53 protein-coding genes and 4 pseudogenes (1 of these 57 cut by a window edge) are annotated in these 57671 nt (G+C 64.2%); 21 read left to right on the forward strand and 36 right to left on the reverse strand.

All coding sequences use genetic code 11. The features are described 5' to 3' along the window. The 9 genes from LRS12_RS06030 to coxB all read right to left on the reverse strand — a co-directional run. Window positions 1-5: the 5' end (the start) of an SURF1 family protein gene (locus LRS12_RS06030; protein WP_257843769.1), read on the reverse strand. It extends 640 nt beyond the left edge of the window; 5 of the gene's 645 nt are visible here — the first part of the coding sequence; the start codon lies at window positions 3-5; its stop codon lies beyond the left edge, outside the window. Next, the gene (locus LRS12_RS06035) at window positions 2-376 is read right to left on the reverse strand and encodes a DUF983 domain-containing protein (protein WP_257843770.1); all 375 of its coding nucleotides are present in this window, start codon (window positions 374-376) and stop codon (window positions 2-4) included. Before LRS12_RS06035 ends, LRS12_RS06030 begins: the two co-directional genes overlap by 4 nt. 9 nt (window positions 377-385) lie before the next feature. Beyond that, window positions 386-1291, reverse strand: a complete 906-nt coding sequence (locus tag LRS12_RS06040; RefSeq protein WP_257843771.1) for a cytochrome c oxidase subunit 3 — start codon at window positions 1289-1291, stop codon at window positions 386-388. A gap of 41 nt (window positions 1292-1332) precedes the next feature. Next, entirely contained in the window at window positions 1333-1884 is a 552-nt protein-coding gene (locus LRS12_RS06045; RefSeq protein ID WP_257843772.1) for a cytochrome c oxidase assembly protein, read from the reverse strand. Continuing rightward, window positions 1881-2027, reverse strand: coding sequence for a hypothetical protein (locus tag LRS12_RS06050; protein ID WP_257843773.1), 147 nt, complete (start codon window positions 2025-2027; stop codon window positions 1881-1883). Before LRS12_RS06050 ends, LRS12_RS06045 begins: the two co-directional genes overlap by 4 nt. Further along, window positions 2024-2926 carry a heme o synthase gene (locus LRS12_RS06055; RefSeq protein ID WP_257843774.1) on the reverse strand — a complete coding sequence of 301 codons (903 nt, stop codon included), beginning with the start codon at window positions 2924-2926 and terminating at the stop codon, window positions 2024-2026. Before LRS12_RS06055 ends, LRS12_RS06050 begins: the two co-directional genes overlap by 4 nt. Window positions 2927-2990: 64 nt before the next feature. Continuing rightward, window positions 2991-3692, reverse strand: a complete 702-nt coding sequence (locus tag LRS12_RS06060; protein ID WP_257843775.1) for a hypothetical protein — start codon at window positions 3690-3692, stop codon at window positions 2991-2993. Window positions 3693-3809: 117 nt separating this feature from the next. Beyond that, window positions 3810-5486: a cytochrome c oxidase subunit I gene (gene ctaD, locus LRS12_RS06065; RefSeq protein ID WP_257843776.1), complete on the reverse strand. Its 1677-nt coding sequence runs from the start codon at window positions 5484-5486 to the stop codon at window positions 3810-3812. A 2-nt stretch (window positions 5487-5488) separates the two neighbouring features. Further along, on the reverse strand, window positions 5489-6637 hold the full coding sequence (coxB, locus tag LRS12_RS06070) for a cytochrome c oxidase subunit II (RefSeq protein ID WP_257843777.1): 1149 nt from the start codon (window positions 6635-6637) through the stop codon (window positions 5489-5491). 211 nt (window positions 6638-6848) lie between these two features. Here coxB and pyrE point away from each other — a divergent pair, with 211 nt between their 5' ends. The 8 genes from pyrE (at window position 6849) to LRS12_RS06110 (ending at window position 13359) form a co-directional block, all read left to right on the forward strand. Next, window positions 6849-7433: an orotate phosphoribosyltransferase gene (gene pyrE / locus LRS12_RS06075; RefSeq protein ID WP_257843778.1), complete on the forward strand. Its 585-nt coding sequence runs from the start codon at window positions 6849-6851 to the stop codon at window positions 7431-7433. Beyond that, window positions 7430-8158, forward strand: a complete 729-nt coding sequence (locus LRS12_RS06080; protein ID WP_257843779.1) for a pyridoxine 5'-phosphate synthase — start codon at window positions 7430-7432, stop codon at window positions 8156-8158. Before pyrE ends, LRS12_RS06080 begins: the two co-directional genes overlap by 4 nt. Before the next feature lie 141 nt (window positions 8159-8299). After that, entirely contained in the window at window positions 8300-8710 is a 411-nt protein-coding gene (gene acpS, locus LRS12_RS06085; RefSeq protein WP_257843780.1) for a holo-ACP synthase, read from the forward strand. A 10-nt stretch (window positions 8711-8720) separates the two neighbouring features. After that, window positions 8721-9575, forward strand: coding sequence for a signal peptidase I (gene lepB / locus LRS12_RS06090; RefSeq protein ID WP_257843781.1), 855 nt, complete (start codon window positions 8721-8723; stop codon window positions 9573-9575). 4 nt (window positions 9576-9579) lie between these two features. Then, window positions 9580-10701: an AI-2E family transporter gene (locus LRS12_RS06095; protein ID WP_257843782.1), complete on the forward strand. Its 1122-nt coding sequence runs from the start codon at window positions 9580-9582 to the stop codon at window positions 10699-10701. Next, window positions 10698-11324, forward strand: coding sequence for a maleylacetoacetate isomerase (gene maiA, locus LRS12_RS06100; RefSeq protein ID WP_257843783.1), 627 nt, complete (start codon window positions 10698-10700; stop codon window positions 11322-11324). Before LRS12_RS06095 ends, maiA begins: the two co-directional genes overlap by 4 nt. Then, window positions 11321-11803, forward strand: coding sequence for a TonB-dependent receptor (locus tag LRS12_RS06105; RefSeq protein WP_257843784.1), 483 nt, complete (start codon window positions 11321-11323; stop codon window positions 11801-11803). Before maiA ends, LRS12_RS06105 begins: the two co-directional genes overlap by 4 nt. Beyond that, the gene (locus tag LRS12_RS06110; RefSeq protein ID WP_257843785.1) at window positions 11794-13359 is read left to right on the forward strand and encodes a TonB-dependent receptor; all 1566 of its coding nucleotides are present in this window, start codon (window positions 11794-11796) and stop codon (window positions 13357-13359) included. Before LRS12_RS06105 ends, LRS12_RS06110 begins: the two co-directional genes overlap by 10 nt. Here the strand turns inward: LRS12_RS06110 and LRS12_RS06115 are convergent. Both LRS12_RS06115 and LRS12_RS06120 read right to left on the reverse strand, forming a co-directional pair. Then, window positions 13344-13529 carry a hypothetical protein gene (locus LRS12_RS06115; RefSeq protein WP_257843786.1) on the reverse strand — a complete coding sequence of 62 codons (186 nt, stop codon included), beginning with the start codon at window positions 13527-13529 and terminating at the stop codon, window positions 13344-13346. The genes LRS12_RS06110 and LRS12_RS06115 overlap by 16 nt on opposite strands. A gap of 1 nt (window position 13530) precedes the next feature. Then, the gene (locus LRS12_RS06120) at window positions 13531-14436 is read right to left on the reverse strand and encodes a glycosyltransferase (RefSeq protein ID WP_257843787.1); all 906 of its coding nucleotides are present in this window, start codon (window positions 14434-14436) and stop codon (window positions 13531-13533) included. Window positions 14437-14613: 177 nt separating this feature from the next. On the opposite strand from LRS12_RS06120, the gene LRS12_RS06125 reads away from it, so the two are divergent. The 3 genes from LRS12_RS06125 to LRS12_RS06135 are packed head-to-tail and all read left to right on the forward strand — an operon-like array spanning window position 14614 to window position 17262. Beyond that, a complete protein-coding gene (locus LRS12_RS06125; protein WP_257843788.1) occupies window positions 14614-15540 on the forward strand; it encodes a hypothetical protein in 927 nt (308 codons plus the stop codon). Between the two features lie 17 nt (window positions 15541-15557). Further along, window positions 15558-16058, forward strand: coding sequence for a DUF2141 domain-containing protein (locus tag LRS12_RS06130; RefSeq protein ID WP_257845444.1), 501 nt, complete (start codon window positions 15558-15560; stop codon window positions 16056-16058). 10 nt (window positions 16059-16068) lie between these two features. Beyond that, window positions 16069-17262, forward strand: coding sequence for a glycosyltransferase (locus LRS12_RS06135; RefSeq protein ID WP_257843789.1), 1194 nt, complete (start codon window positions 16069-16071; stop codon window positions 17260-17262). Here LRS12_RS06135 and LRS12_RS06140 read toward each other — a convergent pair. Continuing rightward, a complete protein-coding gene (locus LRS12_RS06140) occupies window positions 17205-20306 on the reverse strand; it encodes a hypothetical protein (RefSeq protein WP_257843790.1) in 3102 nt (1033 codons plus the stop codon). The genes LRS12_RS06135 and LRS12_RS06140 overlap by 58 nt on opposite strands. A gap of 73 nt (window positions 20307-20379) precedes the next feature. Further along, window positions 20380-22993 (reverse strand): annotated as a pseudogene (gene pepN, locus LRS12_RS06145) (aminopeptidase N). A 112-nt stretch (window positions 22994-23105) separates the two neighbouring features. On the opposite strand from pepN, the gene LRS12_RS06150 reads away from it, so the two are divergent. The 3 genes and pseudogenes from LRS12_RS06150 to LRS12_RS06160 all read left to right on the forward strand — a co-directional run bounded on the left by LRS12_RS06150 (window position 23106) and on the right by LRS12_RS06160 (window position 25632). Beyond that, window positions 23106-23261, forward strand: a complete 156-nt coding sequence (locus LRS12_RS06150; protein ID WP_257843791.1) for a hypothetical protein — start codon at window positions 23106-23108, stop codon at window positions 23259-23261. Between the two features lie 11 nt (window positions 23262-23272). Beyond that, window positions 23273-24784, forward strand: coding sequence for a M28 family metallopeptidase (locus LRS12_RS06155; protein WP_257843792.1), 1512 nt, complete (start codon window positions 23273-23275; stop codon window positions 24782-24784). A 24-nt stretch (window positions 24785-24808) separates the two neighbouring features. After that, window positions 24809-25632 (forward strand): annotated as a pseudogene (locus LRS12_RS06160) (NAD(P)-dependent oxidoreductase). Here LRS12_RS06160 and LRS12_RS06165 read toward each other — a convergent pair. The 3 genes and pseudogenes from LRS12_RS06165 to LRS12_RS06175 all read right to left on the reverse strand — a co-directional run bounded on the left by LRS12_RS06165 (window position 25542) and on the right by LRS12_RS06175 (window position 28358). Then, window positions 25542-26472: pseudogene (locus LRS12_RS06165) on the reverse strand (DMT family transporter). The pseudogenes LRS12_RS06160 and LRS12_RS06165 sit on opposite strands and share 91 nt — an antisense overlap. Further along, window positions 26469-27470 carry a low specificity L-threonine aldolase gene (locus LRS12_RS06170; RefSeq protein WP_257843793.1) on the reverse strand — a complete coding sequence of 334 codons (1002 nt, stop codon included), beginning with the start codon at window positions 27468-27470 and terminating at the stop codon, window positions 26469-26471. The pseudogene LRS12_RS06165 and the gene LRS12_RS06170 overlap by 4 nt, the downstream one beginning before the upstream one ends. Window positions 27471-27506: 36 nt before the next feature. After that, window positions 27507-28358 (reverse strand): SDR family oxidoreductase, encoded by an 852-nt coding sequence (locus tag LRS12_RS06175; protein ID WP_257843794.1) that lies wholly within the window; start codon window positions 28356-28358, stop codon window positions 27507-27509. A 94-nt stretch (window positions 28359-28452) separates the two neighbouring features. On the opposite strand from LRS12_RS06175, the gene LRS12_RS06180 reads away from it, so the two are divergent. Together LRS12_RS06180 and LRS12_RS06185 are read left to right on the forward strand one after the other, a co-directional pair. Then, complete coding sequence (locus tag LRS12_RS06180; RefSeq protein ID WP_257843795.1) at window positions 28453-28974, forward strand: hypothetical protein; 522 nt, start codon at window positions 28453-28455, stop codon at window positions 28972-28974. Further along, window positions 28974-29453 (forward strand): DUF421 domain-containing protein, encoded by a 480-nt coding sequence (locus tag LRS12_RS06185; RefSeq protein WP_257843796.1) that lies wholly within the window; start codon window positions 28974-28976, stop codon window positions 29451-29453. Before LRS12_RS06180 ends, LRS12_RS06185 begins: the two co-directional genes overlap by 1 nt. A 429-nt stretch (window positions 29454-29882) precedes the next feature. On the opposite strand, the gene LRS12_RS06190 is transcribed toward LRS12_RS06185, so the two are convergent. From LRS12_RS06190 to LRS12_RS06225, 8 genes are all read right to left on the reverse strand, one after another. Continuing rightward, window positions 29883-30908: a GGDEF domain-containing protein gene (locus tag LRS12_RS06190; RefSeq protein ID WP_257843799.1), complete on the reverse strand. Its 1026-nt coding sequence runs from the start codon at window positions 30906-30908 to the stop codon at window positions 29883-29885. A gap of 116 nt (window positions 30909-31024) precedes the next feature. Then, entirely contained in the window at window positions 31025-31570 is a 546-nt protein-coding gene (locus LRS12_RS06195; RefSeq protein ID WP_257843800.1) for a peroxiredoxin, read from the reverse strand. 21 nt (window positions 31571-31591) lie between these two features. Then, window positions 31592-32698, reverse strand: coding sequence for a phospholipase A (locus tag LRS12_RS06200; protein WP_257843801.1), 1107 nt, complete (start codon window positions 32696-32698; stop codon window positions 31592-31594). A gap of 430 nt (window positions 32699-33128) precedes the next feature. After that, the gene (locus LRS12_RS06205) at window positions 33129-34931 is read right to left on the reverse strand and encodes a hypothetical protein (RefSeq protein WP_257843803.1); all 1803 of its coding nucleotides are present in this window, start codon (window positions 34929-34931) and stop codon (window positions 33129-33131) included. A 141-nt stretch (window positions 34932-35072) separates the two neighbouring features. Continuing rightward, entirely contained in the window at window positions 35073-35408 is a 336-nt protein-coding gene (locus LRS12_RS06210; RefSeq protein ID WP_257843805.1) for a hypothetical protein, read from the reverse strand. Continuing rightward, the gene (locus LRS12_RS06215; RefSeq protein WP_257843806.1) at window positions 35405-36247 is read right to left on the reverse strand and encodes a DUF2235 domain-containing protein; all 843 of its coding nucleotides are present in this window, start codon (window positions 36245-36247) and stop codon (window positions 35405-35407) included. Before LRS12_RS06215 ends, LRS12_RS06210 begins: the two co-directional genes overlap by 4 nt. Window positions 36248-36258: 11 nt before the next feature. After that, window positions 36259-36921 (reverse strand): DNA/RNA non-specific endonuclease, encoded by a 663-nt coding sequence (locus LRS12_RS06220; RefSeq protein WP_257845445.1) that lies wholly within the window; start codon window positions 36919-36921, stop codon window positions 36259-36261. Continuing rightward, entirely contained in the window at window positions 36818-37288 is a 471-nt protein-coding gene (locus LRS12_RS06225) for a hypothetical protein (protein WP_257845542.1), read from the reverse strand. Before LRS12_RS06225 ends, LRS12_RS06220 begins: the two co-directional genes overlap by 104 nt. A gap of 1507 nt (window positions 37289-38795) precedes the next feature. Here LRS12_RS06225 and LRS12_RS06230 point away from each other — a divergent pair. Continuing rightward, the gene (locus LRS12_RS06230) at window positions 38796-39779 is read left to right on the forward strand and encodes an AAA family ATPase (protein WP_257843807.1); all 984 of its coding nucleotides are present in this window, start codon (window positions 38796-38798) and stop codon (window positions 39777-39779) included. Window positions 39780-39821: 42 nt separating this feature from the next. Continuing rightward, window positions 39822-42350, forward strand: coding sequence for a S8 family peptidase (locus tag LRS12_RS06235; RefSeq protein ID WP_257843809.1), 2529 nt, complete (start codon window positions 39822-39824; stop codon window positions 42348-42350). Here the strand turns inward: LRS12_RS06235 and LRS12_RS06240 are convergent. From LRS12_RS06240 to LRS12_RS06275, 8 genes are all read right to left on the reverse strand, one after another. Then, window positions 42340-43914: a CHAT domain-containing protein gene (locus LRS12_RS06240; protein ID WP_257843810.1), complete on the reverse strand. Its 1575-nt coding sequence runs from the start codon at window positions 43912-43914 to the stop codon at window positions 42340-42342. The genes LRS12_RS06235 and LRS12_RS06240 overlap by 11 nt on opposite strands. 487 nt (window positions 43915-44401) lie before the next feature. Next, window positions 44402-45472, reverse strand: coding sequence for a ComEC/Rec2 family competence protein (locus LRS12_RS06245; RefSeq protein WP_257843812.1), 1071 nt, complete (start codon window positions 45470-45472; stop codon window positions 44402-44404). A gap of 250 nt (window positions 45473-45722) precedes the next feature. Continuing rightward, window positions 45723-46346, reverse strand: a complete 624-nt coding sequence (locus tag LRS12_RS06250; protein ID WP_257843813.1) for a uracil-DNA glycosylase — start codon at window positions 46344-46346, stop codon at window positions 45723-45725. A 14-nt stretch (window positions 46347-46360) separates the two neighbouring features. Beyond that, on the reverse strand, window positions 46361-47587 hold the full coding sequence (locus LRS12_RS06255) for a nucleoside triphosphate pyrophosphohydrolase family protein (RefSeq protein ID WP_257843815.1): 1227 nt from the start codon (window positions 47585-47587) through the stop codon (window positions 46361-46363). A gap of 468 nt (window positions 47588-48055) precedes the next feature. Further along, complete coding sequence (locus LRS12_RS06260) at window positions 48056-48883, reverse strand: deoxycytidine triphosphate deaminase (protein WP_257843816.1); 828 nt, start codon at window positions 48881-48883, stop codon at window positions 48056-48058. A gap of 63 nt (window positions 48884-48946) precedes the next feature. Then, a complete protein-coding gene (locus LRS12_RS06265) occupies window positions 48947-49840 on the reverse strand; it encodes a nucleotide kinase domain-containing protein (protein ID WP_257845446.1) in 894 nt (297 codons plus the stop codon). 178 nt (window positions 49841-50018) lie between these two features. Then, window positions 50019-50624: a hypothetical protein gene (locus LRS12_RS06270; protein WP_257843817.1), complete on the reverse strand. Its 606-nt coding sequence runs from the start codon at window positions 50622-50624 to the stop codon at window positions 50019-50021. 4 nt (window positions 50625-50628) lie between these two features. Further along, entirely contained in the window at window positions 50629-51063 is a 435-nt protein-coding gene (locus LRS12_RS06275) for a hypothetical protein (RefSeq protein ID WP_257843818.1), read from the reverse strand. A 182-nt stretch (window positions 51064-51245) separates the two neighbouring features. On the opposite strand from LRS12_RS06275, the gene LRS12_RS06280 reads away from it, so the two are divergent. Continuing rightward, window positions 51246-51635 carry an MbcA/ParS/Xre antitoxin family protein gene (locus LRS12_RS06280; RefSeq protein ID WP_257843819.1) on the forward strand — a complete coding sequence of 130 codons (390 nt, stop codon included), beginning with the start codon at window positions 51246-51248 and terminating at the stop codon, window positions 51633-51635. After that, entirely contained in the window at window positions 51625-52338 is a 714-nt protein-coding gene (locus tag LRS12_RS06285; protein ID WP_257843820.1) for an RES family NAD+ phosphorylase, read from the forward strand. Before LRS12_RS06280 ends, LRS12_RS06285 begins: the two co-directional genes overlap by 11 nt. A gap of 299 nt (window positions 52339-52637) precedes the next feature. On the opposite strand, the pseudogene dinB reads toward LRS12_RS06285, so the two are convergent. Beyond that, window positions 52638-53723: pseudogene (gene dinB / locus LRS12_RS06290) on the reverse strand (DNA polymerase IV). 405 nt (window positions 53724-54128) lie between these two features. Between dinB and LRS12_RS06295 the strand changes: the two are divergent. Next, window positions 54129-54593 carry a MucR family transcriptional regulator gene (locus LRS12_RS06295; RefSeq protein ID WP_257843821.1) on the forward strand — a complete coding sequence of 155 codons (465 nt, stop codon included), beginning with the start codon at window positions 54129-54131 and terminating at the stop codon, window positions 54591-54593. A 34-nt stretch (window positions 54594-54627) separates the two neighbouring features. Here LRS12_RS06295 and LRS12_RS06300 read toward each other — a convergent pair whose 3' ends face one another. The 3 genes from LRS12_RS06300 to LRS12_RS06310 form a co-directional block, all read right to left on the reverse strand. Beyond that, the gene (locus LRS12_RS06300) at window positions 54628-55533 is read right to left on the reverse strand and encodes a HEPN domain-containing protein (RefSeq protein ID WP_257843822.1); all 906 of its coding nucleotides are present in this window, start codon (window positions 55531-55533) and stop codon (window positions 54628-54630) included. 57 nt (window positions 55534-55590) lie between these two features. Beyond that, a complete protein-coding gene (locus LRS12_RS06305; protein ID WP_257843823.1) occupies window positions 55591-55812 on the reverse strand; it encodes a sigma factor-like helix-turn-helix DNA-binding protein in 222 nt (73 codons plus the stop codon). Between the two features lie 62 nt (window positions 55813-55874). Further along, on the reverse strand, window positions 55875-57659 hold the full coding sequence (locus LRS12_RS06310; RefSeq protein ID WP_257843824.1) for a ParB/RepB/Spo0J family partition protein: 1785 nt from the start codon (window positions 57657-57659) through the stop codon (window positions 55875-55877). Window positions 57660-57671 lie beyond the last annotated feature (12 nt).

Here is a 57671-nt window from a genome sequence, read left to right on the forward strand (position 1 = left end):
TTCATGCCTCGGGGTCCTTGAGCCGCCCCTCACGCGCGGCGTTGCGATATTCGAGCGCGAGCAGCGCGCCCTTCGCCCAGCGCAGGCTGAACACCACCAGCAACAATGTCAGCGGCGGCCAGATCAGCAGGTGTAGCCAGACCGGCGGTGACGCGGACAGCTCCAGCCAGACCGACAGGATCACGATGATCGCGCCGACGATCAGCGTCAGGAACGCCGCCGGACCATCGCCGACATTGAACGCGCCGTAATCGAGGCCGCAGCTCGGGCAGCGATCGGCGAACTTCACCCAGCCGGAAAACAGCGAGGGCGCGCCGCACCGCGGACACGCCCCCTTCACTGCCGACTCGATGATGGGAGGCGGTGCCTCGCTCATCGCCTCACGTCAGGCGCCATGGACCGGCGCACCCGCGCTGCCCCAGACATAGACGGCGACGAACAGGAACAGCCACACCACGTCGACGAAATGCCAGTACCAGGCAGCGGCTTCGAAGCCGAAATGCTGGCGCGGGGTGAAATCGCCCTGATAGGCACGCAGCAGGCAGACCATCAGGAAGATGGTGCCGACGATCACGTGGAAGCCATGGAAGCCGGTCGCCATGTAGAAGGCCGACGAATAGTTGGTCTTGCCGAACACGAACGGCGCATGGGCATATTCATACGCCTGGATGCCCGAGAAGATCAGCCCGAGGATGATCGTCAGCCACAGCCCCTTCTTGACGACATCATTCTCGCCAACGCCGATCGCGCCCCAAAGGCCCTTCAGTTCACCGCCGCGCTGATTGTGGATCAGGCCGTGATGCGCCCAGGTCACCGTGGTGCCCGACAGCAGCAGGATGAAGGTGTTGAGCAGCGGCAACTCGAACGCCGGGAGCACTTCCAGCCCCTTGGCCGGGAACACCGCGACCGCGTCCGCCGCCAGATCGACGACGCTGCCATGATCGCTGACGGTCATCGCCACCGGGAACAGCGCATAGTCGAACCATGCCCAGAACCAGCCGACGAAGAACATCACTTCCGACGCGATGAACAGGATCATGCCGTAGCGCAGGTGGAGCTGGACCACCGGGGTGTGGTCGCCGGCCTTTGCCTCACGCACCACTTCGACCCACCACGACATCATGCAGAACAGGACGGCGGCGAAGCCCGAGAGCAGCACCCAGCCGCCATGCGCGGCTTCCTTCATGTACATGAGGCCGCCGACCGCCAGCCACAAAGCGGCGAGCGACGTCAGCAGCGGCCACGGGCTGGGCGGGAGAATGTGGAAATCGTGGTTCTTGGCGCCTGCCATCGTCCGTCCCTGTTCGTTTCTGGCGTTATTCGTCGGCTTCCCTAGCCCTTGGGCTTGGCGGAATCCACTGGGTAAAATGTGTAGGAGAGGGTGATCTTCTCAATGTCCTTCGTATCCGGATCGGTCATGATCTTCGGATCGACGAAATAGATCACCGGCATCCGCACCGTCTCGCCCGGCTGAAGCGTCTGCTCGGTGAAGCAGAAACACTGGATCTTGCTGAAATATTTGCCCGCCGCCTCGGGCGTGACGTTGTAGGTCGCGGTGCCGGTGATCGGCACGGTGCCGCTGTTGGTCGCGGTGTAGAAGGCCATGTCGCGCGCGCCGATCGAGATGGTGTCGGACGCCAGCTCGGGCTTGAACTTCCAGCTCAGCGCGGGGCTGACATTGGAATCGAACGCGACGGTGATCTTGCCGTCCACCGCGCCTGGAGCCGCGTCGGCGCGCATCGTGGTGCCGCCAAAGCCGGTGACCTGACAGAAGAGGCGGTAGAGCGGCACGCTGGCAAAGGCGAGGCCGGTCATCGCCAGCACGCCCAGCACCGCGAACATCGCGGTGCGCAGTTTCCGATCCTGTGGCAGCGCGACGATCATGTCGCCCTCAGCGGCATGCCGGCCTGAATCTTCACGATGCTGATCGCGAAGACGAGGACCACGAACGCGAACAACAGAATGGCGAGCACGCGGGCGCGCGACTTCTGGCGGGCGCGGATCAGCTCTTGGTCGTCGGGGGTCATGCCATCATCCTATCGGCGGCAACCGCGCCGAACAATATGAACAGGTAGGAGATCGAATAGGCGAACAGACGCTTTTCGGGCTTCATCGTGTCGTCGTCGCTAGCCATGCGCGTCGCGACATGGAGCGCGAGCAGGCCGAACAGCGCGGTCGTGGCGATCGAGACCACGCCATAGAGGCTCCCGGTCAGGCCGAGCGGCCAGGGCGCGACCGCCGCGACCGCCATGGGAATCGTGTAGAGGCCGATCTGGACCCGCGTCGCCTTTTCCCCCGCCACCACGGGCAGCATCGGGACGCCGGCATTGGCGTAGTCGGTCTTCACGAACAGGGCCAGTGCCCAGAAATGCGGCGGGGTCCACAGGAAGACGAGGCCGAACAGCAGCACCGGGAGCAACGCGACATCGCCGGTCGCCGCCGCCCAGCCGATCAGCGGCGGAAACGCCCCCGCCGCGCCGCCGATCACGATATTCTGCGGCGTCCGCCGCTTGAGCCAGACGGTATAGACCAGCACGTAGAACAGGATCGACAGCAGCAGGATGCCGGCCGCGACATAATTGACCGCGAGGCCCATCAGGATGACCGAGAGCGCGGCGACGCCGACGCCGAAATGGAGCGCCGACTGGCGATCCATCCGCCCGGCGGGCAGCGGACGGCTCTGCGTCCGCTTCATCTTGGCGTCGAGATCCGCCTCATACCACTGGTTGAGCGCCCCCGCCGCGCCCGCGCCCAATGCGATGCACAGGATCGCGGTGAAGCCGATCACCGGGTGGATCGGCACCGGGGCCGCGATCATGCCGCACAGGCCGGTGAACACGACGAGACTCATCACGCGCGGCTTGGTCAACGCAAGGAAATCGCGCCAGTCGGCGGGGATGGTCAGGGCGTGGTTGGCAACGGACATTTGTGGGGCGCTATAGGCGCGGTTGGGGCGCGGGGGAAGGGTGTGGTGGCGAGGGTGGCAGCGCCTAATCGAACATTACACCTATCGCTCGGCGAGCTGCAACGATTGCAGCTTGGCAGAAGCCAAGGGCATCCTCGCCACCTTTCTCGAAATGGAAACTGACCCAATGCTCGATCGTCACGTCAATGCCCTGCGTATGTGCAGGCATCTGAGTTCGCGGATCGATCGGCACTCCCAGCACAGACACCCCGTGGCCGAACGTCACTCCCGGCCCCCACGACACCTGACCTGCGCCCGAAATGACATTCACGCGACTTTGTTGTTCATACCTTCGTTGAGGCTGGAGACCGGTGTGCTTTGTTGCTGCGATCTCTTTGATGCGTGCATAAATGCTGTTCTCGGATCGAGCAAACGGCTGGAGCTGCCGCAACTTCGCGTCGATTGTCGGATTTAGAGCAGCCAAGTTGGCTACGCCCCACTGGCCCATAGTCGAGCGATACCCGTTCTCATCTTTCGCCGCCGGAAAATAACCCCCTCTCGTTGGAACTTTCGACAGATGTGGCTTTATATTCCGCTGCCAAAGCAGCGCCATCGCCTGGTCGAGAGCATTGGAGCATTTTTCGATTATCTCATGAGTGAGATTCAGCGCGTCATGACTGATGGTCTTATTGTGGAGATCACGGCCGTATGTTCGACCCAATTCCTTATGCAGAGTTTCAGCTCGACGCAGCATTGAACGGATTAGATCTAACTCGACATCCTGCATTGTCGAAGCCCCCAATCTTGAACAGCCGTAGTTAATCGGCTCTCGGGGCAAATCCATCACAAAAAACGCCCCGGAAGTTTCCTCCCGGGGCGTTTCGTAGTTCAGCCGTTCGACAGCTCAGTGATGCTTGTCGTCGTCGATCACCGGCAGGGTTTCGAACTGGTGGAACGGCGGCGGGCTGGACAGGGTCCATTCCAGCGTCGTGGCACCTTCGCCCCAGGGATTGTCGGGGGCGGGCTTGCCCGCGAACAGCGACCAGAACAGGTTGATGAAGAAGATCGCCATACCGACCAGCATGATCGCATAGCCCCAGCTGGAGATCTCGTTCCAGTACGCATAGGCGTCCGGATAGTCCGGGTAGCGGCGCGGCATGCCCTGAAGGCCCAGGAAGTGCTGCGGGAAGAACAGCACGTTCACGCCGACGAAGAACACCCAGAAGTGCAGCTGCCCCAGCAGTTCGCTGTACATCCGGCCCGACATCTTCGGGAACCAATAGTAGAAGCCGGCGAACAGGCCGAACACCGCGCCCAGCGAGAGGACGTAGTGGAAGTGCGCGACCACATAATAGGTGTCGTGCATGTAATCGTCGACGCCGCCATTCGCGAGCACCACGCCGGTGACGCCGCCCACGGTGAACAGGAAGATGAAGCCGATCGCCCAGACCATCGGGGTCTTGAAGCTCATCGACCCGCCCCACATCGTCGCGATCCAGCTGAAGATCTTGATGCCGGTCGGCACCGCGATGATCATGGTGGCGGCGGTGAAGTACATCTTCACGTTCACGCTCATGCCCGTCGTGAACATGTGGTGCGCCCAGACGACGAAGCCGACCACGCCGATCGCGACCATGGCGTAGGCCATGCCGAGATAGCCGAACACCGGCTTGCGGCTGAAGGTCGCGACGATCTGGCTGACGATGCCGAAGCCCGGCAGGATCATGATGTACACTTCGGGGTGGCCGAAGAACCAGAAGAGATGCTGGTACAGCACCGGATCGCCGCCGCCGGCGGGATCGTAGAAGGTGGTGCCGAAGTTGCGATCGGTCAGCAGCATCGTGATCGCGGCGGCTAGAACCGGCAGCGCGAGCAGCAGCAGGAAAGCGGTGATCAGCACCGACCACACGAACAGCGGCATCTTGTGCAGGGTCATGCCCGGCGCGCGCATGTTGAAGATGGTGGTGATGAAGTTGATCGCGCCCAGGATCGAGCTGGCGCCCGCAAGGTGGAGCGAGAGGATCGCCATGTCGACTGCCGGCCCCGGCTCGCCATAGGTCGAGAGCGGGGCATAGACCGTCCAGCCCACGCCCGCGCCGCCGCCGAAGAAGGGCGAGGCGAGCAGCAGCAGGAAGGCCGGGACGAGCAGCCAGAAGGACAAGTTGTTCATGCGCGGGAACGCCATGTCCGGCGCGCCGATCATGATCGGAACGAACCAGTTGCCGAAGCCGCCGATCATGGCGGGCATGACCATGAAGAACACCATGATCAGGCCGTGCGCGGTGATCAGCACGTTCCAGAAGTGCAGCGACTCGTCGAAGGTCTGCGGACCGCCATGAACGATCTCCGCGATCCAGCCGAGATGCTGGATGCCCGGTTCGGCCAGCTCAAGGCGCATGATGCCCGAAATGCCGCCGCCGATGATCCCCGCGACGATCGCGAAGATCAGGTACAGCGTGCCGATGTCCTTGTGGTTGGTCGACAGGAACCAGCGCGCGAAAAATCCGGGCTTGTGGTCCGCGTCGTGGTGATGGTCGTCATGCGCCTGAAAGGCGTGCGCGTCGCGTGCTGCGTCGGTCATGCTCAATTGTCCGTGTTGCCGGTGGCGGCTTGATTGGTGGTGGCGCCCGCGGCGGTCGCGTCGACGGTGTCGTTGCCGGCGGGGACGATGCCGTTCGCCGGAGTCGCTGTGTCGTCGGCGGCGTCGCTGCCCGGCTGGGCCGGGGCGGCGGCCGACGGCGTCTTCGCGGCGGGCATCGTCCCGCCCTTGGCCGCGATCCACTGCGCGAAGACTTCGGGGCTGACCGCTTCGACGACGATCGGCATGTACGCATGGCGCGCACCGCACAGCTCGCTGCACTGGCCGAAATAGACGCCCGGCTTCTCGACGGTGAAGCTGGTTTCGTTGAGGCGGCCCGGGATCGCGTCGATCTTGATCCAGAATGCAGGGATCGCCCAGCTATGGATCACGTCGTTGGCAGTCGCGATCAGGCGGATCGGCGTGCCGACCGGCACGATGACGCGGTTGTCGGCGGCCAGCAGGCGCGGGCCGTCCGCGTCGGTGCGGAAGCGCTGACCGGGCTGAACCTCGCTCTTTTCCTTGAGCATGTTGGCGGTGATCGAAATGCCGCCATGGTCGGGATATTCGTAGGACCAGTACCATTGGTTGCCGATTGCCTTGATCGTCACGGCATTGTCGGGCGCGGGCTTGAACTGCTTGGCGAGCAGCGCGATCGACGGCCAGGCGATGAAGGCAAGGATCAGCACCGGCACCGCAGTCCACACGATCTCGATCATCGTGTTGTGGCTGGTCTTCGACGGTACCGGATTCGCCTTGCGACGGTAGCGGATGATCGTCCAGGCGAGCAGCGCGAGGACGAAGATCGAGATCAGGGTGATGATCGGCAGCAAAATCCAGTCATGGAAATGCGCCGCGCTGGCACCGAGCGCCGTCACCTGCGGCTGGATGCCCAGCTTTCCGTCCACGGGAAGGCCGATACCGGGAACCGGCGCGGTCTTGGGCGTACCGTCAGCGTTGAGCGTCGGGTCGGCCACTGCGGGCGCAGCCGGAGCCGCAGCATCGGCGGGAGCGGCCGCAGCGGGCGCGACCCCCGGCGTCGCAGCCGTCACCGGCGCGGTGGCTGCCGGCGCCTCTGGCGCGGTCTGTGCCTGGGCCATGCCCCCGGCGAGCGCCAGGCCCGCAGCCAGCACGATCGCCTTCAATCCATGCATGCGCATCGTCTCAATCAACCCCTGTCCTTCTTGCCCCTGTGCGGGGGCGCCGGCTCTGCCGGTCGCGCGGACGCAATCCGCCCGTCGAGGCTGGCCTATAGCACCTGCGCGCGCGCCTCAAGCTTGTCGAATCCTCTTTTTGGTCGCGGTGTTGCGGGGAACCCGCCCGAACCCTAGATGCGGGGCGAAACAATCAGGCGGGGATGGACGCGTGACCGACGACGAGGTGCTGGGCGAATTCCGGGCGGCAGAGGCGCTGCTGGAGGGGCATTTCATCCTGTCGTCGGGACTGCGCAGCCCGCGTTACCTGCAATGCGCGCGCGTGTTAATGAACCCGGCGCGCGCGGCGCGGCTGGCACAGGCGGTGGCGGCAAAAATTCCCGCAGAGCTGCGCGACCGGATTACTGCAGTCGTCTCCCCGGCGATGGGTGGGGTCATTGCGGGGCAGGAAGTCGCGCGCGCACTCAATGTCGACGCAATGTTCGTCGAGCGACCCACCGGTACCTTTGAGCTGCGACGCGGTTTCCGGCTGGAGCCGGGGCAGCAGGTGCTGATGATGGAGGATGTCGTCACCACCGGGCTTTCGTCGCGTGAGGCGATGAAGGCGATTGCCGAAGCGGGCGGCGAGGTGATCGCGGCGGCGTCGCTGGTCGACCGGTCGAACGGCACCGCCGACCTTGGCGTCCCCTTCTTCCCGCTGATCCGGCTCGATGTGCCGAGTTATGATGCCGACGCGGTTCCGCCCGAGCTGGCGGCAATCCCGGCGATCAAGCCCGGCAGCCGGGCGGCGGCGTGACCCAACACCTCCGCCTTGGCGTGAACATCGATCACGTCGCCACGGTGCGCAATGCACGCGGAAGCGGCTATCCCGATCCGGTGCGCGCGGCATTGCTCGCGGCTGAGGCCGGGGCGGACGGGATCACGGCACATCTGCGCGAGGACCGGCGGCACATCACCGATGATGATATCGCCCGGCTTGCGGCGGAGCTGACCGTCCCGCTCAATCTGGAAATGGCGGCGACCGACGAGATGCTCGCCATCGCGCTGCGCCATCGCCCGCATGCGGCGTGCATCGTACCCGAACGGCGCGAGGAGCGGACGACCGAGGGCGGTCTGGACGCGGCGGGGCAGCATAATCTGCTGGCGCCGATGGTGTCCGAGCTGAAGGCCGCGAATATCCGCGTGTCGCTGTTTATCGAACCCGATCCCGCGCAGATCGAAGCGGCGATCCGGCTGGGCGCGCCGGTCGTCGAACTGCACACCGGTCGCTATTGCGAGCTGGAGGGCGAGGCGCAGACCACCGAACTGCGCCGCATCGCCGACGCCGCAGCGCTGGCGGCGAAGAACGGGATCGAGGTGCATGCCGGGCATGGCCTGACGTTCGACAATGTCGTGCCGATCGCGGCGATCCCGCAGCTGGCGGAGTTGAATATCGGGCATTTCCTGATCGGCGAGGCGATCTTCGAGGGGCTGGCCCCGGTCGTGAGGCGGATGCGCGACCTGATGGATGCGGCGCGGTGAAGCTTTTTGCGCCTGACGGCGCAGCGGCACCAGCCCGCTCCCACCCGGCCACCCATCGGCAGGATATTCTGGAATGGGTGGCCGGGTGGGGGGAGCGGGCTGGTGCCGCACTCCCGATCGCCAGATCGGGACAAATGCGCCGTGATCATCGGCATCGGCTCTGACCTGTGCAACATCGAGCGAATCCAGAATTCGCTGGACCGGTTCGGCATGCGGTTCGAGAAGCGGGTGTTTACCGAACTCGAGCTGCGCAAGGCGGCGCGGCGGCCGATGGGCTATGCCGCAACGCTCGCGAAACGTTTTGCTGCCAAAGAGGCTTTTTCGAAGGCGGTCGGGACCGGTTTCAAGTCTGGCGTGTTCATGCGCGACATCGGCGTGGTGAATGCACCGTCCGGCGCGCCGACACTGGCCCTGACCCGCGGTGCCAAGGCGCGGCTTGACGCGATGACGCCACCGGGTCACGTCGTGAAGGTGCACTTGACGCTGACCGACGACCACCCCTGGGCGCAGGCGCTGGTGGTGATCGAAGCGCTGCCCGTATCGGGCGGGTGAGAGAGACGGAATGGCCGAGGAGCTGGCGTTGACGGGCGAGGGAGACCAAGGGCGCGGCGGCACCGACTGGTGGAGCGAGGCGCGCGGCATCTTCTGGCTGGTGATCGCGGTGCTGGGATTCCACAGCCTGATCGCCAAGCCCTTCTACATCCCGTCGGAGTCGATGATGCCGACCTTGCTGGTCGGCGACCGGCTGGTGGTGACAAAATATCCCTATGGATACAGCTATGTCACCCCGACCTTCCATGTCCTGCCATTCATGAAGGGACGGCTGTTCGGCAGCCTGCCCGAGCGCGGCGACGTCGTCATTGTGACCCCCACCGATGCGCGGTCGGACTATATCAAGCGGGTGATCGGCCTGCCCGGCGACACCATCGAGATGCATGGCGGCATCCTCTATCTCAACGGGCGAGCGGTGCAGCGCGAGAAGCTGGGCAATCGCGCGCTCAAGGTCGACGGCAATCTGACCTGCGATCCCGACCATTATCCCGGCGCGCTGGGCCGCGACGCATCGGGCGCGGCGGTGTGCAATGTCGAGATTGTCCGCGAAACGCTGCCCAATGGCGCAAGCTACGATACCATCGACATCGGCCCGACCCGCGCCGACAATTTCCCGGCGCTGCGGATCCCGGCCGGCCATGTCTGGCTGATGGGCGACAATCGCGACAACAGCGCGGACAGCCGCATGACCCAGGCCCAGCAGGGGCTGGGCGGCGCGGTGCCGATCGAGAATATCGGCGGGCGCGCGGAGTTTATCACCTTCAGTCTCGACGGCAGCGCAAGCTGGAACCCGTTGAGTTGGGCAGGATCGTTCCGATCGGGACGCGCGGGAAATTCGCTGCACCCCGACCGACCGGAGGAATGAGTTGATGGCGAGTGCCGCCGACGAATCCGTGAACGTGACCCAGGCCCCCGGCCCCAACGAGATGCGCGATCCGGTGATGCGCGCCGAACTGCGCCGCGCGTCGGTGTGGTTCGGACTCGCCATCGCAGCAGCGCTGGTGGTGCTGTTGATCCAGCCGCTGCTGCTGATCTTTGCCGGGCTGGTCGTGGCGTCGATGCTGGACGGGGGCGCGCGGCTCATCCGTCGCGCGATGCCGATCCCGCGCGGGCTGGCGCTGACGATTGTGGTGATCGGGGTGGTCGCGTTCATCGGCGGGGTGATCTATTTGACCGGGGTCGAGATCGCCGCGCAGGCCGAACAGCTCCGCGCGACGCTGGAGGCACAGGCGCTGCGGATCAGCGCCTGGCTGAGCGAGCTTGGCATCATGCCCGCCGCTTCGGACCTGACTGGCCTTGCCCAACAGGCATTGGGATCGGTCGGGCGCCTGACCTCATTTATCGGCGGCGCGATCGGGGCGATCGGGAGCTTCTTCCTCGTCCTCGTCATCGGGCTGTTCGTGGCGATGGAGCCGCGAATCTATGAGCGCGGGTTGCAATGGATGGTTCCTATGGCGTCGCGCGACCAGTTCGCGATCACGCTGGCGCGGATGGCGCGGACGATGCGCATCCTGCTCGCCGGACGCCTGCTCGGCATGGTGTTCGAAGGCTTCATCACCTGGGTCTTGCTCGAAGTGGTCGGCGTGCCGATGGCGCTGCTGCTCGGCATCATCACCGGGATGCTCGCCTTCATTCCCAATATCGGCGCGTTCATCTCGGGCGTATTGATGGTCGCGGTGGGATTCAGCGCAGGGCCGACCGAAGGGCTGTGGGCGATCGCCATCTATTTCGGGGTGCAGACGTTCGACGGCTATGTGCTGCTGCCGCTGGTCGCGAAGCGGACCGTGGACATGCCCCCGGCGCTCACCGTGTCATCGCAGATCCTGATGAGCACGTTGTTCGGCTTTCTCGGCCTCGCGCTCGCCGATCCGATCGTGGCGATGATCAAGGTCGCGCTGGAACGGCGGTCGGAACAGGCGGTCGCGGCCGGATACGGCTCAGACGACGCCACCCCGCCGCCCGACCCCAAGGAAGAAGGCAACACAGCGTGATCCTCTACGATTATTTCCGGTCCAGCGCCGCGTATCGCGTGCGAATCGCGCTCAATCTCAAGGACGTGCCGCATGAGCGGCGCGAGGTGCATCTGGTCGAGGGGGCACAGCGCAGCGACGCGCATCTGGCACGCAACCCGCAGGGGTTCGTGCCCGCACTCGATATCGGCGGCGGGCGTATCCTGACTCAAAGCCTCGCGATTATCGAATGGCTCGACGCGACCTATCCGCAGCCGCGGCTGATCCCGGTCGACCCGCTTGCGCGCGCCGATGCGATGGCACAGGCGCTGCTGATTGCCGCCGACATCCACCCACTCAACAATCTGCGCGTGCTGAAGGCACTTGAGGCGCGGTTCAGCGCGGACGAGGGGGGCAAGGCCGACTGGTATCGTCACTGGATTGTCGAGGGGTTTACCGCGCTGGAGGCGACGGCGCGGGCCGGACCGTTCCTGGGCGGAACTGCACCGGGGATTGCGGACGTGATGCTGGTGCCGCAGATGTATAATGCGCGGCGGTTCGACGTGCCGCTCGACGCCTTCCCCACGCTGCTGGCGGCCGATGCGGCGGCGTGCGGGCTCGACGCCTTTGTCGCGGCCAGCCCGGAGCGAGCCAAGCCGGCATGAGGGGCGCGGCCCCTTTGCTACTCCTTGCCCTGCCCCTCCCCGCCGCCGCGCAGGAGGTAGTAGTAGTCGGGCGCGGGCTCGACGCGCCGCCGGGCGAGGCGGCTCTGGCGACGGTCGAGATCGACCGCGACCGGCTGACCGACAGCGCGTCGGGACGGCTCGAAGATGCACTGCGCGATGTCGCCGGGGTGGCGCAGTTCCGCCGCGCCGATTCGCGCTCGGCGCATCCGACGGCGCAGGGAATCAGCCTGCGCGGTATCGGGGGCAATGCATCGAGCCGCGCGCTTCTGTTGCTCGACGGCGTGCCGCAGGCGGATCCGTTCGGCGGCTGGGTCCCCTTCCCCGCCACGCTCCCACAGCGGCTGGCGCGGGTGCGCGTCACGCGCGGGGGGGGAGCGGCTATCATGGCGCGGGCGCGCTTGCCGGGACGGTCGAGCTGTTCAGCGCCGATGCGGCGACGCTGGGGCCGGTGGCGCTGACCGGCTTTTATGGCAGCCGCGACTCGGTCGAACTGGTCGCGACCGGCGGCGCGAAGCGCGGCGGCGGCGAACTGACGGGGGCGATACAATTCGCGCGCGGCGACGGATTTGTGCCGATCGTCGCGGGCCAGCGTGGCGCGGCGGATCGTGCGGCCCCCTATGAGCAGATGGGCATCGCATTGCGCGGTGTCGCGCCGGTCGCGGCGGGGGTCGAATTGCAGGCAAACCTGTCCGCCTTCACCGATTCGCGCGATCGCGGCACCGATTTCACCCCGGTGCTCAGCCGTGGTGCGGACGCCAGCTTGCGCCTGATCGGCAGTGGGCGCTGGCGCTGGGCGGCGACGGGCTGGCTCCAGCATCGCGATTTCTCAAGCGGCTTTGCGAGCATCAGCGCGACGCGTGACACGGCGACCCCGACGCTCGACCAGCATGTCCCCGCAAGCGGCAGCGGGCTGCGGATCGAGATCGAGCCGCCGGTCGGCGCCGGCTGGACGCTGCGCGCGGGCGGCGACCTGCGGATGGTGAGCGGGCAAACCAACGAACTCTACAGCTTCGTCGCGGGCAGTCCGACGCGCCGACGGGTCGCGGGCGGAGAGAGCAGCACGGCCGGGTTGTTCGCCGACCTTTCCCTCGAGCGCGGCGACCTGACCCTCACCGCCGACGCACGCGCGGATCGCTGGGCGATCCGCGACGGCCGCTTGTTCGAGGCGTTGCTGGCCGGCGGAACCCCGCTCACCGATACCCGCCATACCGACCGCTCCGGCTGGGAGGGCAGCGCGCGGATCGGCGCGGCGGTGCGCGCGATCGACCACGTCACGCTGCGCGCTGCGGCTTATACGGGCTGGCGGCTGCCCACGCTCAACGAGCTGTATCGCCCGTTCCGTGCCGGAGCCGATGCGACCGCCGCTAACCCATTGCTATCGCCCGAGCGGCTGCGCGGGGCGGAGGTCGGGATCGACCTGATCCCCGTAACGGGGCTCAGCCTGCGCGCGACGGCGTTTCTCAATCGGCTCGACGATGCGATCGGCAATGTGACGCTGGGCAGCGGGCCGGGCAATTTCCCCGGGGTCGGGTTCGTCGCGGCGGGCGGTGCCTATCGCGCGCGGCGCAATCTCGACGCGATCGAATCGCGCGGAGTCGAGGTCGATCTGGGCTGGCAGAGCGGACCATGGCGCGCGGGGGCGTCCTGGGCTTTCACCGATGCGCGGGTGCAGGCATCGGGAGCCGCCGCGCTGCTCGACGGGCTGCGGCCCGCCCAGACCGCGCCGCATCAGATTTCGGCAAATCTTGGCTATTCGGGCGAGCGGCTGAGCTTGTCCGCGACTGCGCGCTACGTCGCGACGCAGTATGAGGACGACCTCAACCTGCGCGCACTGGGAGATGCGCTGACGTTTGATGCCGTGCTGCGCGTGCCCATCACCAGCGCCGTGGCGATCGAGGCGCGGGGCGAAAATCTGACCGATGCCCTGGTCGAAACGGCGGTCAGCGGCACTGGCGTGATTGAGCGTTCGAGCCCGCGCACACTGTGGATCGGCGTCAGCTACCGCCCCCGCTGAGCGACGAGACGGTCGAACAGATCGAGATACGCCCCGATCGGCTCCGGCCCGGATTCCACCAGAGGTTCGGGTCGCTGACGCCCCGGCATCAGCCAATGGTTGAGCGCGCCGACCAGCCGCGCGCGGTCGCCCGGCGGGACCACCGAACCGCGCGACGCGCAGTCGATCAACTCATGGATCGCGACGCTCAGAATCGGTTGCGACCACTGGCGTTCCAGCGGCGAGCGCCTCCCGCACCACGCCGGGAACACCTTCGAACTCGGAGGTGAGCGCAACGACGTCGGCGCGCGCGATTGCGGGGAGCGGGTCGGGGACATGGCCGGGCATCGACACGCGATCCGAAAGGCCGAGCCGCTCGACAAGTCGTTCGAGTTGCGCGCGCTCCTCGCCCTCGCCAAGCAGCACGAGCTTGACCTCGGCATCGTGGAGGCGCGGCACCGCTGCGATCAGTCGCTCCCAGCGCTTTTGGGGCGCGAGTCGGCCCACGCCGAGGATGAAGCGCCCCTCGGGGATCGGCGGCAGTACCGCATTGGGAATTGGCAGCGCCGGAGGATTGGCAATGACCGCCAGTCGCCCCGGCGGCAGGCCCATTGTGCGCGCGGCCTCCTCCGCCATCGCCGGGGTCATCGCGACGACCGCGTCGAGAAACGAAGGGTGCATGCGCAGCCAAGCGCGGTAGGCAACACCGGCACCGCGCGGCAGATCGGGACGGACCAGCGCGTTCGAGACCTTGCCGACGATCGGGGGGCACGCGCCGCGCAGCCGCCGCCGCAACCACCAGGCCGCGCCGGTGTAGTGGTTGCCAGGGCAGAAGACGATGTCGGGACGGAGCGCGCGGACGATATCCGGAAGGGCGAACAATGCCCGATAGGCGGTGTTGCCCAGCGAATGCACCGCCACTCCGTCGGGAAGCTCATGCGCCAGCGCCCCGCCTGGCTCACCAATCACGAGCGTCACCCGCCGTCCGGCGCGGGCCCAACCGTCGGCCATGCGCAGCAGCGCGCGCTCGACTCCCCCGCCCTTCAGCGTCTGGGCGAAGCTCAATATGTGGGCGGCGGGGTCACGGAAATCTGCCATGGGCTTGTAGCTTGCCCTGCTAAAGCCCAAATCGCCCCGCGAAGAAACCGCAATCTGTCGTCAACGGGCAAGGCTGTGGAGCTTTGTCGGGTCGCGACGTGACGATATGCGACCGCAATGTTCCCGGAGAGGGCGTCCTATTTGGCCGATGTTGAACCGCCGGGAGCGCAAGGCTCGATGAACACGACTGTCGCCGATCCCGCACCGCTTCCCGGTGCCGAAGATCTTGCCGCGCTGGAGCCGATCCAGAAGATTCGGCGTCGCTGGCCGATGCTGCTGGGCGCGGCGGTATCGCTGCTCATGGTCGCCGGTCTGGCCAAGGAACTGCTCGACAAGGGACTTGCCGGACTCTCACAGACCGCGCCAGACAGCTGGGTCTTCTACATTTTCTTCACGCTCTTCTACCTCGGCCCGCCGACCTTCGATTATCTGATCTTCCGGCGGCTATGGGCGATCCCGCCCAGCGGGATGATCGCGCTGCACCGCAAGCGCATCGCGAACGAAGTCGTGCTCGGCTATTCAGGCGAAGCCTATTTCTATGCCTGGGCACGACAGCGGACGCGAATGGTCGCCGCACCGTTCGGCGCGGTCAAGGACGTCTCGATCCTTTCGGCGATTGCCGGCAACGGCATCACGCTGGCGATGCTGGTCGCCGCGCTTCCGCTCGCCACGAACCTGTTGACGCCGGCGCAGTACAACACCGCGCTGGCATCGATCGGTATCATCATCGCGATGTCGCTGCCGTTTCTGATCTTCTCCAAGCGGGTGTTTTCGCTTGAGCGCAGCATGTTGTGGTGGATCTTCGGCATGCATTCGGTCCGGATCCTGCTGGGATCGATTCTGGTCGCCCTTGCCTGGCATTTCGCGATGCCCGACGTCTCGCTGGGCATGTGGCTGATCCTGGCCGCCGCGCGCCTGCTGGTGTCACGCCTGCCCTTCGTCCCGAACAAGGATCTGCTGTTCGCCAATTTCGCGATCATTCTGATCGGCCAGGGCCAGGCGCTGTCGGAGCTGCTGGCATTCACCGCAGCGCTAACCTTGCTGGTCCATATGGCGTTGATCGCCGGCTTCGCGCTGCTCGGGCTGGCTACCAAGGAGAGCTGAGAATCGTGCGCCTGCTGATGTCCGCCGCCCTGATCGCCGCGTTCGGAGCCGCCCCCGCCGGGGCGCAGATCCTGATCGATGCCGATGCCGCGTGCAACGGCAGCAGCCCGTCGGTGCGTGTCGCCGTCACCGGCCTCAAGGACCGCACCGGCAGGTTCAAGCTGGAGCTGTATCCGGCCAACGAGGACGATTTCCTGAAAGACGACACCAAGCTGAAGAACGAGGGCAAGTTCTTCGCACGGATCTGGTCGACCCCGGCCCAGAACGGCGCGGTCAATCTGTGCATCCGCGCGCCGCGGCCCGGTCGGTATGCGCTGCTGTTTACCCATGACCGCGACGGCAAGAACAAGTTCAATTTCTGGCGCGACGGCGCCGGGTTCCCGAGCAACCGGAAGTTGGGGAGAAGTCGGCCGCAGCTGAGCGAAGCGGTCATCAACGTGGGTTCGGGCGGCACCAGTGTGACGATCCGCGCACAGTATCTGCGCGGTCTGTCCGGCTTTGCCCCATTGGCGGACTGAGACGCGCGCCATGCGGATCGTCGATATCAACGAATATTACTCGCCGACCGGTGGCGGGGTGCGGACCTATCTCGACCGCAAGATGCGGATCATGGCCGAGCTTGGTCATGAACTGATCGTCATAGCCCCGTTCCACGAGGATCGGGTCGAGGACCGCCCCGATGGCGGGCGCATCTACTGGGTCAAGTCGCCGTCGCTGATCGTCGACCGCAATTACTGGCTGTTCAACGATCCGGGCGCGGTCACCCGGCTGCTCGACGATCTCAAGCCTGATGTGGTCGAGAACAGCTCCCCTTGGCGCCCGGCCTGGTTCATCGGCGACTGGGCAGGCGATGCGCTCAAGGTGTTCTTTGCGCACAACGACAATATCGGTGCCTATGCCCAGCGCTGGCTGGAGGGGATCGCGACCATCGACCGGGTCGAGCGGATGTTCGGCTGGTACACCCGTTACATGGGCAGGTTCCTGGCAAAATACGATGCCTTCGTGACCAATGGCCCGGCATTGGCGAAGCGGTACCGCCGTCGCGGGCTCCACGTCGACGCCGCGATGCCGCTTGGGATCGACCGCAACCATTTCTCCCCCGATTTGCGCGACGAGGCGCTGCGTGCGTCGATGCTGGCGCAGCTAGACCTGCCACCCGAGGGGCATTTACTGATCGGGCTGGGGCGGCACCATAAGGAGAAGCGCTGGCCGTTGGTGATCGACGCGGTGCAGGCTGCCGGTGCCGATGTCCCGGTCGGCCTGATGCTGCTGGGGCAAGGGCCGCAGAGCGTCGCGCTGGAACGGCAGATCGCGGGCAACACGCATATCCGCCTGTTCCGCCCGGTTTATGACCGCGAACGGTTCAGCCGAATCATGGCGAGCGCCGATGCGCTGATTCACGGATCGGACCAGGAACCGTTCGGGCTGGTCGCGTGCGAGGCACTGGCGAGTGGATTGCCGCTGATCGTGCCCGACGATGGCGGGTGCGCCGAGGTCGCCGATCCGCTCTATGCCGAAACATACCGCGCGGGCGACGCACGCGCCTGCGCCGACGCGATCGGGCGAATGTTCGCGCGCGAGCCGGCGATCCTGCGTGCCGCGACGCGCCACGCCGCCGCACAGGTGCTGTCCGACCGGGATCACGCGATCGCGCTGGTCTCGCTCTATTCGGAACTGATCGCCGAACGCGCCGAGGGGCTGCCGCGGCGCCAGAGGGCGTAGCGTTCGTTGCCGAGCGGCATCACTGCAACGCGGGCATAGCCGGCCTCGACCCCCGTCAGCATTTGCGCGCGGATTTCGGACCGCTCGCCGCGATAGGGTTTGCGCATCACCACCCATTCCGGGCGCAGGGCCAGAATCCGGTCGATTTCCGCCGCCTGATCGACGCCGATCGCGCCGCGTTCGCGCGTGCGGCTGAGGTGGCTGGGAAATACCCAGGGCGTAACCGTGCACCTTCCTGTCATCGGGTAGAGTATCGTCGAGCCGGAATAGACGTGCAGGCAACCCGGCCCCGCGCCGATCGTCCGCGCTATGGCCGCGATCTCGCCCGGAGTGCCGCGCGTTGTGCGCTTGGCGATCAGCACCACCTGCCCGCCGACCAGCACGAGCGCGAGAATGGCCAGTGCGAAGCGGCGATGGTCGCCCCAGAAGCCAGCCGCGCAGATTGCCAGGGGAGGGATCAACGGCAGGGCGTAATGGTCGAAATAGGAACCAAAGGCGAGCAGCCCGGCGAGCGCCGCCGCCGCCCAGAGGAACAGAAAGCCGCGCACCGGCGTCCGCTCGCCCCGCCACCATGCGAGCCATGCCGAAGCAAGCAACGGTGAGAGAATGAGGACGATGATCGCGAGATTGGTGAGCTGCGCGGTCAGCGGATCGGGGTTGCGGTCGAGGATCGAGAGGAAGTTGGCATAAAGCCATGCTTCGCCCTGTCCGAGCGCGGCATAGGCCCCAAACGCAAGCGCGGTTGGAGCGAGCGCGACCGCCGCCCAGATGGCCCCGGTCGAGAAGACGCGGGGCAGCGTAGCGCCGCTGCGCGACAGACCCCACATCATCCACAGGCCAATGAACGCGCCCTCGAACACCGCCGAGTATTTGACCTGGAGCGCCAACCCCATCAACGCCATCGCGCCGAACCCGCGCAAGACCAGTCGCGATGGAATCGTCCCGTCCGCGCGCGGCGCGACTAGCGTGACCGCCGCGATCACCAGCAGATTGTAGAAGACGGGTGCCTGCCCGCCCTGCCCGTCGATCAGGTTCGGCCAGAACACGACCGCCGCACCCGCGAGCAGCGCGCCGCGAGACCACCCCGCGCGCTCCGCCAGCCGCATCGCCAGCGCCGCTGTCCCGACAAGCGCGATCAGCGCGAAGACCTGATAGGCCCAGATCCCCGCCGGATATCCCAGTGCGGCCGCCGGGGCATAGAGCAGGAACAGGCCAATCGGCTTGCGGTCCCAGATCTCGATGAAGGGCAGCGCGCCGTCGAGCATCGCCCGCGCGGTGACGAAGTAGAACTCCTCGTCGACATGCAGAATCGGGTTGCCGAAGGTGATCGCCCGCGCCGCCAGCGCGAGCGCGAGCAGGATCAGCCAACGCGGCGCATGGGCAATATTCACACGCGGTCCGGATAGATCGGGCGGATATCGACCGGAATCGCCCCCCATCGACGCGATCACGCGCTTTGCGGGGTCGTCGAGCACCGCCCATTTCGCCATGAACGCCTTGGTCCCTGCGTAATCGCCATTGTGCTGAAGCACGATCATCTCGCGCAACAGGTCACGCAGAGCCGCCTCGAACTTCGCATCGTCGATGCGGTAGCGGCCAGACTGCTCGTCCCAGGCGAAGGCACCCTTCGCCTTCATATATCCATATTGCATAGCCGCACCGCGACCATGCGCCTCCTCGATCCCGAAGCGCATCGATCGGAAGGTCCCGGCGAGATAGGTGGCAAATAGCTGTGGCTTTTCCGCAGCCGGGATCTCGCCCTTGCCCATCATGAACAGGATATTCCACGCGCCCATGACATCGGCCTTCGCCTCTTCGAGCGCCGATGCCTGATCCTTGAGCGCCTCGCTGACCGTTGTTTTCGCGCCCCCGACGGTGATCGTCCCCGGCCCCAGACTGTGCGACAATTCGTGGAACAGCGTGCCGAGCTGCATATATTTCTTCACCACCAGCCTCGACTGGTCGGGAACCAGCACCAAAGGTGCCATCGGCGCGAGGATACGGTCATATTTCGCGCCGAGCACGTTCGACAGAATCACCTTCTTGGCGCCCTTCGCCTCACGCACCCGTTCGTCATTAGGCAGGTTGAAGGCGATGGTCTGGACGCCGGGGACGTTGTCGCCCCCACCACGCACCTGCTCCGCCACCGCGATCGGCGATTCGAAGCCGCGCTGGAAGTTCTTGAGCCACTCCTCGACCGGGAGGTTCGCCTCCATGTCGCGCAGATACCGCTTGTACTTGTCGAGCGCGGCGGACTCCTTGGGATCCTTCAGCGTGACGAAGCTTTCGAACGCGGTTTTCTGGCCGTGGAGCCGGTCTGTATAGACTTCATACGGCCCGATCGCGACTTCGATCGGAGTGTCCTTGAGGTCCATCCACGCCAGTTCCGACTCATAATAATCGTCGGTCAGGAATGCCCTTGCGCGCAGCGTCAGGAACTTCTTCAGGCTGGGATTGGTGGTGATTGCCGCCGCCTGTTCGAGCAGCGCGGCTGCCTTGGTCAGCTCCGGCTTGTAGGCGACCGAATAGGGGATCGCCTTGAGCTTCGTCCCGTCACGCACCACCACGGTGTAAGGGCTGGTCAGCGCCGCCTTTTCCCCTGGATTCGCGGCGAGATAGGCGTCGAATGCCTCGCGCGTCAGATCGGTCGGATAGAAGCCCGCACCTTCGGGCATCGCGCCCGTTCCCCAGAAGGCCCGCTTTTCGGCGAGTTCGTCCCACGGACCGAAGTATCGGTCATACATTTCGAGCTTCAAGGCATCGCCCTCTTTGGCGATCGCAGCGCGTGTGTCACGCCAGTTGGGGTCACGCTGGGCACGGTAGATGTCGGACATGATGTTCGACGCCTCGATCAGCAGATTGACCACCCGCCGCTCTTCTTCGGTAAGGAAGCTGGTATCGGGCTTCATCTCGATTACGGCGAGCTTCGCCTTCTGCCCGGCAAGGTCATAGCCCGCGTCCTGCGCGACACTCTGGTTGCCGTCGGGCGCGCCGCCACAGGCGGTGGTTGCGAGAAGCAGGGCGGCGAGGGCGATCTTGCGCATCAACTTACTCCGGATAGCTTCAATGTGGCCAACGCCACGATAGCGCGCAGCCGCAATGTCATGGTGTGATTGTTCACCCTTCCAGGCTCTTGCTCACCTGTTCGGTCATGTCCTTGCTCAGCCCGGGCTGGGCAAGAATGCGTTCCAGCTCCGCGCGCATCCTGGTCGCGCGCGCAGCGTCGAAGCGGCGCCAGCGGCCGAGCGGCGGGACCAGCTTGGCGGCGGTCTGGGGGTTAAGCCTGTCGAGCGCGATCAACTGGTCCGCGACAAAGCGATAGCCTTCGCCATCGGCACCGTGGAATGCGCGCTGGTTGACTGCGAACGCGCCGACCAGCGCGCGGGCGCGGTTGGGGTTGGCGAGCGTAAAGTCGGGGTGCCGCGACAGTTCCTGCACCGCGGCCAGCGTATCCGGACGGGTCGACAGCGCCTGGGTCTGGAACCATTTGTCGAGCACGAGGCCATTGTCGCGATAGCGCTGGTAGAAGATGTCGAGCGCCGCGATGCGCCGCGCATCGGCCGTTTCGGAGGCGAGATTGGCCAGCGTCATCAGCCCGCCCTGGCGATCGGTCATATTGTCGGCTGTTTCGAACTGGGCGAATGCCAGTTCCGGGCCGTCTGCGGCACCGCTGGCATTGATATATCCAAGCGCTACCGACTTGATCCGCCGCGCCCCCCTTCCCCGCAGGGGAATATTCGAAGCGGTTGGCGCGTTCGCCTTCGTAGATCGCGCGCCATTGCTGCTCGAGCGCACGACCGAGATCGCGGCGCAACGCCTCGCGCTTCTGGAAGATCAGTTCGGGATCGACCACGGCGAGCTGGTCGCCGATAAAGCTGTCCGACGGGAGCAGCACCGCTTCGGCGACAAAGGCGCGGTCGAGCGCGGGATCGGAAAGGGTGTTTGCCACCGCCTCGATCACCGGACCGTGATCGACATGTCCGCGGGTCACTGCACCGACCAATGTATCGAGCATCAACTGCTGCATCGCCTCGTACCGCGCGAAGGGGTCGTCATCATGCGCCGAGAGGAAGGCGAGATCGGAAGCGCTGCGGTTGGTGTTGACGATGACGGGAGCCGAGAAGCCGCGATTGACCGAAAGTACCGGACGCTCCGTCACCCCGTCGAATGTGATCACCGTCTGAGGATCGCCGAGCAGCACCAGTCGCTCATCGGCCAGCGGTGCGGCGGTCTCGGCACCGAACAGCTTGATCTTCAGCGGAAGCAGCATCGGCTCCTTGACCGGCTGGCCTGGAGTCGGTGGCAGGCTCTGGCGCAGTGTCAGCGTCGCGCGCGCGCCGTCCACCTCATGCTCCAGCGTCGCGGAGACGCGCGGGGTTCCTGCCTGCGCGTACCACAGGCGGAACTGGGCAAGGTCGACCCCACTCGCTTCTTCCATGCACGCGACGAAATCCTCGCACGTCGCCGCCGTCCCGTCGAAGCGGTCGAAATACAGGTCGCTGCCCGCGCGAAATTTCTGCGGACCCAGAATCGTGGCGATCATGCGGATCACCTCGGCACCCTTGTTGTAAATCGTCGCGGTGTAGAAGTTGCTGATCTCGATATAGTCGTCGGGTCGCACGGGATGGGCGAGCGGGCCGGCATCCTCGGGGAATTGCGCGGCGCGCAGGCCGCGGACATCCTCGATGCGCTTGACCGCAGCCGAGCCCTGATCGGCAGAGAAACACTGGTCGCGATAGACGGTGAAGCCTTCCTTGAGGCTCAGCTGGAACCAGTCGCGACAGGTGACGCGGTTGCCCGACCAGTTGTGAAAATATTCGTGTGCGACCACTGCGGCGACCGCGTCATAGTCGTAATCGGTCGCGGTATCGGGGTCGGCGAGGATGTAGCGGCTGTTGAAGATGTTCAGCCCCTTATTCTCCATCGCGCCGAAGTTGAAATCGTCGACGGCGACGATGTTGAACACGTCGAGATCGTACTCGCGGCCATAGACGCGCTCGTCCCACGCCATGCTGAGCTTGAGCGCGTGAAGCGCATGGTCGGTCTTCGCCAGATCCTGTTCGCGCACCCAGATGGCGAGCTGGACCTCGCGCCCGCTCGCGGTGGTGAAGCTGCCGCGATTGGCGGCAAGGTCACCCGCGACCAATGCGAACAGGTAGCAGGGCTTGGGGAAGGGATCGTGCCATTCGGCCCAATGCTTGCCATCTCCGGCATCGCCCGACGCAATCGGATCGCCATTGGCGAGAAGCACCGGATAGCGCGCCCTGTCCGCCGTCATCTTCACCCGATAGCGCGACAGCACATCGGGGCGGTCGGGGAAGAAGGTGATGCGGCGGAACCCCTCCGCCTCGCACTGGGTGCAGAGGTTACCGCCCGAGGCGTAGAGGCCCATCAGCTGGCTGTTGCGCTCGGGCACGATCTCGACCTGCGTCTCGATCTCGTGCGCATCGCCGGGCAGGTCGATCACCAGCGTCGGGCCGTCCATGCGCCACTGGGTCTCCGCGCCATCGACCCGCACTGCAAGCGCGGTCAGCGCGTCACCGTCGAGGCGCAACGGACGATTATGCACGCCATTGCGCGTCACCGAAAGCGTTGCGCGCACGCGGGTGCAGCCGGGGGCGAGGTCGAAATCGAGCGCGATGTCGGGCACCAGCCAGTCGGGCGTGGCATAGTCTTCGCGCCGGATCACGCGGGGTTGGACGGTGGGTGTGGCGTCGAGAACGTCGATCATGTTTTGGCCTTTACGCGCGGGCGCGGGGGACAGCACGCGAAATTCGATTGCGGTGTATCGTCGGAATGCTACGCCTCAACCCATTCTTTGGTTCAATGGGAAGTACGAAGCCTTGATCAAATCCCGTCTGCTGCGCTCGACGATCGCATTCACGCTGATCACACTGTCCCCCACCGTGCTGGCGCAGGATGCCAAGGCTCCTGCTGGCCCCAGCGCCGAGGACAATGCGCGCGTCAACGCGCCGCTGCCCCCGCCGAAGCGGCGATGAAGGCGCATGTCATGTTCCTCGCGTCCGATGCGATGAAGGGCCGTGACGCCGGGTCGCCCGAGTACGACATCGCCGCGCAATATGTCGCCGCGCAATATTATGCGGCGGGGCTGCGCCCTGCGGGGGATAACGGCAGCTACCTCCAGTCGGTGCCGCTGCTGAGCTTCCGTCCCGCTGACAAGGGAACGCTGACCGTGACGCGCGGCGGGACGCCGGTGACGCTGGAGTTCGGCAAGGACTATATCCCCGGTGGCGACCCCGAGCGACTGAGCACGGTGATCGACGCAGGCGTGGTGTTCGCGGGCTATGGCATCGTCGCCCCGCACCTCAAGCGCGACGATTACAAGGGCGTCGACGCGAAGGGGAAGATCGTCGCGATCCTGTCCGGCGCGCCGGGCGGCTTCGACGGCGAGGAGCGCGCGCATTTCGGCAGCAACGCCAACAAGGCGGTGATCGCGGCAAAGCTGGGTGCTGCGGGCGTCATCGTAATCGAGACGCCGGGGTCGCGCCGCCCCTTCGCGCAGCTCGCCGACCATTGGCAGGAATGGCGGATGACCTGGGCCGATGCCAAGGGTAACGGCCATCTCCCGGCCAAGGGCACGCCGTCGCTCGCCGTGATCAGCATCGCGGGTGCGGCAAAGCTGTTCGGCGACGACAAGGGCTGGGCCGCCGCGATCAAGGCGGTCGAGGCGAACAAGCCGCAGCTCAAGGCGTTCGCCGCGCGCGCGACGCTCGCCGCCGCGCTCAAGACCGAGCGCAAGATGGTGATGAGCAGCAACGTCGCCGGGATCATTCCGGGCAGCGACCCGGCGCTGAAGGACGAAGTCGTCGTCCTCTCCGCGCATCTCGACCATGTCGGCGTCGGCCGCGCCGATGCGAAGGGCGACACGATTTACAATGGCGCGATGGACAATGCGATGGGCATCGCGTCGCTGATCGAGGAGGCCAAGCGCTTCCGCGATTCGGGCAAGGCGCCGCGCCGCTCGGTCATGTTCCTGGCGGTCACCGCCGAGGAAAAGGGGCTGATCGGTGCCGATTATTTTGCGCACAACCCGACCGTGCCGAAGGACAAGATTGTCGCGAACGTCAATCTCGACATGCCGGTGATCACCTACAAGTTCGAGGACATGATCGCGTTCGGTGCGGCGCGTTCGACGCTGGGCGAGACCGTCGCGCGCGCCACCGCGAGCGTCGGGGTCGGCGTGGGCACCGATCCAATGCCCGAACAGGGCTTCTTCGTGCGGTCCGACCATTATCGCTTCGTCCAGCAGGGCGTGCCGTCGGTCTTCCTGTGGCCGGGCATGGCGGGCGTCGGCAAGGAGGCTTTCGAACGCTTTCTGACGAACCGCTATCACAAGCCGTCGGACGAGATTACCAATCCCGAAATCATGTGGGATCAGGGCGTCCGCTTCATCGAGGCGAATTACGTGATCGCGCGCGAGATCGCCGACGCCGACCAGCGCCCGGCGTGGAAAAAGGGCGATTTCTTCGGCACGCTGTACAACGGATATGGCGCGAAGTGAGCTGAACCGGATCGGGGAGGCGTGATGCGCCTCCTCGTCTTCGGCCTTGGCTATAGCGCGCGGCACATCACCGCGTTGCTACCCGCCGCGCGGATCGTCGCGACGGGCAGCGCCGGAAACCTCCCCTTCGACGACCGCGACCGGGTGCGGTTCGAGATTGCGCAGGCAACGCATATCCTGTCTTCGGTCCCGCCAGGGGAGACTGATCCGGTGCTGGCAGCCTATGGCGCGGCGCTGGCAGGGAGTTCGGCATGGCTCGGCTATCTCTCCTCCACCGGCGTTTATGGCGACACGCAGGGCGCATGGGTGGACGAAAGCGCGCCGACCGGCACCGGGCGGCGCACTGCGCGCCCGCGGCGGATGCCGAATGGCTGGCGCTCGAGGCGCGGGTGTTCCGTCTGCCCGGCATCTACGGGCCGGGCCGCTCACCGCTCGACCGGATCGTAGCGGGCGAGGCGCGGCGTATCGACGTGCCGGGGCAGGTGTTCAGCCGCATCCATGTCGCAGATCTTGCTGCGGGGATCATTGCCGGGTTCGATGCGCCGCCGGGGGCGTACAACCTCGCCGATGACGCACCCGCGCCGCAGTCCGACGTCATCGCATTCGGCTGCAGATTGCTGGGGCTGCCGGTGCCGCCGCTCGTCCCTTTGCAGGAAGCGAACCTTTCACCCCAGGCGCGCGCCTTTTATGCCGAGAATCGCAGGATCGCGAACGGTAAGGCGAAGCGGGTGCTGAGCTGGCGGCCGCGCTATCCCGATTACCGCGCGGGCCTGCGCGCCTTGAGCGCGACGACCAGCCCGACCCCCGCGAGCGCTGCGCCCGCCGCCGCAAGCAGCGACCAACGATAGCCCTCGAACAGGGTCGACAGCAGCATCGCGATCACCGGGATCAGCACGCTGGAATAGGCCGCCTTGGCCGGGCCGATGACGCGGATGATCCCGAAATAGAGCGGGAAGGCGACCGCCGACGCGACCACGCCGAGGTAGAGCACGCCGGCGATGTAGGTCGCGGTCCATTCGAACACCGGGGGGCCGGTGGTGAGCCAGGCGAAGGCCCCGTCCATCGTCGCTCCGAGCAGCATCGCCCAGGCGATCATCGTTGCCATCGGATACGCCTTCGACGTCTCGGTCGCCTGCATGATGTTGGCAACCGAAGCGCACATCACACCCAGCAGCGTGATGCCGATGCCGTAATAGACCTCGCCGCTTGCCGACGGGTCACGGCGGATCTCGTGGACAAACAACAGCGCGACCCCCCGCCATCGCGACCACCGATCCGACCAGCAGCTGTCGCCCCATGCGCTGGCCCAGGAAGATGCGCGAGAGGATCGCGTTCGGCACGAGCAGCAGGGCAAAGACCACGGCGACAAGGCCTGAGGTCACATGCATCTCCGCCCGATAGACGAAGTTGAAGTTGAGCACGAACTGCATCAGACCAAGCAAAGCGGCGAACCCCATGCCGCGCGCATCGAGCCACAAGGGCTGGCGCGACCAGGCAGCCCAGGCCAGCATCGCGAGCCCGCCGACCAGGAAGCGATAGGTGACCGACCAGGTCGGCGGCACCACGCCAAGTTGGCCGGTGATGACCAGCCAGGTCGATCCCCAGATCAGAGTGACGATCCCGAACGGAATCAGCACCGCGAGCTTGGTAGAATTGGGCCTCGGGGCCGCTGGTGCGCCCTCGCTCACAGCGCGGCGAGAGCGTCGGCGAGCGGTGCGACCGCTGCCGCGTCCTGATCCCAAGCGACGACGAAGCGCGCCTCACCCGGTCCCCAATCGTAGAAATCAAAGCCCTGCGCGCGCAGCGACGCCGCCTCGTCTGCGGTCAGGCGCACGAACACGGCGTTGGATTCGATCGGATGGACCAGCCGGTGCGGCGCGGCCTGACCCAGCAGCGCCGCACCAGCATTGGCGGCGCGTGCGTTGCGCAGCCACACATCATCGTCGAGCATCGCGAGAAGCTGCGCGGCGAGAAAGCGGCCCTTGGACTGGAGATGCCCGGCGCGCTTGCGGCGCACCTTGCACGCTTCGGCCAGATCAGGGCGGAAGAACATCAGTGCCTCCGCACCCATCCCGCCATTCTTGATGAAGCCGAAACTCAGCGCATCCACCCCGGCGCGCCAGGTGATATCGGCAGGGTGGCAGCCGAGATGCGCGAGTGCATTGGCGAACCGCGCGCCATCCATGTGGAAGCCCAGGCCCCGCGACCGGGCGATGTCGCCGATCGCCGCGACCTCGTCGGGCGTATAGGCCAACCCGTACTCGGTGGCGTTGGTGATCGAGATCGCATGCGGCTGGACCCAGTGCACCCCCGGCTTGACTGCATCGAGCACCGCGTTGACCGCATCGGGGCTCAGCTTCGCGCCCGGCCCCTCGCCCAGCATCAGCTTGGCGCCATGGGTGAAGAATTCGGGCGCGCCGGCCTCGTCCATCTGGATATGCGCCTCGCGGTGGCACACCACCCCGCCATAAGGCGGGCAGAGCGAGGCGAGCGCGAGGGAGTTGGCGGCGGTGCCGGTCGGCAGCCACAGCACCGCGACCGGTGTTTCGAACAACGCCGAAAAGCGGGCGTCGAGCGCCGCGCTCCAGCGGTCGCCGTCATAGGCGGTGTCCTGCACATTCGCGGCGGTCAGCGCCGCGATGACTTCGGGACAGGCGGGGGCGGCGTTGTCGGAGAAGAAGCGCATGGCGGCCCAGATGCGCCGCCACGCGACTCCGGTCAATCAGCCGTTGATGATCGTCCCGCCATTGGGGTGGAGCACCTGTCCCGACATGTAACTCGCGTCCTCGCAGGCAAGGAAGAGGAAGGCGGGGGCTACCTCATTGGGCTGGCCCGGGCGACCCATCGGAGTGTTTTCCCCGAACGTCTCGAGCTTTTCGGGCGATGCGCCGCCGCAGGGGTTGAGCGGGGTCCAGATCGGGCCGGGCGCGACAGCGTTCACGCGGATGCCCTGTTCGATCAGATTTTCGGACAGCGAGCGGGTGAAGGCGGTGATCGCCCCCTTGGTGCTCGAATAGTCGAGCAGCTCGGCCGACCCCTGATACATGGTCACAGATGTACAATTTACGATCGCGGCACCTTCCCCCATGTGTGGCAATGCTGCCTGCACAAGGTAGAACATGCCGAAGATGTTGGTCTGAAACGTGCGGAGCAATTGCTCTTCGGTAATGTCCCGAATGTCCTTGTCGGGGTGCTGTTCGCCGGCATTGTTGATGAGGACATCAATCCGTCCGAAGGCGTCGATCGTCTGCGCGACTGCGCGGTCGCACATCTTTTTCGACCCGACATCGGCCTTGATCAGGATCGCGCGGCGGCCCTCCGCCTCTACGATGCGCTTGGTTTCCTCGGCATCGGCATCTTCGAGCAGATAGAGGATCGCGATATCCGCTCCTTCGCGCGCGAACAGGGCGGCGACCGCTCGACCGATGCCGCTGTCCGCGCCGGTGATCAGCGCGACCTTGCCGTCCAGCCGACCTGATCCGGGATAGCGCGGCTGCCATTCGGGTTTGGGGTCCAGCGTCCGCTCCTCGCCGGGCAGCGCGTCTTCATGGATCATTTCGGCGGTGTCGGTCATGGCTCGCTCCGGTCATCCCCCGCCAGCCTAACAACCGAAGCGGGACCCGGGAGTTCCGGCAACCAGTCGCGCGGACGCTCGTTTCACCTGCGCGATGGCGCACTCCACCTATCCTGACGGGATCGACCCCGCACATGCCGAGCCGCGCGGAGGGGCCTGGAGGCGCTGGATCGCGGTCCTCCTGCTCGCCGCGATCATGCTGGCCGCGCTGCTCGGCGCATTTGGCGGGGGCAAGGCACGGCCGGTGATCGTCGAGAGTGGCGCCGCGCGGCTCGAAATCCGCACGCCGCGCGTGATCCGCAATGGCGAGTTTTTCGAGACCCATATCCGCGTGACCGCGCGCGCGCCGGTAGCGAAAGCGGTTGTCGCGATCGATGCCGGGCTGTGGCGCGACATGACGATCAACACGATGATCCCCGCTGCGGGCGAGGAATCGTTCAAGGATGGCGCGTTCGAATTCGACTTTGGCCCGCTCAAGGCCGGCGAGACGCTGGCCATCAAGATCGACGGCCAGATCAACCCGCCGCTGTTAGCCGGCACGCGCGGGCGGATCGCGCTGTTCGATGGCGAGCGTGAACTGGCGACGGTCCCGCTCGCGATCACGGTGCTGCCCTGATGGATATCGTGATCCGCGCCACGGTGATGTTCGCCATATTGTTCGGGCTGCTGCGCCTGATGGGCAAGCGCGAGCTGGGGCAGATGACGCCGTTCGAGCTGGTGCTGCTGGTGGTGCTGGGCGACCTGATCCAGCAGGGGATCACGCACAATGACTTCAGCCTGACCGGGGCGACGCTGGCGATCGCGACCTTCGCCTTCTGGGCGAGCGTGCTGGGCTGGGTGAGCTATCGCTGGCCGCGCGCGGAGCGGGCGATCGAGGGCGAGCCACGCGTGCTGATCCGCGATGGCGCGTGGATCGAGGCGAATATGAGACGCGACCGGCTGACGCGGCGCGAGCTGGAATCGGAGATGCGGCTGGCGGGGATCGGCGCGGTCCGCGATGTCGCCTGGGCGATCCTGGAGCCCGAAGGGCGGATCAGCTTCATCAAGCGTGGGGACGGCGAGCCCGCAAAGGCAGAGAATGCGCGGCCCGCATGAAGCGGGGGCGCACCCCGCCGGTCAGGCGATGAAACCTGCCGACTGGGGTGCGATGGTGGTGGCGACCATGGCGGCGGTGAGGCCGAGCGAGATGAGCGCAACGCAAAGCTGACGAACCATTTTCTTATCTCCCTGTCTGGATGCGGCTGATCAGGCGACCGGGCCGAGGCTGACGGTGTTGGCGACCATCATCAGGGTGAAGGCGGCAGCGCCGGCGAATGCGACGGCGGAGCGGGCGAAGGTTTCGAAACGAAGTGCCATATTGATATTTCCCTCTTTCATTCCCGCCGGACCGTTCCGTCGGGGATGCCAGATGGATTGCAGGGAGCGTGCCAACTCCCATAACATGTTGATTTTACGTGGTTTGGAATTTTGTTACTGCGTGAACTGGGAAAATTCACCGGCCTGGTTGGGAATTTTCACCAAGTGTCAGCCGCCGATGATGCGGTTGCGCCCGGTATTCTTGGCCTCATAGAGCTTGGCATCGGCGCGGTCGAAGCTGTCGACCAGCGACTCGCCGATATGCACGCGGGTGAGGCCTGCGGAGAAGGTGATCTCACCGATTGGCATGTCCGATTCGCGCAACCGGTAGCGTTTCGACGCGACCAGCGACCGCGCATTTTCCATGATGTCGCGCGCCTTGGCGATGCCGATGCCCGAGAACAGGATCGCGAACTCCTCACCGCCATGACGAGCGACGAGGTGGCCGACACAGACTTCGCTCAGAGCCTGCGCGATCGTGCGGAGCACGCGATCGCCCACGGCATGGCCGAACCGGTCGTTGACCGACTTGAAGTGATCGACGTCGCACACCGCGATGCACAGCCGCGCACCCGACGCCTGTTGCGCGCTGAACGCTTCCTCGAATGCGCGACGGTTGGGCAATTGGGTGAGCGCATCGCGACGGGCATTGTCGCGCGCTTCCTCCAGCGCGCTGCGCAATTCGGTCGCTTCGCGCGTCGCGCTTTCGAGCTGCGATTCGGCGCGGTGCACGCGCTCCAGCATCGTCGCAGTGATCCGCGAAACCTCTTCGAGCACGTCGCCTTGCGGCCCTTCGCTCGACCGGCGGATCGCATCGGCGCTGGCGGCGAGGTCGCGGCCAAAGCCCGCGGTCTCGGCGCGCATCGCCTGGACCATGTCCTGAAAACCCTCGACCTGCATCTGCGTCTTGGCGACTAGGCCGTCGACCTTTTCGCGCGCCTTGGCCGCGTTTGCAGGGGCTTCGCAGCCGAGCGATTCGATGTCACGCTGCGTAAGGCGCACGCCGCCCTCGGTCATATTCTCTACCGCGAGGGCAAGCGGACCGCCGGGATCGTGAAGCAGGTGCCAGGCAAAGGCAAAGTTCGCGGGACTCGGTTCGAGCCGCTGATCGAACAGAAATGTGCCGATGCGCTCGTACAGTTGGCGGTCCGGATCAACGGCACCGTCTGCACGTGACGCCCTCGCCAGCCTCACCAACGCCTTCCTCCGGTCAGCCACCCGACGCGCACCATGCACGGCGGTCTGTTCGAGACCGGAGCTAATCCCGAAACTGCTAATATCCGGTGAAACGAGCTACCCGATTCGGCCTTTCAGCGCTTTTGCTTCGCACGCCAGTCACGCACTGCGGCGAGGGTGTTGCGGACATGAGCGGCGGGGTTCAGATCGCTGTGCGCGTAGATGATTTTTCCATTCGGTGCGATGACATAGCTGGTCCGGTTGGTAACGTCGCGGCCCTGAATCTGGCGCCCCAACGCGACGTCATAGCCGCGAATGACTTCGGGACTGGCGCTGGCGACCGCAAATTTTCCGGCGCAATCCTTCGCCGAAAAATCCCGCAACTTGTCCACCGGATCGGCTGACATGCCGATCACGACCGCCCCCGCAGCCTTGAAATCGTCGACCGCTGCGGCGAACGCCGCCGCCTCCGCGCTGCATCCCGGCGTGAACGCTGCGGGGAAGAAATAGAGGACGACGGCCCCCTTTTGGAGCTGGCGCGCGAGATGGACGGTGAAATCGCGCCCCGCGATCGCGCCCTTGGCCTTGAAATCAGGTGCCTTCGCCCCCGGCGCGAGTGCGGCGGTGGCCGGCATGGCAAGCGGAAGGATCAGGGCGGCAAGAGCGAGCTTCAGGCGCATGGGTCTCTCCTCGATCGGACGTCACCGGGTCAGCGCAATACCGATCCGGGCATGGGTATCGCGGCGGCGATGATCGTCCAGTGCTTCGCCATAGCCTGTAAAGCCCTGAGCGAAGAGATAGAAGCCGAGATCGTCATCGAGTCGCGCGAGCGGCCAGGATGCGAACAGCTCTGCCGCGCCACGCCCGCTATCGGGGCTGCCGCGCAATGTGAGCGCGAGCTTGAGGCTGTCGGGCTTGACCAGCGCCAAGCCGAGTGACCCGTTGCCCCAATAACGATCAAGATCGGGCGCCACTCCCTGTTTGCCGACATAGACCCAGGCTTGCGGCGTCACCTCCGCGCGCCAGCCATCGCCAAGATCGAACCGCTTGGTCGCGCGCAGGAAGATGCGGTTCGAATCGATCGAGGTCGCCGGCCCCTCGCCATTCGAATCATGCCGCCAGCCCAGTCCGATGGTCGCGGTCGGATCGACCGCGCGCTCGACATAGACTTCGGGCGAATAGGTGGTGTGTGTGAACGGACCGGACGGCAGGTCGAGCCGCCAGAACATCGTCTGGGTATAGGCGAAGCGCAGATGACTGAACGCCCCGTCGCCGCCGATCGGCTGGAATGCGAAGCTGACCTGTAGCTTGCCCCCCGAATCGCCGAAACCGAACGCACCATAAGTCGGCTCGTGCGGCGCGAAACGGTCGAGAAAGCCCGCAGCAGTGCCGGCAGATGCCTCGACCTCACGCTCAGCCGTATCGGTCACGGCACGCGCACGGGCAGGTGCGCCGTCGGCCCAGGCTGCGCCGACGCCGTCGGGCAAGGGTGCCCCGGGCAGCGGACGGGTCACGGGTCGCGCGGCATAGCCGGTCGGAACATAGCGCGCCTTGGCAAACCCGCCCGGCGCGATCGTCGTGGCGGGCGCAGGCAGGCGCTCGAGTACCAGGCGCGTGCCGTCTGCGGCGGTCACCTCGATGATCCGCGGCCCCTCTGCCGCGACGGGCGCGGCACCCTCGTTGATCAAAATGACCTCGACCCCGCGCAACGCACCGGCTTCGGACTCGGGCTGGGTCGGTACGGCGCGGACCTGCGCCGTGGCGGGGACCGCCAGCATCGCGGCGGCGACAAGGGTCAGGCTTCGCATCGCGCACCCGGATGCCAGCGGCCCGTGACGTTTGCGAGTCAGAATCGACTGCAAGGCGAGGCCCGCCGATGGTCCGGCAATGGCCCCGGGCCAGAATGCAGCTTCGGAAGATGGCGGAGACGGAGGAATACCATTGAGCCACTTAACATCTTGATAAATAATCATAAATCTGGCTAATGGGCTATACTGACCCACACTTTGCCCCACACTTAGCGCGAGAGCGTAGGAGCTAGTATGAGGCGTTCTGACCGCTTTGCGCCCCAATAGCCATTGTCCAGCGTCGGATCTGCGAATCCCGAAAGCTGACGTCTGCCGGGTACACGCGGTGGCCAATGCGCCCCCCATCGTTCCGATTTCACGCCGCTACGGAAATTCTGATGATTTTTATGTCGAGGACGGCGGCCTCGCCATGGGCACGCGGCAAGGCCAGCTATTTCGCCCAAATCACCTTGAATTCGGCGCCTAGACCGTTGCAGCTGCGCCACGCGCTGGCAAGCAGTGTGTTGAGCTGATCGAGACGCAATCGATTGACGCCATCCTTGGCCGCCTCCGCCTTTGTCCGCGCGGTTTCAGTGACATGGGGCTGCACAATGATCACGCGACGAACATATTCGTCACCGAGACTCTCAATCGCAGCCACCAGTTCGTCTTTCGCGACTGGCTTACCATCCTTCCACCAATAGTTGGTTGCGCGCACCGCCTGCGAAAGCCCTCTGGCGAGCGCCTGCTTGTCGAGCCATTGCAGATTCTTGATCGCCTGACCGGTGACGACCTCATACGCGGCAACGGAGAGCCTGCGGCTGGCCTTGTCGCTGTTAGCGCCTTTCACATGGATGAGCGAAAGAACCGGCTTTGCGCCGCTGATGTCGAGATGGATGAAATCCGCCTTCTCATTTGCGCCATCGTCGCAAGCGAGCCATCCCTTATGGGTGTTTTGAACCCAGCAGAACAGGCTCTTCTCCGCACCGATCTTGGTCAGGTCTTTCGGCTTTTCCTGCTTTACCAGATAGCCCTTAAAATCCGTCGCCTCATATTGCGAGAAGGCGATACGAGGCATTCTCAAGGCGTATATCTGGCGGTCAGATACACTATGTCCGCTGTCGTAGCGGACGTTCACGCCGACACCGCGCCCGAGCAGTGCCTTGATCCGGTTGAACGCCTCGTCATTGACTCCCGCAGGCTTTGGATCGGTGGCCTTGAACTTAACCTTACCGTCGCGCGCGATGGCGACCTCAAGGGTCAGCGTCCCGATGGTCTCGCTATTGATCTCAACCGAGACGCTCAGGTTCGAGCCGTTTGCCGGTTCTGCGATCAGATTGGTGGCGATCACAAGCGCGGCGTCGGCATTGACCGCATCGGCGTCCTCGTCCCCATCCTCAAGCATGTCAGGTGGCAGGATCGAAAGATCATATCCTCCGGTGACCTTTGCCGGATCGAGCATTTCCATCGGGGTCGCAAGAAAGCGGAACGGCTCATCACTGCCCTGCTTCGCGGCGGCAACGGCATCGATCAGCAGCGCGGTCGACGCAGCAAACCCGTCGATCGACTTGGCCTTGCCGAGCCAGACCCGCGACGCCTTGGGTGATACGCCGACGGTGATCTCCAGCGCGGCGTTCCGCGAGCGCGCAGCCGACCAATAGAAGCTCTGGTCGTCAAAGGGGTCGAGGGAGTAATCGAGATCCTGGCCGGCCAGAATCTTGGCGTCGGCCTTGGTCGCGCTTCGCCGATGCACACCAGAAAGCCACAGTGTTCGGGCCTGGCCGTTCTGCAGAAAGGCCGCGGACATGATCGCGCGGGGTATCGGCGAGAGCCAAGTAAGGGGGGCGCCCGGATCGAGCTCGCCGATCAGCGCAGCGCGCAGCGGTCCCTTGACCTTAGGGTCGCTGATATGGAGCGCCAAATGCCCCTTGCGAACAAGCGCGATGACCAGATGGTGCTGCACATCGATGAAGCTCGCATCGTCGGTCCAAGCCGGCTTGAGCGTGCGTTTGTACCACATCGACTGTAATCGGACGCCGGCCGCTGCGCGGGCCCGGAGCCGCGTGAAATCGGACGTGGCAGGATGTTCCTCGGCAGCGCAAATGGCTTCGATGTCGGCGAGACAACGTTCCAGCTGATCAGCAACGGCAACGCCAGCCGCCTTGGCGAGCGTCAATGAAACAAAGGGCGTGAGCCACTCGTGAAAATCGACAACGCCGCCGCCAGCCTGAGCCAAATCGACCGCGTCAGCCATTTCCGGCTCCTCCGACAGGCATGATCAATCTCCGACTATCCGGCCATGCGCACGTGGCAGCGACGCGTCCCCGCATCGCGCAGGCAACGCCACCGCAGGATCGGTCGCCTGGGCCTGTCGATCGCTCGAATGGCAAGCAGATCATTGTTCTATCCCATATGAATCCGGAATATTTGGCGCCCAAAGTCCAAGTTCCGTTCGCCGCTGGATTACCGAGCTGTGAAGCAGCGCTCCCTGCGGAATGTGCCGCCGCTCGAAAAAAGGAAAGCTGATGCCGAACAGCGAGGGACGGGATGAACCCCCTGGCTTGCGGTGGGGAATGAATTCAAGGATCGACCAGCCAAAGGTCATGGTGTTGTGCGAGCGCCCCGTCCCCGTCGGCGCCGTATATTTGGCGCCCCGCGAGGACGCCAATACGACCGCGTTGATGCTCTGCTGACGAAACTTGAGGCCGCACAGTTTCGCGCGTTCGATCATCCATACGAGTGGCACCTTGCACAGGGCGCTCTCCGCCTCGGCATAGCCCCCGCCGACATCGCCATGCCCCCGGCAAACCAGAGTTCCTTCACATCCTGGGGCCTCGCTGCGGCGCTGTTGAAAGGATTGCCCCAATATTCCTGATTGGCCGGCCAGAGCTGCGGGCGGAACATCGTGCGCTTCTCGTCGATCGCGACCGCATGCGACACGGATTCGACGCTCTGATTCCGGCTGGTGAACGCGTGTGACTTTAACTGGGGACCATGCCGCCCGCTTTCGATCACCGAAGCGACGGTGTCGAACAATCCCAGCATTCGGATCGGCGGTCGATCTGGACCGAGTAGACGTTCGTAAAGCCGCACCTCGGCAAATGCCTTTTCCGCCTCCTGACCATCCTCGCCAATCGATTTGTAGGCGCGATAGACATAATCAAGCAGATTGAGGTTGCGTGGCTCGATCAACCCGACCGCATGGATAAACCCTGCCAGCACCCGCGCGGAATAGGCTCCGCGGCTGAAGCCGAAGATGAAAATCCGGTCGCGCTCGCCACCTTTGACGCCCTTGCGCTCGCCCTTGTCATAATTCTCAACGAGAAAGCGATATGCCTCCTTCACATTGTGATCGAGGCCCCATCCGGTCATCAGTCCCCAGACCTCGTGCGCCTTGCGCCAGAAGCGCGACCAGGCGCCTTCCGCACCGAACGTCCCGACGCCGGGATCATAGTAGACGAGCTGCTCGGCGTCCTTGGTGAGAACGCCATAGAGGCGGAGAATGTTGGTGCGATCGCACTCGATCTCGTTTGAGGTCCCGTCGAGCAGGATGACAATATTCTTGGGCACGGTGCTCTCCCTCAATCAGCTGAGGACGGATGACCGCGCTGTCTGGCGCACACCGCATTTCCCGGATCCCAGTACCGCGTCTCCACGGGCCATAGGGCTGTCGCGCGCGCGTCAATTAGCTGCTGTCGGTCCGCCCGATCGGAGAAGAAACGCAAGTTTGTGCGCTGCTCGATCTGCGCGATCGACACGAGCTGGGGTCGATGGTCGTAGACATGCCCAAGTGCATTTGCTCGGCTGCAGCTGACCCAGGTCGCAGTCGGAACAGGCTTACCCTGACCGTCGAGCGCGTTGGGCTGCTCGAAGATGAAAGCAAGCGTGTCGATGCCGGACGGACTTTCATGTACGAGGATCTTGAAGAACGCGTCCGGAATCTCGACCGGCAGTTCTCCGGCATCGCCGATCGATAAGCGAGGCGTGGCCGGATCGAAGATCGGCCCGGTGATCACCCAGATGCTGCGATATTTGTTCGAGGCGGCGGCTGAGTAATTCTCCAGATGCATCCACGGACCTTGGTTGAGGTCGGCTGCCTGCGGCGATGCGTTCCAGAAATTATGGGTGTTACAGCTCGCCTCAGCGCTGATGCGCTGGGCATGATCGCTCATCGCCAGGTGACCGCGGTTCCAGACTGTGCCAGCCCCCCCGATAGCTGTCGTCGATGCGGCGATTGGTGACACCTTCAATTGTGTCGACCAGCGGCACGAGCTCAGGCGAGGTGTACCAGCGGCTCGGGCGCTCGATCGATATCCTGGGTTCGGCATAATCGCCATCGGCATTGGGTGCCAGCCCGCGCAGTTCATACGCCACGAATTCAGGATTGAGACGAACATCGCGTTCCCCATTCCCATCGTCATCATCGGCGTCATCGAACGCAGCAAAAAATGCAGTGAACGCCTTGCTGAGAACACCCGCCTTCGGGGCGAGGCGACGATGATCATGATCCGTCGCGACGAGAGCTGGATAAGGCGAAACCGCAGCCCCGCTGCAGGGAAAGCTCTGCGCCATGGCGGGACTCGAGAATCCAGCGAAAAGGATCGCGGTCACCCATGTTCGCATGTCTCCACCTCCCCAGTCGAGCACCGCACAGCCAGCACGGTAGAATGTTGAACGCTGCCAGCACTACCCTGGATCGGTAAAACGCGAAATATGCCACATGGCTATGCGCGAACATCGCTATTCCTTACAGGTCGGAAAGGGTCCGATTTGGAGTAATCTTGCGCCTGCTACCATTTGATCAGCACATCATCATTACGCCATCGCGGCACGAGCGGGACGGCTTTTCTGGCGCATATTACGTATTCGGGAGATTCAATTCACCACATTGTGTTCACGGAATTCCAGGGGAAGTCGCTCGTCGTCCAGAAGCCCTTCCACGATCGCCAGAGGATCGCGCGCCATGAGCCGGTCCGCGTTCCTGCCGACAATGTCCCACCCGAGATACGCGCCGAGGTAGCCGATCGCCTTGAAAGCCGTGCGGGCCTCTGCGGTTCGATAGTCCCCATTGCCTCGTCATCGCGTTGCGCGGCCTCTTCGATCGGATCAAGGCGCCGCATTGCGCGGGTCAGGTGTTGCACTTGTTTCCAGTCTTGCCTGCATCTCTTGCAGTGGAAACCGGTCGAGTGTGAATGCCGAAGGCGGATTTTGAAATGCGGGTTTACGATCAGGCACCCGGCCATGGATTTGTGCCCACTTTGTCGATCGGCGAGGCCTGAGCTATGGGAGAGCCTTACGCCCCCCACTGACCGCCAGCGGAAGTGGTAATTGGCATGTGACCGCTTTGGCATCTGTCCGCGCAAAAGCAACCTCGCTTGCTGTCGCCCCATGGGCGGCCAGGCTGTTTTCAGCATAATCTGCCAGTCTGAAAAGCGCCCTTTAATCGGTCATCGCGGCCCCATGTGTGTGATCCTGAAACCAGGCGTCCGGTAGCCTGACCTCTAACTCAAAACAGCCTCCTACAGGGCTGGGGCAGGAACGCTTCAGAGTGAGATCGCCGCCGTGGGAGATCCGTATCAACGCCGCGCGCCATTGGGCGATCCCGCTTCCCGAGAGGTTCAGCTGCCCAAGTTACATCCACATCGGCATCATCGGTCATTTGGTCGGGAGCATTTATTAAAGGCAGCGTGCCGATGTGACGCACCGATCCGTCGCAGCCGGCCAGCAAACCTCCGAAACCGTTTTCGTACTTCATTTATGCAACGGTTTATGCAATCAAAGGCCATGGCCCGACCCACGCGCATTGAAGACCCGAACCTGGCCGACCAAGTGCGTTCACATATGGAGGTTTTTCGGCTTAGCGTTGGACAGGTGGCCGATATGGCCGCCATAGACAAATCTACTCTCAGCCGATCGCTCAAAAAGGGCGCATTCTCGAAGCGAGTGCGGCAGCGTTTACGCAACGTCGTCGATCCAGTCAGATCGGACGAGTCTGTAAGTGAATTGGTGCATAAAGCGTTGCGTTTAATCTCGGCTTCGGATAGGCTGCGCGAACGCGCAGATCGGTTGTTGATCCAAGCACTCGACCAATCCGCCGCGAGTAAATAGGAGCACCCGCATGGCCAACAGCAAGCAGCTTATCGCGATGATCCGCAGCCATGCGGCCGGCGACGACGAGCGCTTTTTCGCGATCGCGGACCACATTGCATCCGACGCCCGCAAGGCCGGCCACCACCGGATGGCGGACGAGATCGGCACGCTGGTCGGATCCCTGCGCGAGGAGACCGACGAGCGGCGCGTCGCTTCGCGACCGACGATGATCGCGGCGCCGAGGGGTGAGCTCGCCTCGCTGGTTCGCGCCTCCTATCCTGAGACGCGCCTGTCCGACGTTGTGCTCGCCGACGACGTCGAGAAGCGGCTGCGCAAGATCGTGCGCGAGCACCGCGAGCGCGGACTCCTCGCCGCTAGCGGGCTCCTGCCGCGGCGCAAGGTGCTGCTGTCGGGTCCGCCGGGCACCGGCAAGAGCCTGACCGCCGCGGCGATCGCTGGCGAGCTGGGGCTGCCGCTGTTCACCGTGCAACTCGATGGCGTCATCACCAAGTACATGGGCGAGACCGCCGCCAAGCTGCGCATCGTGTTCGACGCCATGCAGGGCGCGCGAGGCGTCTACTTCTTCGACGAGGTCGACGCGCTAGCTACAAGGCGCGGCGCCGACAACGACATTGGCGAGGCGCGCCGGATGCTCAACTCGTTTCTCCAGTTCCTGGACGAGGAATCGTCGGGCAGCCTCATCCTAGCCGCAACCAACCACCAAGAATTGCTCGACCGCGCGTTCTTTCGGCGGTTCGAAGCCATAGTGCGCTACGATCTGCCCCCGCCCGACCACGTCCGTCGGATCCTCACTCAGCGCTTGCCGCAGTTCGACCTGTCCGGCGTGCCGTGGAGCGAGGTTTCCGCGACAGCCCAGGGCCTAAGCCAAGCCGACATCGTCGCCGCGGCGGACGACGCGGCGCGCGATGCGGTACTGGAGGAGGGCGGGTGCCTGACCGGCGCCACGATCCTGCAGGCGATCTCGGACCGTAAGCATCCGGATCGGCAGTAGCTTCATCTGGCACACGACCCGGCCGAGTGCTAACCAGCTGGAATGGCTCGACACCGTCACATTATTGTCCAGGGCATTGGTCGCGCGTCCGATGACTTCCAGCCGCACGGCGGCGGCTCAAACCGCGCGCCCTCGGCCCTCGAGAACAGGGCCGCCCATGCGGGCCGCCTGCGTGGCGACCTCGCGAACCTCTCCAGCAGCATGCGAGATGCGCGGATTGAGCAGGCCGCGATGGGCGTCCCGGCGCGGAAGCGCGGTCTCACGGTCGCGGTGACGTCGCGCGAGGGCGAGGAGCTGGTCACAGGCACCGCCAGGCGCTCCACCAGTAGAGGGATGCAGCTCCTCAACGTGCAGCGGCACGCCAAGGTCGAGGAGAACCGCGGGCATGACCGCGCCATTTACTTCCTGACCGGCAGCGCGATCGAGTCGCTGGGCAAGTCGCTGACATCCTACGAGGAGTGGAACCCCGACGGCGATGACCGCCGCAACGAGGAGTTCGATCCCGACACCGGGGACTCGATCAAGCGGCCGCGTAACTTCTGGCTTTTCGAGAGCGCCGCCGAGTTCCGGCGCGCGACGATCGAGGACCTCTGGACCGACACGCTGGAGAGATTCCCCGGCGGCCGCGGAGAGGCCGAATGGGAGATCTGGGTTCGCGCGCCGATGGTCGACGCCTTCGAGGCCGCGGTCGACGAGCTCGGAATCGAGACGTCGGGACGCCGGTCCGAGTTCGTGGACATCCTGGTTTACAACGTCATCGCGACCAAGGCGGCGCTCGACCGCCTCATCGGCAGCAGTGCGGCTGTTGTCGAACTGCGCGGTGCGTCCAGCTTCATCGCCGAGCACGCCGACCTGCCGCCGCCCGCGCGCCTCGCGCAGTATCAGGCCATCGCCGACCGGATCGTGCCCGCGCCGCCGGCCGCGCCGTGGGTCACGCTTCTGGATACCGGGGTCAACCGGGCGAACGCACTGATTTCGCCGGCCCTGCCTGCCGAACGCTGCCGCGCCGTCGCCCGCGCGTGGAACGCCCTCGACCCGGACGGCCACGGGACGAAGATGGCAGGCGTCGCGCTCTACGGCGACCTCGCCGACGTCGCCGGCGGCACCGACGCGGTCAGGCTCGAAATCGGCCTTGAGTCTGTCGCGGTGTTCAATCCCGGCAGCCCCGTCCGCATCCCGGCGCGCGACGCGATCGCGCGCGGCGTCCGAGCCGCCGAGGCCGAGGACGAGCACCGGCGCGTCTACTGCCTCGCGGCCACCGCCGTCGGCGAGCCCGAGGACGGCCGCCCGACCTCGACCTCGTCCACGCTCGACAAGCTCGCGTTCAACGACAGGCGCAACACGAGGCTGTTCTGCGTCGCGGTCGGCAACGTCGAGACCTCCGCCACCGCGCCCTACCTCGTCTCCTCCTACGCGACGCTCAATGGGGACCACGGCATCCAGTCGCCCGCGCAGGCGCTGAACGTGCTCTCGGTCGGCGCGCTTACGCACAAGTGCACGGGTCCGTCGCCTCTCGCCGACACCGGCGGACTGTCGCCGCGGTCGCGCACCGCCCAGCCGTGGCGCTTCCGCCCCAAGCACCACAAGCCCGATATCGTCATGGAGGGCGGCAACCACGGCATCGATCCGGGCGGGCGCACCTCGCATCCGCACGCCCCCGACATGATCGCGACCACGTCCAACGATCCCACCCGCCGGCCGATCACTTTCACGGGCGACACGAGCGCGGCATGCGCCGCCGCCTCGCGCCTCGCCGGCCGCGTGCTCGCCCGATACCCGGCCATGCGGCCGGAGACCGTGCGCGGCCTGCTCGTCCACTGCGCGGAGTGGACCGCCATCATGCAGGCCCGACGGCAGGATCTGATCGCCGCCGGCGCCACCGAGGAGGAGGCGACTCTCGCGACGCTCGACTGCTTCGGCTGGGGCGTTCCCGACGAAGAGCGCGTCTTTTGGAGCGCCGACAACGCGCTCACGCTCATCGCGCAGGACACGCTCAGGCCGTTCAAGCAAGATGAGGGCCGCGGGGTCACACTCAAAGAGATGAAGTCCTTCCGCCTGCCATGGCCGGACCATGCCCTCGGCGCCCTCGGCTCTACCGAAGTCGAGATGCGGTGCACGCTGTCCTACTTTATCGAGCCGGACCTCCATAGCGCCGGGCTGCAGCGCCCGCAGCTCTACTCTTCGCACGGCCTCAGCTTCGACTTCCAGCGCTTCGAGGAGAGCGAGGCGCGCGCGGAGCGGCGGGTCAACCGCGCTGTATTCGCGTCGGAATCCAGCACCGCAGACAACGGCTGGGCGCTGGGCTGGCGCAAGCGCAACCGGGGCACGCTCCATCACGACGTCTGGCGCGGTCCGGCCTATCAGCTCGTCGGACGTCGGCTGCTCAACGTGGCGCCTAGCCGGGGATGGTGGGCGACCAACGCCGAGACCCCGCCCGCCAACCTCGCGGTCCCCTTCAGCCTCATCGTATCGATCAGGACGCCGGAAACCACCAACGACCTCGTGTCGGAGGTAAGGGCGATCGTCCCCGCCTCGGCGCTGGTCGACGTCCCCAGCCTAGTCAGGACGTAGCGAACCGCGCCATCACGTCGCCGTGCGTCAGATAGGCGAGCGCGGCGACCGACGCGTCCGCGTTCTTCCAGCGCGCATCGCGCACCGCAGCGCCGAGGGTTACGCGCCCGCTCACGAGCTGGGGAAGAGTGTCCTGAGCCATCTGGAAGGCCATCGCGTCCTGCACTGCCCAGAGCGGCGCGATCAGGCCGCCGAAACCGGTGGCGGGGACCATCGCGCCCCAGCCTGTGTTCATCCCCAGCATCTCGGCGCCGGCCGACGCCTCGCAGGCGTTCAGCACAATCAGCGGCCCGTCCCGGTGACCGATCTGGACCGAGGACTGGTTAACCTCCATCAGGCCGACCGGAGCGTCCTGAAGCTCGATGCCGCCATCGTTTGAGCCCGTGTCGGCCATGCCGTGTCCCGCGAAGTGGATCATCTGCACGGGACGGGGATGCTTCCCATCCAGCAAGTCGAGAAATGCGTCGCGCGTCGGGTCCATGCGAATGGCACCTAGGGTCGAGCAGATCCACGCGCTCTCGGCCGCCGCCGAAGCCAGTTTCTGCACGGGATAGTCCGGCACGAAGGACAGGATGTCTCCCGGCAGGAACGTCGGCCGCAGCGCGCCGTTCGTGTTCAGCGGCCACCGGGCGACGGGATGCTCAATGTAGAGGTGGTCCACCTTCCCGCCATCAATGTCGGGCTTCATCATCTCCCACGGCACGTGCGGGTCGTCGCTGCTGAACTGGATCGGAAAGTCGCCGCCTAGGACCTGGCGGCAGCGCAGATAGGCGTCGCGGAAGCCGTCAGGCGCCTTGCGCCAGATCGTCTCCCCGATACCGCGCATCGTGCGCCGGAAGCTTTCGACCGGTAGGTCCGGGCATGACGCGAGAAGCGTGTCGGCGAACGTCTTCGCCGTGCCGCCGAGCTGCACGGTCCCGCTGCCGGTCCGGTATCCGTCCGGCCCGTAGGTCTTCCAGACCCACTGCTGCTGGCCTTCCACGCCCGCGATCATAACGACGAGCGCGGGGCCCGACGCGTCGGGCGCCACCGTGACCACGCTGGCCGCAGCGGGAGGAGCCTTCGGCTGTGCCGGTTTCGCCTGCTCCTCAGCATCGGTGGCCTTCCGCGGCGCATCGGCCGCCGCCAGGTCCCGTCGCGTGGACCCGCAGATGCGCGTGCCGTGCAGATAGTAGACCTGCAGCACAGCGGGCGTTCCCCGCACGTAGTCCGGAGAAACGGTACAGGTGAACGTGGCCGGGGTCGTGGGCCCGTCCCTGCGTAGCGTGATCGAACCGGTCAGGGGCGTCACGGCTTTCAGCCAGTCGCCGACGATCTGCACCGACAGCTCGATCTCGGTCCAGTCGGCGGCGAAGCTGCCGACGTTGATCAGCCTCTCTCCGCCATTCGCATCCGTCGTCAGGTCCACCGTTACGTCGAGGACGGCGCCGGCCGACGGCTCGCCCGAACTCTCCACGATAGGATAGCGGTTGACCTCGACGGGATCCAGCTCCTCGTCCCCGTCGTAGGACGCATATTCGACCCCGGGGCCCTCGATCCGGCCGCTGCCGCCGCCGTTGTACATCTCGTCCCATACGGGATTGGCGCTCTTGCGATGCCAGCGGGCCTCGATTCCGGGGGGCGCCCTCGCCGTCCGATCGCGCGACCTCCTCCGTCTCGACCTTGTCGAAGTAGTCGTCCTCGTCGGAGGAGTCGCTGGCACCCTCTAGGAAGGCGGCGACCTCGAGCCGGTTGGACACCTTGAACACGCCGTCGAACGCGAGAAGCTGACGCTTCGCGTCGCCGCGGCAGGCCTCGCTCGCCACCTCGCCGGACAGGACAATCGTGTCGCCTTCGATGAAGACGTCCAGCTCGGTCACCTCGCCGGGATACCGCGCCGACAGGATCTCGGCGAGCTTGTGCCCAATTTCGTCGATGCTCGTCCAACCGTAGTCCATCATTGGCCCCCGCCACACTTCTCTCGTCGGCCTTGGCGGCCGATCGCTTGACCGATTGTCAACCGGGCGGACGTTCGGTTCAAGAGGACCCTTCCGCTTCGGAACCATCTCGTCTCAGGGCGCCGAATTCACCATCAGGTCTATCTCCATGATTCCCTGGCCGTCCGCAGGCGGAAAGTGAGCCCTGTAGCCGTACTTCGCCTTCGTGTCGTCATCGCCCCACGGTAGCGTCCAGTCCGATCCGTAGTTGAACCACACATCCTTGACGCCAGGCACGCCGTAGTGGATGAACCGTGCGATCGATTCCGGATCGGGATGCTGATGCAGCGAACCGTTGGTGGAGATCGCGATCTGACGGCAATCGATGCTCTCGATGAGCTCGCGCGACGTGTTCTTCTTGCTGCCGTGGTGGGACGCCTTGAGAAAATCGAGGCGGTAGCGCCCGCCCTCCTCCCTCGCGAGAGGCTTCAGCCACGACGTCAGCAGATCAGGATGTGCGTCACCCGCGAGCAGGACGCGCCGGTCCCGCCACTCGGCGACGAACGCGATGCTAGTCCCGTTCGGGATCTCGGTGTCGATCTCGCCGTCGGCCACATAGTCGTCGACGACGATCGGCGGCTTCACCGGCGGTCGGGCCGCCCTCGCCCCTCCGCGCACGCCGGACCGCGCGGTTGCGATCGTCTTGCGGTAGGCCTCCCACCTGACACGCATCGCAGCCAGATGCGCCGCGTCCGGCGACAACATCGTGACCTTCAGACCTTCGACGTCGATCGGACCTGGCGCCTTCTCAATCGCCGCTACGCCGTCCTCGAAGGGCGTGTTGAGCGGCAGGCGCAGCCGCGCGATCGCCTTCGACCAGTCGTCGCCCTGCCGCATGCTGCGAACGCCCGCGCGTCCCATCTCCTCGAAGCCGTTATACCAAACCTGCTCCGGCAACAGCGGGCGGTTGACGTCGTCGAAGTAGGCGAGGGAGCCCTCGATATGGTCCGCATCCACGTGCGAGAGCACGTAGAGGTCCAGCTTCTCCCCGGCCTTCTTGATCGCGGCCAACTCGTCGTGAAGATAGGCGTAGGCGCCTTTCCTGCCGCCATCGACCACCATGTGGTGGAGCGGCCCGTCGTCGCCCCAGGACAGAAGCAGGCAGTCGCCGTCGAGAGCGGGCAGCATCTTCAGTCTGAACGTCACCGTTTCTTCCTCTCCCTACCAACCGGCGCCTGTCACCTCTTCTAGTGAACTCTTACGATAGATTCTGCGAATGCCCGCTTTCGCGTTCGGGCGTCCCAATGTCGCCAGTCGGCTCTCGGCCAAAACCGGTCGCCCCCAGATCGCATGAGGTAATGGCGGAAACTGGGCCGATTGCAGTATGTCCGCTTTGGAGCGGAGATCGGGCAAATTCAGACATCGCGGGCTACGCATGCCACGCTAAGCTCGCTCGCTACTGGTCGAGGGCGGCGATTTGCTTGAGGAACTGGCGCCTTCCTCCGAAGGCAGGGTGGCGCACTGGCACGTGAGGATATCCGCACCGCTTTAGTGCAATTGCCGCATCAGTGCCCACTGTGACTATCCGCTTCGGCCGGAGCAATTCTATGAGGGTATGGAGATGCGATACACAAATTTCGCGCTCAGTTGCGGTGTGCCGCCGGTTAGAAAGGGGTTCTTCGGGGCGATGCGGATGAACAGGAACCACATTCCAGAGAAACACAGGTCGCTCCACACGGCTTAGCGCTTCCCAAACGGTACCGGCGGTCACTTCCTTCGTCGGACCCGCTTGAGTCGCACGACGCAACAAGCCCGCTACTCCGAAACGGCTGCCATGTGCCAGAAGGTGAGTATCATCTGTCATAGCAAGACCGGTCCGGCGGCCTCCGTTATGGCCAAGTTCAAGCCCAATCCAAAGGTCGTCTACACTCGTTTCCGCCGCAGCCTTCAGGACGTGCCGCAGATTAGATCTGCGGATTTTTGGCGCGTCCTCCACATCGAAAGGATCGTAACGGTCAGCGTAGGGATTGAAGCAGTTGTCCATTCGGAGCATGGCGACCGCTTCGACGAATTCCTCCACCGCTAGTGTGATGCTCATTTCAATGACCGGTACGTGAGACGATGGCGAATCATATCGGCGACGACCACGCCGCCCTTGTTCTTACGGAGCTCACGAAACACTTCGAACCCCCGGATGATCGCTTCCTCCCACATCCAGAGCGGCCGAGATTCGACTTCATAGCCCTTCACCATCTGACGGATCGTCTTCAGTAGTCCGTAGTCGAGCCCCGTCACCCCCTCGAAGGCATGATGGCGCAGTCCATGCGCGAATATCCAGTTGGAAATACCTTCCTCTGCGATGATCGCGCGCGCACCGTCCTGTTGCTCGTCGATTTCGGGGCGGCTCTTGCGCTTTAGGCGAAGGAGTGAACGCATTACCGGCGACCAACCAAGGAAGGCGATGTAGGAGAGGTGAAAGACATCGTGGTAGCGATAATCGTCGGGCACCAGCGCATTGTCTGTAAGCCGGTCACCGACGTTGATGCCATGCCATTGCTGGATGACGTACGGCGCACCCTTCGTTGTCAGCTTCTCCCGAAAAGTTATTTCCATCCGTCGCGGGAGCTGCTCGTCGGCATCGAAGTCGTTGTCGAATGGTTCTCCCCAGTCGCGAACGACAGGGAAACGGTCGAGCGACTTTGCGAGGCTAAATTGAGCAGCTTCGTCTAGGCTGAGATGAGCGATATCCGCCGCAGCGATGAGCCCGCGGAAAATTTCGACCATCGATTGAATTATTGTCTCCCTTTCGGCGTTGGCGCCGCGGCCAATTTCGAGGAAGGCACCGACACGACTAGCTAAAATCAGCAGGCGCCGCTCGACCTGCCGGCCGCTTGCCGGCTCGCCGAAATTTCGTCCCGCCTGCTGGAGCGCAGTGAAAGTGCGAGGGCGATGCTGCGAGCCTTTGAACCCCCAGCCCCGGCTCTGAACAGCACGCGCAGCAAGGTCCGATATCTTTACGGGGACTAGCCGCGCGACGTTGGCGAAATACCAAAGCACATCACCCAGTTCCTCCACCGAGGATGCGCGGTAGGAGAGATACGCACGCTTGTCCCGCTGCTTCTTTTTCACCTCGCTGAGCAGGCTTCCGGTTTCGCCGAAAAGCCCCATCATAAGAAAATCGCGAGCAGCGTCATCCCGGAGACCCGTCCGATTGAGCGCGCCGGCGTATCGCTGATACTCATCGAGCATCAGATCGTCGGTGAAATTCCGGCGTGGAGCGAGCTGTCGACGCACCTGATCGAGGGGCAGGAACGCAGTCACCGCGTGACCTTAGCCTTGGCTACGACGGGAGCGGATTGGTTTGTACTCACTTCCAGTTGGGTCTCTGTAGCTTGTGGGGGCGAATTGCCGTTCTTGGTGATTGCACCGGACCACCTGTTCGCGACTGATGAAACTATCATTGATCCGAACAGTAAAGTGAAACAAATCGCCCAGAGCTTTACCGCGATAGTTGCGCTTGACGCCGAAACCACGCCCTTCCGTCTGTCATTTGAATACCGCCCCCAAGTGAGGCGCAAGCTAAGGACGATGCTAAGGGAAATGAGCGCGGCGACGGCTGGCTGTACCAGGCCTGCTTGAGCTATGGTCTCCCAGTTTGCCGGTAGGCTTAGCGCCAAGATAAGTATCGCGACAAAAAACGGAGTGAGAGCGACCGTGATCCACCTCGCCCGATAAGCTGGACCCACTCTGCGAACTCTCGGCTGCTTGCCCGGCGGGGAAGCTTTGACGTCAGTCATCAATGCCGACTCCTGCAGTAAACTCCGCAGCCGATACGACCTTCGGCGAGCACTCTCGAACGCCAAAAGCGATCAACCCGCCCAGGATAAGCGCACTTGCCCATCGGGTGACGGTCTGTTCACGTTCAAGCGATCGGATGCGATCATCCAACTCTGACTCGACCTCCTCGATCTTGTTCTTTAATCCCTTCAGGGTTTCGAACTCTCCAGCGATCGCGGATATTGCCTCGGGCTCGATATGGAAGAGAGGCTTTTTGCTTTTGCTTTGTTCGCCGCCATAAGGTCGTTCAGTCGTCTCATCGAGGTCAGCAAAAAATACCTCGAACAAGGCCTGCCCCGCTTTCAGATGAACTTCGCTAGGGCCAGCATTATATACTGCGAGGACAAGGCGTCCGTCGTATCCCGGGTCGATGTGGAAGCCGGAGACGTTGATCAGCCCCTTAAATTGAAGTTCTCGAGCACGAAGTGCAACAAGAGCGAACGCATCAGGCGGAACTCGTACAGCCTCCTCGGTTAACAAGAAAGCGAATTGTCCCGGCGGTATTCTAAAAGATTCTTTCGATTCGAGTTTACGGATGCTCTTCGGGTCAGTGTCGCTGACAGGGGTCACATAAGCTTCACGCCCCATCTTGATATTGTATGAAGCGGCCTTCAGTTGCGCGTCATCTAAAGTGTACTGACCGGGATCGGAGTCGTCCTCTTCTTTCGGCACCCAGAAGAGGGGAGTGGCTTTCTCGTGCTGCGCACGAATTCGTTGGGCTGACCAAAAGCCGCCTCTCGGTCCCGGGTCACCTTTTTCTCCCCGAAATAATTTCAGCATCGAGCCCTCCCCAACCTTGCTGGCTTGCTTTGTTTATTCCAGTCAAGCTGAAATCGGCTTTTTTTAGAAAAGCTGTCCTTGGCGGCTTGAAGATTTCAACGTCAATCCGTTATCCATTGACGGAACCTCCAGTTGCCAACGAGGTGGAAAAAGTGGGGCGGGCTCGGCGCGCAGGGAGGCCCGATACGACTGCTTGATGCGCTTACGGTCGCTAACGCCGCGGACTTCTGGATGCGCAACTCGAGCGTACTTCGAGATTTCGCAGAAGATGTTCTGGCAATCGATCAATTGGAGCTTGCGTCCGAACAGCCCCTTAAAGTCGATTCCAAGTTTGGCGAACTCTCGGTCTTGGACCTGGGCCATATGCTCGATCACCTCTCGCGCTGAGCGGCCACCGGTGTCTTCAAAGCATTTGGCGATCCCATCGAGCGCGCCCGGCCCCGCTACAACGAAATCAGCCTCTGAGAAGTCGAGTAGATTCGAGTAGTTGAGGTCGATCGCATACTGAAAGGTGAGGAACGGCCCGAGTCCAGGATACGGGCTGAGCAGTTCGTACACCTCAGCAAGATTGCGCGCGCGCTCCACCCGTGCCGGCAGGCCATCATCCATCATCCGCGCGAGCAACGACAGATGATTCGCGTGCTTTCGCGCATGTCCGAGCTGCGGCGAAGGCATGATGTAGGCGGCCGAGTAGATACGGGCGCCGTGAGTCATCGCTCGATCAAGCAGAGCATCGACCGCGGATAGGTCCATGCTCTGCCAGGAAACCGGACCTAGCTGAGTTTCTATAAGTTCCCACGTCTCGATCTTGTTGAAAATCTTGAACAGCAGGGTGCGGAAGAATAGCTCGGCCGGAGCCTGCGAACGGTCCGAGCGGTATTGAACGTTGCGGATAAGATACTGGCTGACGCGGTCTGCGGCGCGATAAGTGTTGGTGAAGCGGTAGGTGGCGAGGATCGGATCATCCGTCCATGGCCCTTGGGGGGTCGGAAAGGCGGCGCTCGTAGATCGCGTGGCGCTCGGCGGCGAAGCGCCAGTAGCTGTTATAGACGGAGGTCGGGGTCATTGGGTCCTGAGATTGGCGGCTCAACGGCAAGGAGTGAGTGCCGCTATCGCAAGATAGCCGTAGTTCTGTCTACTTTAACGAGGCCCAGTGCGTCGGCTTAGCGACATAGCCGCGCTCTGGGTGGCCGGTCGCCCAAGTCTCGAAAGCCTCGGCGCGGGCCGCGCTGAACCGGCACTTATGGCCGGGCCCCTTCTTGATAAGGTCTCGTAGTTCCTCGGGAATTTCTGGCGCTTTCACACCGAAATAGGCGAAGTCGCGTCCGATCAAGATACGCTCGGTCTTGCCCGTATCCCGTTTCAGATTCTTTTCGTTTCGGCTACCGTCCGCATTGCTGTGGAACGAGAAATCCTGCTTGAACAGGCCCGTCGTCGGGTCGCGCTCATAGATGTTGTCGCCGAACCGCTCGGCCTTTCCCGGCGCACGCATGTCCGGACGCTTGGAGCGAAAGCGCCGCGCCGTGCGATACTGGTCGAAATCGATGATCTCGTCGACCCGCATCCAGTATACCATATTATTGACCAGTCCGGTCGCAGTCGCGCCTGTCCCTATGACGATATCGCCGAGCTTGGCTGCCTTGCGGATATCCGGCTTGCAGCATGCCAGCGTGCAGGCGCCGTGGAACGGATTCGGCGCGAAGCCTAAGTCGTGCTCGATGACATAACTGTAGACGGTCATCCGCTTAGCATCCGCCGGTCGTCGGTGTGGGGGTGGGTGTCGCGGCTCCGGCGGGATCCTGGTGCTGCGGCACACCGCACACGGCGTCGTGGATGCGTTCCGCGTCCCAGGCGACGGTGTCCGCACCATAGTCGGCTAGCGGCGACAGGTCGCCATCGGCTCCCGGACCCCAGACGCCGATGACGCGGCAACCATGCGCGATCGCCGCCGTCAATTCAGGCTCGAGATCGTCTTCGGTCAGGCCAGGCTCAAGCACGACGATGCATGCGGGTGCGATCTGCACGTCATCGTTATCGTCATCGGCTGCCGGCTCGGACGGCGTGAGATCAATCTCGCAGTCTTCCAGTTCATCGACGATCTCGCAGCCGATCGCATTCAACAGGTCCTTGATCGCCGTGCGCAGCGCTCCTGTGACGTGGGGATGGATATAGACCTTCATCGCTCGGATCTCCGTTCCAGGATGCGCGCGGCCCGCGCAGCCATGCCGCATAGGTTGATCCAGGCTTGACGATCGAATCGGTTGGACTAAAACGCCAAAAGTGTCTGGATTTGGATTATCTACGTTGAGACTTAATGTGAGGTCAAGTCCAATCTCGGACTGTCGAGTGAGGGAGTGTGTCAATGGCTGAAAATTTAGCTGGCCCCCTGTCGGGTAGCGATATGCCATCGGTTTCAGCCGGATTTGAAGCTTTCCTCAAAATTGCCGAACTTTGGCGCCTCTCGAGCGACGAACAGATCAAGCTGCTGGGGTCGCCGGCGCGATCGACTTACTTCAAATGGAAGAAGGACGGCGGCGTCATCCCGGCGGACACGCTGGAACGCATCTCGCATATCCTGTCGATCTTCAAAGCACTCGAGATACTGATCCCTGACGCCGACGCTGCAGATAGTTGGGTGCGTCGGGAAAATGACTATTTTGATGGCCAAAGCGCGCTCAACGTTATGCTCGGAGGGCAAGTTGTTGATATCTACCGCGTCAGACAGTATCTTGACGCTCAGCGTGGATGCTGAGCAGTTCCAGTTGGCATCAATTGACCAGATTTGGCATCGGCTCATTCCATCGCGCTTCCCCCCCATCCGGGTGTATGAGCGTATCGCCGCGAATGATCAGCATGACGCGGTCACCGAACTGGAGGTGCTCACCAGCCCACGCGTGCGGGCTCGGCAGCGCTTGATTGGCATCGGGGCGGTCGATGAAGCCAGCCCGCAGCTACAGAATTGGAATCACGCGCCGTTCACTTATCTCAACCCTGAAGGAAGCGCTTTGTTCAGGCCCGCAATTGCGGTGCTTGAGCTTTTTGACACGCTGCAGACAGCGCTTGCCGTCTCAGTTGTTCGACGCGAGCGATTCCTAAGAAGTACCCGTGTGCCCAAGTTAGGACTTGATATGCGGGTTCTCACGACAAGGATACGCGGGGAGTTTGCCGATCTTCGTGGTGCGGCTCTTCCTGATAATAAGAGTGAGCGCTGGACAATCGGTGATCGACTTGTGAAGGCGCAAGTTGACGGTGTGCTGTTCAACTGCCCGGAGCGCAGCGGAGCTTCTTGCTTGGCTGTTCTCAACAGCGGCGTCTTGGAACGCAGTGTTCAGGCGGATCACTTTCGATTTGTCTGGGATGGTGCGCGTATCCTGTCGCTCTACTCATTTAGCGGTCAAGGCACGGTTATCGCTGCCGACGCGCTCAGTGGCCCGGCGATCAAAGAACTTCAATAAATATCGGATGCACCCGGAAACCTGAGGCAGAATCGCATTCCCCATGTGGGCTCGGGTTATCCAGTAGCGCCACGCCGGCCTTTGCGACGAGGCTGATCAGCCAGTTCGTCGCGCGAAGTGCGATGGGTGCGTTCGCCAAGCAAGGGTGTTCGTTACGCTAGCGGCGGGCGCAGCGCAGCAAGCTGCCTTCCGCTTTCCGCTCGTTGCAGACACCCCGCCGGGCATATGCGAACGACAGCTTTCGGATTTGCTTGCGGATTGGCGGGACGGCGGACTTTGAGGCGCAAAGCTGCCGCCACTCACTCGAGCGACTTGTCATCCGAGAATAGCGGCATATCCCACGTCATCGGTTCAAATTTCGACACCGTAACACCGACAAGCCGCACCCCTTGCTCAAGCGGATAGAGGGAGCGGATCAACTCGATTGCCGTCGACCGCAAATCGCTCGGATCGCACACCGTCTGTGGCTGGGTTCGACTGCGAGTCACTTGCCTGAAATCCGCGTACTTCGCCTTGACTGTGACAGTCCGCCCGAACTGCTGACGGCCCAAACACCATGCTGCGACATCGCCAGCCATTTTCAGGACGCCAGCCTCGATCTCAGCGGGGTCGGTAAGGTCGCGGTCGAACGTCGTCTCCGCCCCCCGATGATTTGCGCTCACGGCTCGGGTTTACCGGGCGATCGTCGATGCCCCGCGCGATGCCATGATACCATTCGGCTGAACTACCAAAATGCTGGGCCAAAAACGCGATCGATCGCGCCTTGAGGTCGGCCCCGGTTTCGATGCCCAGCCGCTTCATCTTGGCGGCAGTCACCGGACCCACTCCGTGGAACTTGGCGACCGGCAACTGCTCGACCCAGGCCGCGCCCATTTCGGGCGTGACCGCGAACTGCCCATTGGGCTTGCGATGATCCGAAGCGAGCTTGGCGAGAAACTTGTTGTAGGAGATCCCTGCCGATGCCGTGAGACCGGTCTGCTCCAGGATGCGCGCGCGGATTTCCTTGGCGGTCGCCCAGGCGGTCTGCAGCCCCCGGCGATCCTCGGTCACATCGAGATAGGCTTCGTCCAGCGAGAGCGGCTGGATGAGGTCGGTATAGTCGGCAAAGATGGCGTGGATCTGCGCCGAGACCGCGCGGTAAACCTCGAAGCGTGGCGGCACAAATACCAGCTCCGGACAACGCCGCAATGCGGTCACCGATGGCAGGGCCGAGCGCACCCCGAACGTACGTGCCTCATAGCTTGCCGCAGCCACCACGCCGCGTGCCGCCGCCGAGCCGACGGCGACAGGTTTCCCCGAAGCGCCGGATCGTCGCGCTGCTCGACCGAAGCGAAGAAGGCATCCATGTCGATATGGATGATCTTTCGGACGGTCGGATCGGTCATTGGCATGGTTTAGCGAAGCCCGAACAAAGATGGAACGGGCAAGGCGCTGCCTTTGGTTTCTCTATGCGGCAAAAGCCCGCACGAGCCACCGATAGTCTCTCTAAGCCAAGCCGAAACTGACGCCTTTACAATGGCTTGGCGGAAACCGGCCCGAACAAGAGACTCGTTCACCACCGGTATCTCCATAAAAAGGATGTGCAGACAATGGGTTAAGCACGGGTGCGAGACACTGCCTTTATCTTGCATCCACTCCTCCCCCTTCACCCGCCGCTTCTCCCCGTCCTCTCCGCCGCCCCCGACCAATGCAACCGAGGCCGCGCCAAGGACCGAGCCCTCGACAATCAGAATACATCCAATATGGAGGTAAATTGAGAGATCAGCTGCGCTGCTTGAGAAGGAAATGCCATGTCTGAAGACACGAATTTGAACCCGGTCGAGCTTGCAACCGAGCTGACGATTGCGTGGCTCGGAAACCAGAACAACCGCGTGCAGGCGGACGAAGTGCCGACGTTTCTGCGCACGATGCATGCGACATTGACCGAACTTTCGGGCGCAACTTCCGCGCCGAATGCACCTCAGGATGACGCCGAACCGGCGCAAGAGTTCGTGCCGGCAGTGACTGTTCGCAAGTCGCTCGGGTCGAAGGATCACATCATTTCGATGATCGACGGCAAGCCGTACAAGACGCTGCGGCGGCATCTCTCGACGCACGGTCTGACACCGGAAGAGTATCGCGCGCGCTATAACCTCAAACCCGATTACCCGATGGTTGCGGAAAGCTATTCGGAAGCGCGCCGCGCGATGGCGAAGAAGATCGGCCTGGGTAACAAAGGCCGTGCGGCCAAGAAGCGTGCGCCGAAATCTGCCTGAATAAGTGATGAAAGACCGGCCGCAGCGCGGCCGGTCAGCTTTCTGCGGCGGCCTTGAGCTCTTCGAGCCGCTCGGTGCAGAGCGCGGCAACAAGGTCGCGCAGCTGCTCGATGGACGCGGCAAGCGCGTCAAGATCCTCGCGTGTGATCGCATAGCTGGCCGAATATCTCGCCTCGACATAGGCGCGTTTTAACCGCTCGAACCGTGCCCGGTCGGCCTTGGTCGCGCGCGGCCACGCATCGACCAGACGTGGGTCTTTGTCCTCGGCAAGCGAGCGCAGAAACTTGATGTTATGCGAGCGCGGGAAATACAGCGTCTGCACAAGCAGGAAGCAGATATAGAGCCGCTCCGCAGCTTGGTGCAGCGTGAACGCGGCTAGGTTCGGGTTATCACGCTCCCGATAAAGCTGCACTCCGGCCAGCAGGTCATCGACGCCATTTGACCATCGCTCAAAATACTCGCGCGCCATGCGGTGCGCGTCGGCCGCTGTAAGCGGCTTGGGCGTTGCCAACGAATGGCCCGGCAGCTCGTAGAGCGCGATGCCGTCGCGCGCGATATCGGTCCAGAAATACTCGCCGCGCGAGAGGCTGCGGTTCACCTCGTCCAGCGCATGGACGATGATATTGACCGGGCGTGCGATGCTGGGATCGCGCGCGATCCTGTCCTCGGCGATGTACCAGTAGTCGGCGATGTCGGTGAGGTTTTCGTGACTGACGACGATCAGCAGATCGAAGTCGGACTGATAGCCATTGTCGGGTTCATCGACCCAGTCCTCGCGGGCATAGCTGCCGAACAGGATGATCTTGAGCACTTTGCCATTGCGTTTGTGCGCGGCGGTTGCAGAACCGATCGCCCTGTCGAATTCCTCGAGCAGGATAGCGCGCACGCGCTCGAGTTCACGCTGCTGCTGCTCGGGAAGATGGTCGATCTCGGACTTCATCGCTGCACACTCACGCGCCCGGCTTAGTCTGGCAAGCCAAAGAGCGAAAGGCGGGCCTCATAGCCCGCCCTGCTCGACGCTGCGGTTAATATGAAACATTGCGTCGGCAAGGGCGCGCTCGACTTCGTCCACGCTGACGCCAAGCTCGATGGCGATCCGGGCGTAATCGAGACCTGAAAAGCGGTGCCGCTCGAACACCGCATAGGGCAGCGGCTCCATCGTATCGAGCGCCTGATCGATGCGCCGGAGCAGTTCCGGCAGGGGCAGATGGTGAGCCATGATCCGGCTCCTTTGCGCAGGAACCGGCGGCGCTTCGCGCGCGCCGGTCCCCGGATGGATGGTCATGCGGCTTCGGGAGGCTGCGCGGTGTGCGGCTCGGCGGCATTGGGTTGGCTCCCCTCAACCGTCTCCAAACCGTCCTCGCCCTCTGGCGCGATCAGCGTTGCAACCGCAGCCGAGCGCCGTACCGATCCGACGCCGCCGCGTGGCGTATAGGCCGATGCCGGGAAGCGCAGCCAGCGCGGGACCCAGCCCTCGACCTTCGCGCGCCCGTTGGAGCCGCTAACGCAGTCCTTGAGGATGGTGCGCAGTACCTTGCCGCTCTCCTTGGCGTTCGCCTCGGCAACGGACTTGCCCGCCACTTCCTCGACCATCGCGCCAAGCACCTCGCGGTCGCGGACCGCGTCCAGAAGCGCATCGTTGGCCTCCCACACCGGGGCCATGTCGACCGCCAGATGCTCGCCCAACAGGTCCACCATGTCGCTGCGCGCGTCGAGGGTTTCGGCCATGACGATGGCGAGGATCGACAACAGCTGTGCATCGTCGAGCGACAACAGCTTGGCGAACAGGGCGGTAGTGCTCCCCTCGTTTCCACCGGTCACCGTCGGTGCCTCGGGATCGAACCCGAGCAACGCGATTACCGCGCGCCGCTTGGCATCGAACGCCGCCTCGCTGGCGCTGACCTCGACGCTCTCGGTCACCGCATCGGAGGCCGCGCGCTGCGGCTCGACACGTACATTCCACAGCGGCGAACCCGCGATCATGTGCGCGACCGCCACCCGCAACGCCACGCCCGGCGCATCGACCAGCTTGGCACGCACCGCTGCATGGCGATGCAGGTCGATATAGTCCTGCAAGGTCGCCGTGACCTCGGGCCGGGTCGGCTTCTCGACAGCTTCGCCCCGCTCCAGCTTCCGCGCCTCCTTGGTGGTGACATAGCCTTCATGGAAGGTGACATCGCCGCGATGACCGATGCTGATGAACACCCTGCCGCCCTGACGTTTTGAGCGCCGCTCATGCTCCCAGCTGCGGAAATAGTCGCCGCGCTCCAGCACCACGACCTCGCTCCACCCGGCCTCGCGATATGCTTCGGCCCGCGCGGCAATCGCCGCCTCCTGCGCGGTCCAGAACGTCTCGACACTCGCGAAATAGCGCTCGTCGCCGAACAGGTCGGAGACGATCTCGCCCTTGTACTCGGCAACGTCGAACAGCGCAGCATCGCACAGGATCGACGTACCGCCGAACAGCCACGCCTTGAGCTGCTGACCGACCGGAGCGCGCTGCTCGGGATCGTCGACCAGCGCTAGCCAGTCGCGCTGCTGCGCCTTGCTCGCGAGGGTCAGGTGTCGCACGGTCACCGCGTCGATCTGCTCGTGGCGGTAGAGGTTGCGGATGCGCGGCAGCAAATTGCCAAGCGCAAGCGTACGCTTCACCTGCACCTCGGTGAGGCCAAAGGTCAGCGCGACATCCTCGGGGCTGCGACCCTCGCGGATCAGCCGGGTGAACGTCTCCCATCGCGTCACCTCGTCGGGATCGAGCCGGGCCATGTTCTCGATCAGCGAGGCTTCAAGCGCCGCTGCGTCGTCTCCCGCCTCCATGATCGCGCACGGCAGCGCGTCACTCCCGCCGCCTTCTTCGGCCACGGCAAGGGCTGCATGGTAGCGCCGCTTGCCCGCGACGATCTCATAGGTGTCGGGACTGCCATTCTGCCGCACGATCAGCGGCACCAGCACGCCGCGCGCCCGTACAGACGGCAGGATGTTGGTGAGATCGGGCACCTTCTTCACGCCCCGCATATTGGCGGTCGAGACAGACAGGTTGGTGAGGTCGATATGCTTGAGTTCCATGGGTCTACTCCT

This window comes from Sphingomonas sp. J344 (assembly GCF_024700005.1).
GTDB lineage: Bacteria > Pseudomonadota > Alphaproteobacteria > Sphingomonadales > Sphingomonadaceae > Sphingomonas.

Coding starts and splice junctions, on each gene's coding strand:
- LRS12_RS06035 (WP_257843770.1), bottom strand. CDS start 376: ATGAGCGAGGCACCGCCTCCCATCATCGAGTCGGCAGTGAAGGGGGCG.
- LRS12_RS06040 (WP_257843771.1), bottom strand. CDS start 1,291: ATGGCAGGCGCCAAGAACCACGATTTCCACATTCTCCCGCCCAGCCCG.
- LRS12_RS06045 (WP_257843772.1), bottom strand. CDS start 1,884: ATGATCGTCGCGCTGCCACAGGATCGGAAACTGCGCACCGCGATGTTC.
- LRS12_RS06050 (WP_257843773.1), bottom strand. CDS start 2,027: ATGACCCCCGACGACCAAGAGCTGATCCGCGCCCGCCAGAAGTCGCGC.
- LRS12_RS06055 (WP_257843774.1), bottom strand. CDS start 2,926: ATGTCCGTTGCCAACCACGCCCTGACCATCCCCGCCGACTGGCGCGAT.
- LRS12_RS06060 (WP_257843775.1), bottom strand. CDS start 3,692: ATGCAGGATGTCGAGTTAGATCTAATCCGTTCAATGCTGCGTCGAGCT.
- ctaD (WP_257843776.1), bottom strand. CDS start 5,486: ATGACCGACGCAGCACGCGACGCGCACGCCTTTCAGGCGCATGACGAC.
- coxB (WP_257843777.1), bottom strand. CDS start 6,637: ATGCATGGATTGAAGGCGATCGTGCTGGCTGCGGGCCTGGCGCTCGCC.
- lepB (WP_257843781.1), top strand. CDS start 8,721: ATGGCCGAGGAGCTGGCGTTGACGGGCGAGGGAGACCAAGGGCGCGGC.
- LRS12_RS06095 (WP_257843782.1), top strand. CDS start 9,580: ATGGCGAGTGCCGCCGACGAATCCGTGAACGTGACCCAGGCCCCCGGC.
- LRS12_RS06105 (WP_257843784.1), top strand. CDS start 11,321: ATGAGGGGCGCGGCCCCTTTGCTACTCCTTGCCCTGCCCCTCCCCGCC.
- LRS12_RS06120 (WP_257843787.1), bottom strand. CDS start 14,436: ATGGCAGATTTCCGTGACCCCGCCGCCCACATATTGAGCTTCGCCCAG.
- LRS12_RS06125 (WP_257843788.1), top strand. CDS start 14,614: ATGAACACGACTGTCGCCGATCCCGCACCGCTTCCCGGTGCCGAAGAT.
- LRS12_RS06130 (WP_257845444.1), top strand. CDS start 15,558: ATGTCCGCCGCCCTGATCGCCGCGTTCGGAGCCGCCCCCGCCGGGGCG.
- LRS12_RS06135 (WP_257843789.1), top strand. CDS start 16,069: ATGCGGATCGTCGATATCAACGAATATTACTCGCCGACCGGTGGCGGG.
- LRS12_RS06140 (WP_257843790.1), bottom strand. CDS start 20,306: ATGCGCAAGATCGCCCTCGCCGCCCTGCTTCTCGCAACCACCGCCTGT.
- LRS12_RS06155 (WP_257843792.1), top strand. CDS start 23,273: ATGTTCCTCGCGTCCGATGCGATGAAGGGCCGTGACGCCGGGTCGCCC.
- LRS12_RS06170 (WP_257843793.1), bottom strand. CDS start 27,470: ATGCGCTTCTTCTCCGACAACGCCGCCCCCGCCTGTCCCGAAGTCATC.
- LRS12_RS06175 (WP_257843794.1), bottom strand. CDS start 28,358: ATGACCGACACCGCCGAAATGATCCATGAAGACGCGCTGCCCGGCGAG.
- LRS12_RS06180 (WP_257843795.1), top strand. CDS start 28,453: ATGGCGCACTCCACCTATCCTGACGGGATCGACCCCGCACATGCCGAG.
- LRS12_RS06185 (WP_257843796.1), top strand. CDS start 28,974: ATGGATATCGTGATCCGCGCCACGGTGATGTTCGCCATATTGTTCGGG.
- LRS12_RS06195 (WP_257843800.1), bottom strand. CDS start 31,570: ATGCGCCTGAAGCTCGCTCTTGCCGCCCTGATCCTTCCGCTTGCCATG.
- LRS12_RS06200 (WP_257843801.1), bottom strand. CDS start 32,698: ATGCGAAGCCTGACCCTTGTCGCCGCCGCGATGCTGGCGGTCCCCGCC.
- LRS12_RS06205 (WP_257843803.1), bottom strand. CDS start 34,931: ATGGCTGACGCGGTCGATTTGGCTCAGGCTGGCGGCGGCGTTGTCGAT.
- LRS12_RS06210 (WP_257843805.1), bottom strand. CDS start 35,408: ATGATCGAACGCGCGAAACTGTGCGGCCTCAAGTTTCGTCAGCAGAGC.
- LRS12_RS06230 (WP_257843807.1), top strand. CDS start 38,796: ATGGCCAACAGCAAGCAGCTTATCGCGATGATCCGCAGCCATGCGGCC.
- LRS12_RS06235 (WP_257843809.1), top strand. CDS start 39,822: ATGGCTCGACACCGTCACATTATTGTCCAGGGCATTGGTCGCGCGTCC.
- LRS12_RS06240 (WP_257843810.1), bottom strand. CDS start 43,914: ATGTACAACGGCGGCGGCAGCGGCCGGATCGAGGGCCCCGGGGTCGAA.
- LRS12_RS06260 (WP_257843816.1), bottom strand. CDS start 48,883: ATGCTGAAATTATTTCGGGGAGAAAAAGGTGACCCGGGACCGAGAGGC.
- LRS12_RS06270 (WP_257843817.1), bottom strand. CDS start 50,624: ATGACCGTCTACAGTTATGTCATCGAGCACGACTTAGGCTTCGCGCCG.
- LRS12_RS06275 (WP_257843818.1), bottom strand. CDS start 51,063: ATGAAGGTCTATATCCATCCCCACGTCACAGGAGCGCTGCGCACGGCG.
- LRS12_RS06280 (WP_257843819.1), top strand. CDS start 51,246: ATGGCTGAAAATTTAGCTGGCCCCCTGTCGGGTAGCGATATGCCATCG.
- LRS12_RS06295 (WP_257843821.1), top strand. CDS start 54,129: ATGTCTGAAGACACGAATTTGAACCCGGTCGAGCTTGCAACCGAGCTG.
- LRS12_RS06300 (WP_257843822.1), bottom strand. CDS start 55,533: ATGAAGTCCGAGATCGACCATCTTCCCGAGCAGCAGCAGCGTGAACTC.
- LRS12_RS06305 (WP_257843823.1), bottom strand. CDS start 55,812: ATGGCTCACCATCTGCCCCTGCCGGAACTGCTCCGGCGCATCGATCAG.
- LRS12_RS06310 (WP_257843824.1), bottom strand. CDS start 57,659: ATGGAACTCAAGCATATCGACCTCACCAACCTGTCTGTCTCGACCGCC.